General features: G+C 63.7%; 53 protein-coding genes and 1 pseudogene (2 of these 54 running past the window's edge). 22 read left to right on the top strand and 32 right to left on the bottom strand.

The genetic code is table 11. The annotated features are described in order from the left end of the window. The 3 genes from AC0L2F_RS11650 to AC0L2F_RS11640 all read right to left on the bottom strand — a co-directional run. On the bottom strand, window positions 1-1,024 hold the 5' portion of the coding sequence (locus tag AC0L2F_RS11650; protein ID WP_473248450.1) for an enoyl-CoA hydratase/isomerase family protein. Its footprint begins 44 nt before the window's first position; the window shows 1,024 of its 1,068 coding nt (coding positions 1-1,024); its start codon is at window positions 1,022-1,024; the stop codon falls past the left edge of the window. Continuing rightward, window positions 1,021-2,166, bottom strand: a complete 1,146-nt coding sequence (locus AC0L2F_RS11645) for an isobutyryl-CoA dehydrogenase (protein WP_473248449.1) — start codon at window positions 2,164-2,166, stop codon at window positions 1,021-1,023. The genes AC0L2F_RS11650 and AC0L2F_RS11645 overlap by 4 nt, the downstream gene beginning before the upstream one ends. Window positions 2,167-2,299: 133 nt before the next feature. Beyond that, on the bottom strand, window positions 2,300-3,796 hold the full coding sequence (locus AC0L2F_RS11640) for a CoA-acylating methylmalonate-semialdehyde dehydrogenase (protein WP_473248448.1): 1,497 nt from the start codon (window positions 3,794-3,796) through the stop codon (window positions 2,300-2,302). A gap of 101 nt (window positions 3,797-3,897) precedes the next feature. Here AC0L2F_RS11640 and AC0L2F_RS11635 point away from each other — a divergent pair, with 101 nt between their 5' ends. Continuing rightward, the gene (locus tag AC0L2F_RS11635; RefSeq protein WP_007609106.1) at window positions 3,898-4,806 is read left to right on the top strand and encodes a LysR family transcriptional regulator; all 909 of its coding nucleotides are present in this window, start codon (window positions 3,898-3,900) and stop codon (window positions 4,804-4,806) included. A gap of 151 nt (window positions 4,807-4,957) precedes the next feature. Here AC0L2F_RS11635 and AC0L2F_RS11630 read toward each other — a convergent pair whose 3' ends face one another. Further along, a complete protein-coding gene (locus tag AC0L2F_RS11630) occupies window positions 4,958-5,578 on the bottom strand; it encodes a TetR/AcrR family transcriptional regulator (RefSeq protein ID WP_007609104.1) in 621 nt (206 codons plus the stop codon). Between the two features lie 59 nt (window positions 5,579-5,637). Then, window positions 5,638-6,177 carry a PaaI family thioesterase gene (locus tag AC0L2F_RS11625; protein WP_007609099.1) on the bottom strand — a complete coding sequence of 180 codons (540 nt, stop codon included), beginning with the start codon at window positions 6,175-6,177 and terminating at the stop codon, window positions 5,638-5,640. 151 nt (window positions 6,178-6,328) lie between these two features. Here AC0L2F_RS11625 and AC0L2F_RS11620 point away from each other — a divergent pair, with 151 nt between their 5' ends. From AC0L2F_RS11620 to AC0L2F_RS11610, 3 genes are all read left to right on the top strand, one after another. After that, the gene (locus tag AC0L2F_RS11620; protein ID WP_007609097.1) at window positions 6,329-7,099 is read left to right on the top strand and encodes an enoyl-CoA hydratase; all 771 of its coding nucleotides are present in this window, start codon (window positions 6,329-6,331) and stop codon (window positions 7,097-7,099) included. Between the two features lie 139 nt (window positions 7,100-7,238). After that, a complete protein-coding gene (locus tag AC0L2F_RS11615) occupies window positions 7,239-8,435 on the top strand; it encodes an acetyl-CoA C-acyltransferase (RefSeq protein WP_473248447.1) in 1,197 nt (398 codons plus the stop codon). Window positions 8,436-8,542: 107 nt separating this feature from the next. After that, window positions 8,543-9,838, top strand: coding sequence for an MFS transporter (locus AC0L2F_RS11610; protein ID WP_473248446.1), 1,296 nt, complete (start codon window positions 8,543-8,545; stop codon window positions 9,836-9,838). On the opposite strand, the gene AC0L2F_RS11605 is transcribed toward AC0L2F_RS11610, so the two are convergent. The 3 genes from AC0L2F_RS11605 to AC0L2F_RS11595 all read right to left on the bottom strand — a co-directional run bounded on the left by AC0L2F_RS11605 (window position 9,835) and on the right by AC0L2F_RS11595 (window position 13,169). After that, window positions 9,835-11,238, bottom strand: a complete 1,404-nt coding sequence (locus tag AC0L2F_RS11605) for a carbohydrate porin (protein WP_473248445.1) — start codon at window positions 11,236-11,238, stop codon at window positions 9,835-9,837. The genes AC0L2F_RS11610 and AC0L2F_RS11605 overlap by 4 nt on opposite strands. 22 nt (window positions 11,239-11,260) lie before the next feature. Beyond that, on the bottom strand, window positions 11,261-12,277 hold the full coding sequence (locus tag AC0L2F_RS11600) for a transporter (protein ID WP_473248444.1): 1,017 nt from the start codon (window positions 12,275-12,277) through the stop codon (window positions 11,261-11,263). Between the two features lie 109 nt (window positions 12,278-12,386). Beyond that, window positions 12,387-13,169 (bottom strand): acetoacetate decarboxylase, encoded by a 783-nt coding sequence (locus tag AC0L2F_RS11595; protein WP_473248442.1) that lies wholly within the window; start codon window positions 13,167-13,169, stop codon window positions 12,387-12,389. A gap of 230 nt (window positions 13,170-13,399) precedes the next feature. Here AC0L2F_RS11595 and AC0L2F_RS11590 point away from each other — a divergent pair, with 230 nt between their 5' ends. Next, window positions 13,400-14,563: a patatin-like phospholipase family protein gene (locus AC0L2F_RS11590; RefSeq protein WP_007609083.1), complete on the top strand. Its 1,164-nt coding sequence runs from the start codon at window positions 13,400-13,402 to the stop codon at window positions 14,561-14,563. 136 nt (window positions 14,564-14,699) lie between these two features. Here the strand turns inward: AC0L2F_RS11590 and AC0L2F_RS11585 are convergent, their stop codons facing one another. Next, window positions 14,700-15,497, bottom strand: a complete 798-nt coding sequence (locus tag AC0L2F_RS11585; RefSeq protein WP_473248441.1) for an IclR family transcriptional regulator — start codon at window positions 15,495-15,497, stop codon at window positions 14,700-14,702. Between the two features lie 234 nt (window positions 15,498-15,731). On the opposite strand from AC0L2F_RS11585, the gene AC0L2F_RS11580 reads away from it, so the two are divergent. From AC0L2F_RS11580 to AC0L2F_RS11560, 5 genes are all read left to right on the top strand, one after another. Continuing rightward, window positions 15,732-16,892: an aminotransferase class V-fold PLP-dependent enzyme gene (locus AC0L2F_RS11580; RefSeq protein WP_179950114.1), complete on the top strand. Its 1,161-nt coding sequence runs from the start codon at window positions 15,732-15,734 to the stop codon at window positions 16,890-16,892. 29 nt (window positions 16,893-16,921) lie between these two features. Continuing rightward, complete coding sequence (locus AC0L2F_RS11575; RefSeq protein WP_473248440.1) at window positions 16,922-17,818, top strand: amino acid ABC transporter substrate-binding protein; 897 nt, start codon at window positions 16,922-16,924, stop codon at window positions 17,816-17,818. 63 nt (window positions 17,819-17,881) lie between these two features. Next, window positions 17,882-18,673, top strand: a complete 792-nt coding sequence (locus AC0L2F_RS11570; RefSeq protein WP_473248439.1) for an amino acid ABC transporter permease — start codon at window positions 17,882-17,884, stop codon at window positions 18,671-18,673. Continuing rightward, a complete protein-coding gene (locus AC0L2F_RS11565) occupies window positions 18,670-19,362 on the top strand; it encodes an amino acid ABC transporter permease (protein ID WP_473248438.1) in 693 nt (230 codons plus the stop codon). Before AC0L2F_RS11570 ends, AC0L2F_RS11565 begins: the two co-directional genes overlap by 4 nt. A 40-nt stretch (window positions 19,363-19,402) precedes the next feature. Then, a complete protein-coding gene (locus tag AC0L2F_RS11560) occupies window positions 19,403-20,170 on the top strand; it encodes an amino acid ABC transporter ATP-binding protein (protein WP_473248437.1) in 768 nt (255 codons plus the stop codon). Window positions 20,171-20,226: 56 nt separating this feature from the next. Here the strand turns inward: AC0L2F_RS11560 and AC0L2F_RS11555 are convergent, their stop codons facing one another. The 5 genes from AC0L2F_RS11555 to AC0L2F_RS11535 all read right to left on the bottom strand — a co-directional run bounded on the left by AC0L2F_RS11555 (window position 20,227) and on the right by AC0L2F_RS11535 (window position 28,258). Further along, window positions 20,227-21,933, bottom strand: coding sequence for a response regulator (locus AC0L2F_RS11555; RefSeq protein ID WP_473248436.1), 1,707 nt, complete (start codon window positions 21,931-21,933; stop codon window positions 20,227-20,229). Continuing rightward, complete coding sequence (locus tag AC0L2F_RS11550; RefSeq protein ID WP_007609067.1) at window positions 21,930-23,444, bottom strand: ATPase domain-containing protein; 1,515 nt, start codon at window positions 23,442-23,444, stop codon at window positions 21,930-21,932. Before AC0L2F_RS11550 ends, AC0L2F_RS11555 begins: the two co-directional genes overlap by 4 nt. A 230-nt stretch (window positions 23,445-23,674) precedes the next feature. Beyond that, a complete protein-coding gene (locus tag AC0L2F_RS11545; RefSeq protein WP_473248435.1) occupies window positions 23,675-25,372 on the bottom strand; it encodes a GMC family oxidoreductase in 1,698 nt (565 codons plus the stop codon). A 422-nt stretch (window positions 25,373-25,794) separates the two neighbouring features. Continuing rightward, window positions 25,795-27,354, bottom strand: a complete 1,560-nt coding sequence (locus tag AC0L2F_RS11540) for an acyl-CoA carboxylase subunit beta (RefSeq protein ID WP_035974020.1) — start codon at window positions 27,352-27,354, stop codon at window positions 25,795-25,797. After that, window positions 27,284-28,258: an IclR family transcriptional regulator gene (locus AC0L2F_RS11535; protein ID WP_007609063.1), complete on the bottom strand. Its 975-nt coding sequence runs from the start codon at window positions 28,256-28,258 to the stop codon at window positions 27,284-27,286. Before AC0L2F_RS11535 ends, AC0L2F_RS11540 begins: the two co-directional genes overlap by 71 nt. A 94-nt stretch (window positions 28,259-28,352) precedes the next feature. Here AC0L2F_RS11535 and AC0L2F_RS11530 point away from each other — a divergent pair, with 94 nt between their 5' ends. The 4 genes from AC0L2F_RS11530 to glsA all read left to right on the top strand — a co-directional run bounded on the left by AC0L2F_RS11530 (window position 28,353) and on the right by glsA (window position 33,888). After that, complete coding sequence (locus tag AC0L2F_RS11530) at window positions 28,353-28,574, top strand: acyl-CoA carboxylase biotin carboxyl carrier protein subunit (protein WP_473248434.1); 222 nt, start codon at window positions 28,353-28,355, stop codon at window positions 28,572-28,574. Window positions 28,575-28,740: 166 nt separating this feature from the next. Then, window positions 28,741-29,907, top strand: coding sequence for a TAXI family TRAP transporter solute-binding subunit (locus tag AC0L2F_RS11525; RefSeq protein WP_473248433.1), 1,167 nt, complete (start codon window positions 28,741-28,743; stop codon window positions 29,905-29,907). A 35-nt stretch (window positions 29,908-29,942) separates the two neighbouring features. Beyond that, entirely contained in the window at window positions 29,943-32,018 is a 2,076-nt protein-coding gene (locus AC0L2F_RS11520) for a TRAP transporter permease (protein WP_473248432.1), read from the top strand. 22 nt (window positions 32,019-32,040) lie between these two features. Beyond that, entirely contained in the window at window positions 32,041-33,888 is a 1,848-nt protein-coding gene (gene glsA, locus AC0L2F_RS11515; RefSeq protein ID WP_473248431.1) for a glutaminase A, read from the top strand. 5 nt (window positions 33,889-33,893) lie between these two features. On the opposite strand, the gene AC0L2F_RS11510 is transcribed toward glsA, so the two are convergent. Both AC0L2F_RS11510 and AC0L2F_RS11505 read right to left on the bottom strand, forming a co-directional pair. Continuing rightward, complete coding sequence (locus tag AC0L2F_RS11510; RefSeq protein WP_007609049.1) at window positions 33,894-34,196, bottom strand: nucleoside triphosphate pyrophosphohydrolase family protein; 303 nt, start codon at window positions 34,194-34,196, stop codon at window positions 33,894-33,896. Between the two features lie 26 nt (window positions 34,197-34,222). Beyond that, window positions 34,223-34,750, bottom strand: coding sequence for a carboxymuconolactone decarboxylase family protein (locus AC0L2F_RS11505; protein ID WP_007609048.1), 528 nt, complete (start codon window positions 34,748-34,750; stop codon window positions 34,223-34,225). Between AC0L2F_RS11505 and AC0L2F_RS11500 the strand changes: the two genes are divergently transcribed. Beyond that, window positions 34,749-34,919: a hypothetical protein gene (locus AC0L2F_RS11500; RefSeq protein ID WP_247286566.1), complete on the top strand. Its 171-nt coding sequence runs from the start codon at window positions 34,749-34,751 to the stop codon at window positions 34,917-34,919. The two genes, AC0L2F_RS11505 and AC0L2F_RS11500, sit on opposite strands and share 2 nt — an antisense overlap. A 434-nt stretch (window positions 34,920-35,353) precedes the next feature. On the opposite strand, the gene AC0L2F_RS11495 is transcribed toward AC0L2F_RS11500, so the two are convergent. The 12 genes from AC0L2F_RS11495 to AC0L2F_RS11440 form a co-directional block, all read right to left on the bottom strand. Next, window positions 35,354-35,713 carry a Zn-ribbon domain-containing OB-fold protein gene (locus AC0L2F_RS11495; protein ID WP_063992794.1) on the bottom strand — a complete coding sequence of 120 codons (360 nt, stop codon included), beginning with the start codon at window positions 35,711-35,713 and terminating at the stop codon, window positions 35,354-35,356. Next, window positions 35,710-36,846 (bottom strand): thiolase family protein, encoded by a 1,137-nt coding sequence (locus tag AC0L2F_RS11490; protein ID WP_473248430.1) that lies wholly within the window; start codon window positions 36,844-36,846, stop codon window positions 35,710-35,712. The genes AC0L2F_RS11495 and AC0L2F_RS11490 overlap by 4 nt, the downstream gene beginning before the upstream one ends. Further along, entirely contained in the window at window positions 36,843-38,066 is a 1,224-nt protein-coding gene (locus AC0L2F_RS11485) for a CaiB/BaiF CoA transferase family protein (RefSeq protein WP_473248429.1), read from the bottom strand. Before AC0L2F_RS11485 ends, AC0L2F_RS11490 begins: the two co-directional genes overlap by 4 nt. Before the next feature lie 123 nt (window positions 38,067-38,189). Beyond that, on the bottom strand, window positions 38,190-38,396 hold the full coding sequence (locus AC0L2F_RS11480; protein WP_007609041.1) for a hypothetical protein: 207 nt from the start codon (window positions 38,394-38,396) through the stop codon (window positions 38,190-38,192). A 115-nt stretch (window positions 38,397-38,511) separates the two neighbouring features. Then, window positions 38,512-39,681, bottom strand: coding sequence for an acetyl-CoA acetyltransferase (locus AC0L2F_RS11475; RefSeq protein WP_063992796.1), 1,170 nt, complete (start codon window positions 39,679-39,681; stop codon window positions 38,512-38,514). 59 nt (window positions 39,682-39,740) lie between these two features. Beyond that, window positions 39,741-40,391, bottom strand: coding sequence for a bifunctional 4-hydroxy-2-oxoglutarate aldolase/2-dehydro-3-deoxy-phosphogluconate aldolase (gene eda / locus AC0L2F_RS11470; RefSeq protein ID WP_473248428.1), 651 nt, complete (start codon window positions 40,389-40,391; stop codon window positions 39,741-39,743). 13 nt (window positions 40,392-40,404) lie between these two features. Next, complete coding sequence (locus AC0L2F_RS11465; RefSeq protein ID WP_473248427.1) at window positions 40,405-41,373, bottom strand: sugar kinase; 969 nt, start codon at window positions 41,371-41,373, stop codon at window positions 40,405-40,407. A 23-nt stretch (window positions 41,374-41,396) separates the two neighbouring features. Then, on the bottom strand, window positions 41,397-42,383 hold the full coding sequence (gene denD, locus AC0L2F_RS11460) for a D-erythronate dehydrogenase (RefSeq protein WP_007609032.1): 987 nt from the start codon (window positions 42,381-42,383) through the stop codon (window positions 41,397-41,399). A 79-nt stretch (window positions 42,384-42,462) separates the two neighbouring features. After that, window positions 42,463-43,338 carry a carbohydrate ABC transporter permease gene (locus AC0L2F_RS11455; protein ID WP_007609031.1) on the bottom strand — a complete coding sequence of 292 codons (876 nt, stop codon included), beginning with the start codon at window positions 43,336-43,338 and terminating at the stop codon, window positions 42,463-42,465. Between the two features lie 2 nt (window positions 43,339-43,340). After that, the gene (locus AC0L2F_RS11450; protein ID WP_473248426.1) at window positions 43,341-44,288 is read right to left on the bottom strand and encodes a carbohydrate ABC transporter permease; all 948 of its coding nucleotides are present in this window, start codon (window positions 44,286-44,288) and stop codon (window positions 43,341-43,343) included. Window positions 44,289-44,354: 66 nt separating this feature from the next. Beyond that, the gene (locus AC0L2F_RS11445; protein ID WP_007609029.1) at window positions 44,355-45,668 is read right to left on the bottom strand and encodes an ABC transporter substrate-binding protein; all 1,314 of its coding nucleotides are present in this window, start codon (window positions 45,666-45,668) and stop codon (window positions 44,355-44,357) included. Between the two features lie 77 nt (window positions 45,669-45,745). Then, a complete protein-coding gene (locus tag AC0L2F_RS11440) occupies window positions 45,746-46,807 on the bottom strand; it encodes an ABC transporter ATP-binding protein (RefSeq protein WP_007592328.1) in 1,062 nt (353 codons plus the stop codon). 202 nt (window positions 46,808-47,009) lie between these two features. Between AC0L2F_RS11440 and gntR the strand changes: the two genes are divergently transcribed. The 7 genes and pseudogenes from gntR to AC0L2F_RS11405 all read left to right on the top strand — a co-directional run bounded on the left by gntR (window position 47,010) and on the right by AC0L2F_RS11405 (window position 53,389). After that, entirely contained in the window at window positions 47,010-48,110 is a 1,101-nt protein-coding gene (gene gntR, locus AC0L2F_RS11435) for an HTH-type transcriptional regulator GntR (RefSeq protein WP_063992798.1), read from the top strand. A gap of 122 nt (window positions 48,111-48,232) precedes the next feature. Further along, window positions 48,233-50,062, top strand: coding sequence for an IlvD/Edd family dehydratase (locus AC0L2F_RS11430; protein ID WP_063992799.1), 1,830 nt, complete (start codon window positions 48,233-48,235; stop codon window positions 50,060-50,062). A gap of 115 nt (window positions 50,063-50,177) precedes the next feature. Next, on the top strand, window positions 50,178-50,909 hold the full coding sequence (locus AC0L2F_RS11425) for an SDR family oxidoreductase (protein WP_063992800.1): 732 nt from the start codon (window positions 50,178-50,180) through the stop codon (window positions 50,907-50,909). A gap of 16 nt (window positions 50,910-50,925) precedes the next feature. Continuing rightward, window positions 50,926-51,672, top strand: coding sequence for an SDR family NAD(P)-dependent oxidoreductase (locus tag AC0L2F_RS11420; RefSeq protein WP_473248425.1), 747 nt, complete (start codon window positions 50,926-50,928; stop codon window positions 51,670-51,672). Window positions 51,673-51,679: 7 nt separating this feature from the next. Further along, window positions 51,680-52,066: pseudogene (locus AC0L2F_RS11415) on the top strand (GFA family protein); the annotation flags it as partial. 154 nt (window positions 52,067-52,220) lie between these two features. Next, entirely contained in the window at window positions 52,221-52,901 is a 681-nt protein-coding gene (locus tag AC0L2F_RS11410; protein WP_063992802.1) for a site-2 protease family protein, read from the top strand. A gap of 65 nt (window positions 52,902-52,966) precedes the next feature. Next, window positions 52,967-53,389: a hypothetical protein gene (locus tag AC0L2F_RS11405; protein ID WP_063992803.1), complete on the top strand. Its 423-nt coding sequence runs from the start codon at window positions 52,967-52,969 to the stop codon at window positions 53,387-53,389. Here the strand turns inward: AC0L2F_RS11405 and AC0L2F_RS11400 are convergent. The 4 genes in view from AC0L2F_RS11400 to AC0L2F_RS11385 are tightly spaced (at most 9 nt apart) and all read right to left on the bottom strand, a layout consistent with a single transcriptional unit that may run on beyond the window. Further along, the gene (locus tag AC0L2F_RS11400; protein ID WP_473248424.1) at window positions 53,377-54,192 is read right to left on the bottom strand and encodes an energy transducer TonB; all 816 of its coding nucleotides are present in this window, start codon (window positions 54,190-54,192) and stop codon (window positions 53,377-53,379) included. The two genes, AC0L2F_RS11405 and AC0L2F_RS11400, sit on opposite strands and share 13 nt — an antisense overlap. A gap of 9 nt (window positions 54,193-54,201) precedes the next feature. Continuing rightward, entirely contained in the window at window positions 54,202-54,657 is a 456-nt protein-coding gene (gene exbD, locus AC0L2F_RS11395; RefSeq protein ID WP_473248423.1) for a TonB system transport protein ExbD, read from the bottom strand. A gap of 3 nt (window positions 54,658-54,660) precedes the next feature. Further along, window positions 54,661-55,581: a tonB-system energizer ExbB gene (gene exbB / locus AC0L2F_RS11390; protein WP_473248422.1), complete on the bottom strand. Its 921-nt coding sequence runs from the start codon at window positions 55,579-55,581 to the stop codon at window positions 54,661-54,663. Then, window positions 55,578-56,005 carry the 3' portion of a Fe2+-dependent dioxygenase gene (locus AC0L2F_RS11385; protein ID WP_473248421.1) on the bottom strand. 262 nt of this gene lie beyond the right edge of the window, so 428 of the gene's 690 nt are visible here — the last part of the coding sequence; its start codon lies off the right edge, out of view; the stop codon is at window positions 55,578-55,580. Before AC0L2F_RS11385 ends, exbB begins: the two co-directional genes overlap by 4 nt.

Genomic DNA, 56,005 nt, shown 5'->3' with positions numbered 1-56,005 from the left:
GCGCGAGCATGTCCGGCGTGACGTCCTCGATCCGCGACGGCGACCAGGTCGGATTGCGGTCCTTGTCGATCACGGCGGCACGCACGCCTTCGCGAAAGTCGTCGCTGCGGAAGACTTCCAGCGCAGCGCGATATTCGCGCACCAGGCATTCTTCCAGGCTGGACGCGGTGCGCGCGAGCCGCAGCAACTTGAGCGTCACCACCATGCCGCGCGGCGATTTTTCGTTGAGCGTCTTCAATGTCGTGAGCGCGAACTCGGAACCGTCACGCTTGAGCGCGGCAAAGATGTCTTCCATGCGGTCGAAGCCGAACAGTGCGTCGATCGCCGGCTCCCTTGCGGCGACCGGCCCCACGGTCTCCCCCGTCGCAAAACCGTTGATGAGCTTGCTGACATCGGCCGCGGTGATGCCCAGGCGAACCTTGGTCAGCGCGTCGCGCAAGTCCGGCCATTTGGCCGCCGGCACCACCGCGTCGGCAAACTTCGCATGGATCGCATCGGGGCCGTTCATGGTCTGGCCAGTCAGGCCGAAATAAGTGCCGATCTCGCCCGGCGAGCGTGACAACAGCCAGGTGCCGCCGACGTCGGGAAAGAAACCGAGCCCGACCTCGGGCATCGCGAGCCTGGTGCGGTCGGTCACGATTCGATGGCTCGCATGCGCCGAGAGTCCGACGCCGCCCCCCATCACGATGCCGTCCATGAAGGCGACATAGGGTTTTGGGAATTTCTTGATCCGGGCATTGAGGATGTACTCCTCCCGCCACAGGATCTTGCCGAGGTCGCCGTCGACCTTCGAGCTCTCCCAGAGCGCACGGATGTCGCCGCCGGCACACAGGCCACGCTCGCCTGCACCTTCCAGCACGATCACGGCAATCGCGGGGTCGGCTTCGAAGCGGTCGAGCGCCTTGTCGATGTCGCGAAACATCTCCAGCGTCACGGCATTGATTGCCTTCGGACGGTTGAGCCTGACAATGCCGGCCGCGCCCTCGACCCGCGCGACCAGGTCGCCCTCCTGCGCTCCACTCATCGCGCGCCCTCGATCAATTTGCGCGCCACGATCAGCCGCATGATTTCATTGGTGCCTTCGAGGATCTGGTGCACGCGCAAATCGCGCACGATCTTCTCGATGCCGTATTCGCTGAGATAGCCGTAGCCGCCATGAAGCTGGAGCGCTTGGTTGGCAACCTCGAAGCCGGCATCGGTGCCAAAACGCTTGGCCATCGCACAGAGCATGGTGGCATCCGGATCCTTGCGATCCAGCGCGGCGGCGGCGCGCCACAGGAAGGTGCGCGCAGCCTCCAGCTCGATCGCCATGTCGGCGAGCTTGAATTGCAGCGCCTGGAATTCGTCGAGACGCTTGCCGAAGGCCTTGCGCTCTTTCATGTAGGCGCGCGCCTTGTCGAGCGCGGTCTGCGCACCGCCGAGCGAGCAGGCCGTGATGTTGAGGCGCCCGCCGTCGAGGCCCGCCATCGCGATCTTGAAGCCGACGCCCTCCTCGCTCAGCCGGTTGGCGACCGGCACGCGCGCGTTCTCGAAGATCACGGCGCGGGTCGGCTGCGCGTTCCAGCCCATCTTGCGCTCGTTGGCGCCGAACGAGACGCCCGGCGTCTTGCCGTCGATCACAAGCGTCGAGATTCCGCCCGGGCCATCGCCGCCGGTGCGGACCATCGCCACCAAGAGATCAGTGCCGCCGGCACCGGAGATGAACTGCTTCTGACCGTTGAGGACGTAATGATCGCCCTCGCGCACGGCACGGGTGCGGAGCGCTGCCGCGTCTGAACCGGCGCCGGGCTCCGTCAGGCAGTAGCTCGCAATCAGCTCCATGGTGCAGAGCTTGGGCAACCATGTGTGGCGCTGGGTGTCGCTGCCGTAGGCATCGATCATCCAGGACGCCATGTTGTGGATGGAGATGAAGGCCGAGGTGGTCGGACAGCCTGTCGCCAGCGCCTCGAAGATCAGCGCCGCGTCGAACCGCGTCATGGCGGAGCCGCCGACATCCTCGCGGATGTAGATGCCGCCCATCCCGAGCGTGGCGGCCTCGCGCATGACCTCGACGGGAAAATGCTTCTCCTCGTCCCAGCGCAGCGCGTGCGGCGCGATCCTTTCCGCCGCAAACGCCAACGCCATGTCGCGAACCGCGATCTGATCGTCGTCCAGAGCGAACTGCATGATGGGCTGCTCACTGTTCTCGTCATTGCGAGGAGCGAAGCGACGAAGCAATCCAGTGTGTCCGAGGAGAAAGTCTGGATTGCTTCGCTACGCTCGCAATGACGGGCTCGCAATGACGGGCTGGGCTACAGCCTTACTTCATCAGCGGGATCGAGAACTCCGCGCCTTCCTTGACGCCGGACGGCCAGCGCGAGGTCACCGTCTTGGTCTTGGTGTAGAAGCGGACCGAATCCGGGCCGTGCTGGTTGAGATCGCCGAAGCCCGACTTCTTCCAACCACCGAAGGTGTAATAGGCGATCGGCACCGGGATCGGCACGTTGATGCCGACCATGCCGACGTTGACTTTGGCCGCGAAGTCGCGCGCGGCATCGCCGTCGCGGGTGAAGATCGCAACGCCGTTGCCGTAATCGTGCTCCGACGGCAGCGCCAGCGCTTCCTTGTAATCGTGCGCACGAACGACCGAGAGCACGGGACCAAAGATCTCTTCCTTGTAGATCCGCATGTCCTTGGTGACGTTGTCGAACAGCGAACCGCCGAGATAGAAGCCGTTCTCGTAGCCCTGCATCTTGAAGCCGCGGCCGTCGACGGCGAGCGTCGCGCCTTCCTTGATGCCGATGTCGATATAGCCCTTGACCTTCTCGACCGCCTCGCGCGTCACCAGCGGACCGTAATCGGCGGACGGATCGATCGAGGTGCCGATCTTGAGCGACTCGACGCGCGGGACCAGCTTTTCCATCAAGCGGTCGGCAGTGGACTTGCCGACGGGGACCGCGACGGACACGGCCATGCAGCGTTCGCCGGCCGAGCCGTAGCCGGCGCCGATCAGTGCGTCGACCGCCTGGTCCATGTCGGCATCGGGCATGATGATGGCGTGGTTCTTGGCCCCGCCAAAACACTGGCAGCGCTTGCCAGTCTGGGCTGCGCGCTCGTAGATGTATTGCGCGATCGGGGTGGAGCCGACGAAACCGACGGCCTTGATATCGGGATCGTCGAGGATGGAGTCGACTGCTTCCTTGTCGCCGTTGACGACATTGAGGATGCCGGCCGGCAGGCCCGCCTCGATCATCAGCTCGGCGAGCATCATGGGCACGCCGGGATCGCGCTCCGACGGCTTCAGGATGAAGGCGTTGCCGCAGGCAATCGCGGGAGCGAACTTCCACATCGGGATCATCGCCGGGAAATTGAACGGCGTGATGCCGGCGACGACGCCGAGCGCCTGGCGCATGGAGTAGATGTCGATGCCGGGGCCGGCGCCTTCGGTGTATTCGCCCTTCATCAGATGCGGGATGCCGCAGGCGAATTCCGCGACTTCGAGGCCACGCTGGATGTCACCCTTGGCGTCAGGAACGGTCTTGCCATGCTCGCGGGCGAGCAGCTCGGCGAGCTTGTCGTAGTCGCGCTGCACCAGCTCGACGAACTTCATCATGACGCGGGCGCGGCGCTGCGGGTTGGTCGCAGCCCATTCCGGCTGGGCGGCGCGGGCGTTTTCCACGGCGGCGCGAACCTCGGCCTTGGACGCCAGCGCCACCTTGGCCTGGACGTCACCGGTCATCGGCTCGAAAACGTCGGCGGTGCGGCCCGAGGTGCCCTTGACCTCTTTGCCACCAATGAAATGTCCGACTGAACGCATGGAATGGTCTCCTTGAGGCGAGCTTGAACGCTTTGACAAATCCTATCGACCTGCATTTTATAGGATTCAAGTCTGAGATAATGCACCATAGATGTGCGAAAATGCTGGATCAAGGCGCTATCGACTGGGACGACTTCCGCTTCGTGCTGGCCATCGTGCGGGGCGGCTCGGTTTCGGCTGCGGCAAAACAGCTCGGCGTCGACCATGCCACCGTCATCCGCCGCGTCGACCGGCTGGAGAAGCACCTCTCGGCCAAGCTGTTTGACCGGCGCAAGACCGGCTACCTGCTGACAGAGGCTGGCCAGCGCGTCGCCGACAGCGCCGAAGCCATGGAATCGACCATCGTCGCCAACCAGGAGCAGGTCGGTGGCTCCGTGGCGCGGCTGACCGGCACGGTGCGGATCGGCGCCCCCGACGGCTTTGGGACCGCGTTCCTGGCGCCGCGACTGGCGCCGTTCGCGGACCGGTATCCCGATCTCGACCTGCAACTTGTGGCCACCGCGCGGCTGTTCAGCCTCTCCAAGCGCGAGGCCGATATCGCCATCAGCCTGACCATGCCGAAGGAAGGCCGCATCGTCGGCCGCAAGCTGCTCGACTACCGGCTCGGACTCTATGCCGCGCCCGCCTATCTCGACCGCTTCCCGAAAATCACCTCGCGCGAGGTGCTGCCGCACCATCGATTCGTCGGCTATATCGAGGAGCTCTTGTTCACGCCCGAGCTCGACTATTTGCCGCAGGTGTCGCCGAAGATCTCCGCACGGTTGCGCAGCGCCAATCTGATCGCGCAACTCAACGCCACGCTCGCCGGCTTCGGTATTGCCGTCCTGCCGCATTTCATGGCGGCCGACTATCCGCAGCTGATTGCGGTGCTGGCGGAAGAGGTCTCGATCACCCGCACCTTCTGGATGCTGATGCACGCCGACAGCAAGGACCTCGCGCGGATCCGTGCGGTGGCGGATTACATCGGCGAGATCGTTGAGCGCGAGCGGGCGTTGTTTGCGGGAAGGTAGAATTTGCAGGGGAGCACGACTGCCTCACCTCATGGTGAGGAGGCGCGGAGCGCCGTCTCGAACCATGCAGGCCACATCTCACCCGCGGCCATCCTTCGAGACGACCGCTGTGCGGTCTCCTCACGATAACGTCCGGAGCCTCTGGCTTTCGCTAACTCTGCTTCGCCTTCTTCGCAACCGCAGCCTTCGGCTCGCGGCGCGCGCCGTCCAGCGCGCTGTCCTTGCCCGTCTTCAGCACCTCGTCCGATAGCTCGCTCGAGCCGGCGATGCGCGCGAGCAACATGGTGCCAGCCATGGTCGCCAGGGTCGCGATCGCCTGCTTGCGCGCAGCCTTGCGCGGCAGATTCGGGATGAAGTCCGTGATCATCTCGATCATCTCGTCGAGCTTGCCGGCAAAGGCCTTTCGCGTCTTCGGGCTCTCGCGGGCGATCTCGGCGCCGAGCGCGGGGATCGAGCAACCGTGACCGGGGTTGTCGCGATGCACCGTCGAGAGATAGGTCTCGACGATCTGGGGAAGCTGCTTCTCCGGCGCGACCTGATCGGACTGCTTGCGCCAGTGCTCCATCGAGCGATTCATCGCGTAGTCGAATGCCTCGATCACAAGCGCCTCGCGGGAATCGAAATGGGCGTAGAAGCCGCCATGGGTCAGGCCCGCTTCCTTCATGAGGTCGGCGACGCCTATGCCGTGGGCGCCCTTTTCGCGCAGCCGCACGGAGGCCTTCTTCACGATGCGGTCGTGGGTTTCCTGCTTGTGTTCCCGGGAATAGCGCATGCGGATCTCATTGGATGTCGGAGGTCATCTAATAACACGGATATCGGCCGGACGGCGCATTAATTCCCGGTAAAATTGTTGCCGATCATGGAAAAGGTCGCCGTTGCGTGCACCGCAAGTGCCCCCTTACCGTCCCGCACGAAGCCCTCGGTGTAGCTGGTCTGGCGTCCCAGCTTGATCACCTTGCCTTCGGCTGCGATCAGCCCGGACCGGACCGAGAGCGGACGCAGGAAGGTCATTTTCAGATCGAGGGTGACGGAGCCCTGCCCGGACTCCAGCCTGGTCGAGATCGCACACCCCATGGCGGTGTCGATCAGCGCGGCGGCAGTGGCTCCGTGCAGGAGGCCGATGGTGTTCTCGAGGTCCTCGCGCGGATCGAGTTCCATGACGATTCGGCCCGGCTCGACCACGGCCATGACGAAGCCGATCAGCTTGGCAAAGGGTGGCGGCGGCAACCGTCCGTCGCGGATGCCTAGCATCGCGTCCATGCCTGACAGGCCCATTGCCACTTTCGCAACCGGCGCAGGCACCTGCCACTCCACCACCCGCTCGCGCCTCTGCACGGGCGAAAACAGGTCGAGTTGATCGATGTTGGTCACCATGGCCTCTTTGTATGATTTCCATCATACTATCCTGCGGATTTCGTGCTGGCAACTCCCTCCCCGCCCGCTTGACAAGCAATGTATTTCGGCCCGGAAGTGTGATCCCGACCGGCGTATTCGCACGTCCACGAAACTCAGAGATCCTCTCATGGAAATGCTCAACCACCACTGCGGCGTGACGCGCGATGCGCGCGGCGTCGTTCATGTCGCGATCTGCAACGCCGGCTCGCTGAACATTTTGGGCTCGCCCGTCACCGAAGCGGTGCGCAAAGGCTTGCAGCAGCTCTCGTCGGACCGCAGCATCCGGGTTGTGGTGCTGCGCGGCCAGAGCGAGAAGAGCATGATCGGCGGTGCCGATATCAAGGAGATGGCCGGGCTCGACCAGAAGTCCGCCGAAGCTTTCATCAGCCGCCTGCGCGACCTCTGCGAGGCGGTGCGCGCCTTTCCGGCCCCGATGATCGCGCGCATGCCCGGCTGGTGCCTCGGCGGCGGGCTCGAAGTCGCTGCCGCCTGCGATTTCCGGATCGCGGCGCATGACGCGCATTTCGGCATGCCGGAGGTGCGCGTCGGCATTCCCTCGGTGATCCATGCCGCGCTGCTGCCGCGCCTGATCGGGTGGGCCCGCGCGCGCTGGTTGGTGATGACTGCTGAGAACATCGACGCGGCGACGGCTCTGGCGTGGGGACTGGTCGACAAGGTCGCGCCGGAGGGTGGGCTCGATGCCGAGGTCGAGCACCTCGTGAAGGCCCTGCTCGAATGCGGCCCCGAGGCGCTGCGCTCGCAGAAGGCACTGCTGCGGCAATGGGAGGAACTGCCGCTGACGGAGTCGGTGGATTTGAGCGTCAAAGTCTTCGGCGAGTCGTTCCTGACGGACGAGCCGACGCGGCTGATGGGCGCGTTTGTGAATCGGAAACGGTAGGCTCTCCGCCCCGTCCGTTCGAACGAGCAAATCTCATCTGACCCACGACAATTTCTCATGCCGGACGCGGTTGCATTTTTTGCGCCGCATCATATGATGATCATAATCTTACATTCTGACATCTGAGGGAGTCTTCCCCATGGCCGAAGCCGCCGATCCCGTCGTCATCGTCTCCGCCGTCCGCAGTCCGCTCGGCCGTTTCATGGGCGAGCTGTCGCCGCTGGCCGCGCACAAGCTCGGGTCGCACGTGATCGGCGCGGCACTCGAGCGTGCCAAGCTTGCGCCGGAGAAGGTCGACGAGGTCTTCATGGGCTGCGTCCTTCCCGCGGGCCAGGGCCAGGCCCCGGCGCGCCAGGCTGCGCGTGCCGCCGGTCTGCCCGACGCCACCGGCGCCACCACCGTCAACAAGGTCTGCGGCTCCGGCATGAAAGCGACCATGCTGGCGCACGATATCATTCGCGCCGGCTCGGCCGAGATCGTCGTCTCCGGCGGCATGGAAAGCATGAGCAACGCGCCATATCTGCTCGCCAAGGCGCGTGGCGGCTATCGCGCCGGCCACGACCGCATTATCGACCACATGATGATGGACGGCCTCGAAGACGCCTACGAGACCGGCCGCTCCATGGGCGATTTCGGCGAGGCCACCGCCGAAGCCTATCAGTTCACCCGCAAGGACCAGGACGCCTATGCGATGGAAACGCTCAGCCGCGCGCGCAAGGCGGTCGAGGGCGGCGCGTTCAAGGCCGAGATCGCGCCGATCACGCTGAGCGAGAAGGCAGGTCCCCGCATCGTCGCCAATGACGAGCATCCGCTGAAGGTCGATCCCGCGAAGATCCCCGGGCTGAAGCCGGCGTTCCGCGCCAACGGCACCATCACGCCGGCGGCCTCTTCCGCCAACGCCGACGGCGCCGCTGCGCTGGTACTGACGAAGCGCTCGCTCGCCGATCGCAGCGGCCTGCCGGCTCTGGCCGAGATCAAGGGCCACGCCACCCACAGCCAGGAGCCGCAATGGTTCACCACGGCGCCGATCCCGGCAATCCGCAAGCTGCTCGACAAGGTCGGCTGGAGCGCCGACGATGTCGATCTGTTCGAAATCAACGAGGCCTTTGCCGTGGTGGCGATGGCGGCGCAGCGCGATCTCGGCATTCCCCGCGACAAGCTCAACGTCAACGGCGGCGCCTGCGCGCTCGGCCATCCCATCGGCGCCACCGGCGCACGGCTGATCGTGACGCTGCTACATGCGCTCGAGGCGCGAAAGCTCAAGCGCGGCATCGCGGCGCTCTGCATCGGCGGCGGCGAAGCCACTGCGATTGCGGTGGAGCGCTTGACGCACTGACGTGAAAGTCCGGAAGTGAGGGAACTCTGTCATTTTCGACAGACGAGTCCCGTGCCATTCTGCAAACTTGCGCAGGTCTCTCGCCTGCCCATCAAGATTGAGGCCCAATGATCTCGAACTGGCTCGCGGCAACGCTCGGACGCCGCAATATCCACTACGGCTGGGTGATGGTCGGCGTGACCTTCCTCACGGCGCTGATCAGCGCCGGCACGGTCGGCGCGCCCGGCGTGTTCATCGTTCCGCTTCAGAAGGAGTTCGGCTGGAGCACGGCGGAGATCTCCTCCGCACTGTCGATCCGCTTCATCCTGTTCGGGCTGATGGCGCCGTTCGCGGCTGCCCTGCTCAACCGCTACGGCCTGCGCAACGTCACGCTGACCGCGCAGCTCATCGTCGTCTCGGCGCTGGTGCTCTCGCTCGGCATGACAGAGGTCTGGCAGCTCGTCGCGCTGTGGGGTGTGGTGATCGGGATCGGCACCGGCATGACTGCGCTGGTGCTGGGCGCCACCATCGCGACGCGCTGGTTCGCGGCGCGGCGCGGCCTCGTCGTCGGTATCATGACCGCGAGTGTCGCCACCGGTCAGCTCGTGTTCCTGCCTCTGCTGGCAAGCCTCACCGAACGCTTCGGCTGGCGGCTTGCACTCGGCTTCGTCTGCATCGCGCTCGGTGTTTCCGCCCTCGCGGTCCTGCTCGCGATGCGCGACCGCCCGAGCGACGTCGGCCTGCGCCCCTTCGGCGACGAAGGCGCAGAGCCCCTGCCCGCCCCGCCGGTCAGCCACGGCTCGATCACCGGCGTGGCGCTCGGCACGCTGCGCGACGCCTCGAAGAGCAGCGCGTTCTGGGTTCTGTTCGCGACCTTCTTCGTCTGCGGCGCATCCACCAATGGCCTCGTGCAGGTGCATCTGATTCCGATGTGCCTCGATTTCGGCATCCCCCAGGTGCAGGCCGCGGGCCTGTTGGCTGCGATGGGCATCTTCGATTTCTTCGGCACCATCATGTCGGGCTGGCTGTCGGACCGCTACGACAACCGCTATTTGCTGTTCTGGTATTACGGCCTGCGCGGGCTCTCGCTGATCTTCCTCCCTTTCAGCGATTTCTCGTTCTATGGGCTCTCGATCTTCGCGATGTTCTACGGGCTCGACTGGATCGCAACCGTGCCGCCCACGGTGCGCCTGACCGCGCAGAAATTCGGACCCGAGCGCGCCAATCTGGTGTTCGGCTGGATCTTTGCCGGCCACCAGCTCGGCGCGGGCACCGCCGCCTTCGGCGCGGGTTTCTCGCGGACGGTCTATCAGAGCTACCTGCCCGCCTTCTTCATCGCCGGCGCGCTCTGCGTGTTCGCCTCGCTGATCGTGCTGACGCTGTCGCGACAACCGAAGCCGAAGCCGCAGGCCGCGATGGCTTAGTACCTGATCGTGGTGGTGACTCCGAAGACTGCGGCGTCACCGATCCGCGCGACACCGCTCGAATCGTTCGGGTCCGGGATGCCGCCCGATGGACGGAACACATATTGGAAGTACGGCGCGACCAGCCAGCCCGGCTTGACATGCGCTTCGTAGATCATCTCGATCAGGGTTTCGTTGCTGCGCACCGGGCTCTGGATGCCGGTGAAGAATTGGGTATCGACGTCGAGATGACGCGCAGTGTTCGAGATCCGCATGTAGGCCGCCGCCACGCCGAAGCGATCGAGCGGTCGACCGGGAACGAAACCGACGAAGCCGATGCCGCCGTCGATATAGAGATCAATCAGGTTGCGGTCCGGCGGGCTGTAGGCGATGCGGCCGAACGCGGTGACACCCGCGAGCGAGGCCGACGTGCTGTTGTCCCTGACCTCCGGCGGGCGGTAGAGCACCTGCTCGATGACCGCGAAGATTCCGTAATTGCCGCGAAGCTTCGCCGGAATGCCGCTTCCGCCGGGATCGGCGATCGACTGCCCCTCCGCCGTAAAGCGCTGGCTGTCGAAGGAGCCATAATGCTTCCAGGCACCCGGCGTGACATTGCCGGCGAGCGGACGGCCGCCGATATCGATGGCGTAGTTGAAGCGAACCTGCCCGATCACCCACGGCGGGTCGTTGACGCGAAAGGCGAGACCATGATGGTCGCGAAGCTGCGGATCTGCATCGCCAGGTCCTGACGGATCGCCGTTGAAGACAGCACCGAACGCCGTGATCTGATCCGTCAGCGCGGCCTTGATGCGAATGCCGGGCACCGCGATCGGCGGCGCCGGCCCGCCGGCCGGAAGGTTGGATGCCTTGATCGCCGGCCAGCCGAAGGTGCCGTTGATGAAGAGATCGTCGGTCTGGCTGTCGAAAAACTCGACATCGGCGGCCTGCTGGCCGGCCCTGATGTTCAAGCGGTCGTTGAAGAAGCTCTGCTCGAAATAGGCATTGTAGAGCCGCTGGTCCGGCAGCGCCTCGATTTCGCTGATGGTGGCGAGATTCATGACGTAGTTGCGGCTCAGACCTCGCCCGTAGATCACGAAGGCATTGGCGTAAAAGCGGCCACCGGTCCAGCCGACCAGCTTGTCGAGATCGGCATCGACCGACAGATCAAGCCGGCCGAAATGGATGGCGCCGCGCTTAACGCCACCCGACACATTGCCGATGTTGTCGGCGATGTAGGTGGCGCCGAAATTCAGGCCCTTGTCGGCGAGGCCGTCATGCCAGTCGTTGAACCATTTCGGAGCGAGCCACCCCGCCGCGCTTTCGTCTTTGGCGCCAGCGAACGCGCTCGTGCCTGCCACTGTCCAGGCCAGCGCAATGGCAGCCGCATATCGCAGCAAAAATCGATGTGCACTCGCGATCACGGCTGATACCGGCTGGCGTACGCTATTTGAAGATGCCGCTACGCCGCATGAAGAGATAGGCCGCACCGACCGACGAGGCCATCAGGAGCGCCGCCCAGAAAAATCCGCTCTCGACATCGGTCAGCGGCAGGCCCTTGGTGTTCATGCCGAAGATACCGGTGATCAGCGTCGGCGGCAGCAACAGCGAAGTGACGATCGATAGCGTGTGGAGGTGGTTGTTGCTTTGCTCCTCGTTCTTGAAACGCAGCTCCTCCTCGAGCAGGCGGCTGCGTTCGCGCAGCTCGACGATATCGTGGTCAAGGCCGTCCAGCCGCTGCGCCAGCTTGCCGGCCTGGATACGCAGGTCCGGCGACAGGTGGTCGGTGTTCTTCTGGTCGAGGCGATGGAACAGCGTACGCAGGCCGGTGAGCTGGCGATGCAGCCTGACGCAGGTCCGGCGCAGCCGGCCGAGATTGCGGCGCATCTCCGGCTTGGCGTCGTCGGCCAGAATCCGCTCCTCGATCTCGTCGATCTCCTGGCCGAGCTTGTCGGCCATCCTATCAAGCGTGTCGGCGACCTCGTCGACGATCTTTTCGAGGAGATGGGCGACATTGTCGACGCGGTAGCCGCCTTCGAGCACCCGGCGTGTCGCGTCCGCCGAGCACAGCGCCTGATGGCGGCCGCTGATCAGGAGCCGCTCGGTCATGGCGAAGCGCAGGAACGCGGTCTCCTCCGTCGCGCTGCCGATGTCGCGTACGAGGTCGGAGAACACGCCGTAGATGCAGTGATCGATGACGTGAAGCTGCTGGAAGGTGTCGTTGGACAGCAAGAGCTCGCGCGCAAGCGGCGGCAGCTGTGACGCGGCGATCCACGGCCGTGAACGCGTGTCCGTGAGGTTGAAATGCAGCCAGAGCCGGCCGTCGTGACTGAACTCGATCGGCTGGTCGATCGGCAGCGCTTCGGCACCGCCGTCGCTGTGGAGGCGGAACGCCCACACCAGGCCGGGAATGCCAGACACGGAATCCGATATCGCGCTGACACGCTTTGCCGGCTCAGCCATGACCAACCCCAACCGTCAACGAATGCCCCGCTCCGGAAGATGGCTGACGCCTCTTCCGGACCCACGCGGGTACTCAATTACGGCATTGTTACAGTTTGATGATGACGCCCTACTCGGCCGCCAGCGCCGTCGAGGCCGCCGCCTCGGCTTCCCTGATGTAGTCGTGCACGACGCGGCCGAACGGCAGCGTCAGGTCGGCGATGTAATGATGCGCGCCGAGGCAGCGGCGGACCGGGAAATCAGCGACGGGCGCGTTGACATGCGGCACCAGATGCAGCCGGCCGGGCCCCATCCAGGAACCCTTCGGCACGATGTCGATGAGGTTGATCGCGACGAGCTGGCAGATCTCGAGGCGGCCGTCGACGCCGGGGATCATCTTCAAATTGATCTGCGTCTTCGACAGCGTCGTCCGGGTCAGATCGCCGTTGCCGGCCATGCTCTCGTGCTTGTAGCCCATCGTGCCCATGGCGACGAGCTGGCCGGCATATTCCAGCGTGCCCGTCAGCGTGTCCTTGACGATCTCGAGTTTGGGATGCGCGTATTTCTTGGGAAAGCCCCAGATCTCGCGGCCGGCGGCGATCGGCGGATCATCGTCCAGATACATCTGCGAGACGAAGTTGACCTCCTCGCCGTGCAGGCGCGCGGGGATGACGAGGCCGGACTCGGTGTAGCTGCCGAAGCCGGAGGAGTCCGGCATCCTGATCCATTCGTAATGCACGATCGGCTGATCGATCGGCTCCAGCGGCTCAGGCAGGCCGGCGCGGATGAGGTCCGGATCGGTCTCGTAGGTGATGACGAGGAATTCGCGGTTGACGAAGCGATAGGGCCCGGCCGGATAGCTCGGCCCGGCCGCCGGCATCGACGGAAGTCTCAGCAACTCTTCCCTGCGCATCGCTGGTCTCCTCTTGTAGCGCTCATGTGATGCCCGCCCGGCAGCGTCAGGCGGCGATGCAGAGTGCTAGCCGCCGTCATTGACTGCGATGTGAAGGATTTCCGTCAGCCGCACGACCGCAGCCATTCCCAAGGCGATCATGGTGCATGCAAGCGATGCATCCGCGCCAGAATTGTCATTACGCCGTCACCGCCGGACGCAATCGTTCGGCGAAACAGGGAGCACCGACCATGGACGCCCGCACATATCAGACACATCAGCCTTCTTCACGAGGCTGGCGGCCCGAGCGCTGCGACCGCGTCGCGCTGGTGCTGCAAGGTGGCGGCGCGCTCGGCGCCTATCAGGCCGGCGTCTACCAGGCGCTGCACGAGGCCGGCATCGAGCCCGACTGGGTCTGCGGCGTCTCGATCGGCGCGATCAACTCCGCCATCATCGCCGGCAACAAGCCGGAGAAGCGGCTCGAGGCGCTGCGCATTTTCTGGGAGCGCATCACCAACCGCAAGATCTGGCACTACACGCCTGACGGCGACATCTTTCGCCAGTGGCGCAATCTCACCAGCGCCTGGATGACGTCGGCGATGGGCCAGCCGGGCTTCTTCAGCCCGCATCAAGTCAATCCATGGCTCAGCCCGGTCGGAGCCCGGACCGCCACCAGCTATTACGACACGATGCCGCTGAAGGAGAGCCTGCTCGAACTCGTCGACTTCGACCTCATCAACGAGAAGAAGGTTCGCTTCGCAGTCGGCGCCGTGAACGTGCTCTCCGGCAATTTCATCTATTTCGACAATTCCCATGACGAGATCGAGCCGGAGCACATCATGGCTTCCGGCGCCCTGCCCCCGGCACTGCCGATGGTACGGATCGGCACCGATCATTTCTGGGACGGCGGCATCGTCTCCAATACGCCGCTCCAGCACCTGCTCGACCAGGAGGACGCGCTCAATTCGCTGGTGTTCCAGGTCGACCTGTTCAGCGCGCGGGGCGTGCTGCCGCGCTCGATCCAGGACGTGATGGCCCGCCACAAGGACATCATGTATTCCTCGCGCACCCGCCACAACACCGACGTCTACCGCCGCACCCACAACCTCAAGGTCCTGCTCTACAAGGCCCTGGCGAAGCTGCCCGACGAGCAGCTCTCCGAGGAGGAGCGCAAACTCAAGTCGAGCCTGCGCCACATGCCGGAGATCGCGATCCTGCATCTGATCTACCAGCAGAAGGCCTATGAAGGCGACGCCAAGGACCACGAATTCTCGGGCACCTCGATGCGCGAGCACTGGACCTCCGGCTACGAAGACACCAAGCGCACCCTCAAGCGCCGCGACTGGATCAAGATGCCCGACGAAGGCATGGGGCTGGTGGTGCACGATGTGCACCGGGAGACGGAAAGCGCGTGAGCAACGCGCCCCGCGGGGCGCGCTCAAACAAAAAGTGCGAAAACAACCCCATGCACAGTAGCCGGGGCGTGGCAAATCAATGACTTACGCTTTACCGAAAACGATTTGACTCGTCGGGCAAAACAGGAGCAGGATGTCATCGTCGGGCATCTGCGTCATCATCGCCATCAACCTGCAAAATGGTCTCCGACAGCAGAGCGGCAGCCTTTTGCAGCGGGCCTATGAACCGGTCCAACTCGACGAAGCTGACGCGTGCCACCGGCACGGAGACGCCCAGGCAAGCGATCAGCTCTCGATCCGGGGACAGGATGGGCACGGCACACCCCACCACGCCTTTCACGTACTCTTCGTTCGTTTTGGCCCAGCCGCGCTGCCGCGTCTCTTCGAGCACCTTCATTAGCGCGTGGACATCGACAATCGTCGTTTCAGTGAATTTGATCAGAGCGAGTGCGTGGCACAGCTTCACCCGCGTCCGCTCGGGCAATCCGCTCATGTAGATCTTTCCGGTGGACGTGCAGTGTAGCGGCGCCGCTTCTCCCGGATTGAACTGAAGACCTTGCGGCTCCGAAACGCGAACGCTGTCCACATAGGCGACGGAATTATCGCGCACGACGCCGATCTCGCATTGTTCACCGATTTCTGCCGCGACCGCTCGAAGCACCGCGTGCCGCCGCGCTGTGCGGAAGGCCGCGCCGATCACAGTCGCGGATAGCGTGACGAGTTGATTACCCACAACGTAACGCTTGGTCCCCAACGCCTTCTGAAGCAGTCCGCGGCCTTCAAGATTTCCGATCAACCTGTGCGCCGTTGGAAGAGGCAGCGAGAGAGCCTTGGCGATCTCTGCCGCTGAGACGGCTTTGCGTTGGTCAGCCACATGCCGAACGATCGCGAGGGCGCGGTCCAAGGGTCCATCCCTCTCAACTTGCTTCGTCATTTCCCTACCGGTTGGGATTGGCAGCAAAATACACTCCAGTCCAATAATTATCATTTTTCGGAATAAAATCTATTGATATTCGACAATTCCATTTGTCCAACTCCGGAAAGCTCATATTCTTGGCGCTGTCGGCGATTGACTAGAACTTGTGCAGCGCGGTCTCGCCGTTTCGAAATGTCGCTTCGTCGCATGGCCGACCGCCAAGTCCGACGGCGCGCTCAACAGGAGATGTGTATGTCTCGTCACTACGACGTGGACGCCGTGAGGAAGGAATTCCCTGCCGTTGAACGGATGGTTTATCTGGACTCGGGATTTCAAACGCCGCTCGCGCGCCCGGTGAGAGCCGCGATCGAGCTCTTCCTTCGCGAGGGCTTCGAGACGGCTGGCCCGAAGAGCGTCTGGCTCGACCGGGTGGAGCAGACCCGCGCCAAGGTCGCTCGCTTTCTCGGCGTGACTGCCGATGAGATCGCCTTCACGAAAAACACGTCGGAAAGCATGAACATCGCGGCAAACGCATTGCCGCTCCAGGCCGGTGACAATGTCCTGATGGTCCACGGCGATCATCCGAACAACGCCTACGCGTTCCTCAATCTGCAACGGAAGGGCGTCGAAATTCGCTTCATTCCGATGACGGATATCGTCGATGCCGACAGCTTTGCTCCCTTCATTGACGACAAGACGCGCGCAATCTCGATGTCGCATGTGACCTTCCATGCCGGTCACCGCTTTGACATCGAGAGCGTCGGCGCGATGTGCGCCAGGAAGAAGCTCTACTTTGTCGTCGATGTGATGCAGGCGATCGGCGTCGTACCTGTTGATGCGAAGGCGATCGGCGCCAGCTTCATCGGCTCCGGCAGCCACAAGGGATTGCTCGTTCCGCAAGGCCTCGGGCTTCTCTATTGGGACAAATCCCTTCGAGAGCTGGAACCGACCTATATGGCGGCCGCGAGCCTCGCCGATATCCCCAGCGACCTCATCGCGCGTCCCGACAAAATGGCGCCCTCTGCGACCGCCAGGCGCTTTGAACTTGGCAATTTCAATCTGCCCGCGATCCATGCTCTGGGTGCTTCCCTCGACATGATCGAGCAGATCGGGGTGCAGAACATCCAGAACCACTGCTTCGACCTCGGCGATCACCTGATCGCGCGCCTGGACGAATTGGACGTCCGCCTGGTTGGCCCGCACGAGCGACAACACCGCGCTCCGCACATCTACGTCATCGCCCTGCCCGCAGCGGACTGGCTCGGGCATTTCGAGGAGAACGGCGTGCGGGTTTCGCCCGAACGTGACGGCATCCGCGTCTCGCTCGGCATGTTCAACACCGCGACGGATATCGATCGCCTGATCGACGTCATTCGCCGGCGAGGGCTCGGACGCCCTTCGGTTGCAGCTTGAATTTGACAAACGATGGGATGACAAAAACCATGAAACAGCTCGTTCAGGTATTGGGACTTCTCCCGGCGCTCTTAGTTAGCAACGCAAGCCTCTCCGCGGCGGCGGATAGCCCGACGCTGGACAAGATCAAATCCAGCGGTTCGATTACGATCGGTCACCGTGAGGCCTCAATACCGTTCTCGTACCTCGGGCCCGACCAGAAGCCCGTCGGTTTCTCGCTCGATCTCTGCGCGGCGATCGTCGATCGCGTCAAGGAGGAGCTGAGATTGCCCAATCTCAAGGTCAGTTTCACCCCGGTGAACTCGTCGAACCGGATACCGCTGATCCAGAGCGGGACCGTCGACATCGAATGCGGCGGCACCGCGAATGACAAGAAGCGGCAGGAACAGGTCTCGTTTTCGGTCGCCACGTTCGTCAGCCAGCCGCGATGGCTGGTCAAAGCCGCCAGTGGCGTCAAGACCGCCGGCGACCTGAAAGGCAAGACGATCGTCGTCACCCAGGGCTCCAACGCGGTCGGCTTCGCGCAGGGCGTCAACGCCAAGGAACAGCTCGGCCTCAACATCGTCCAAGCCAAGGACCATGCGGAATCGTTCCTCATGTTGAACACCGGCCGTGCGGCCGCCTTCATGGAGGACGATATTCTCCTCGCCGGGCTGAAGGCTGCGGCGCCGAATCCGGACGCACTCCTGTTCCTTCCCGAGGGTTACGCGAAGATCTACTACGGGCTGATGTTCACGAAGGGCGATGCCGGTTTCAAGGCACTCGTCGACGACGTTCTCTCCAAGCAAATGGCATCAGGCCAATTCGAGAAGACCTACGCAAAATGGTTCACCAAGCCGATCCCGCCCAAGGGTGAGAATCTCGCATTTCCGCTCACCGACGAATTGATGGGCCGGATCGCGCATCCCAGCGATTCTGTCGACTGACTGACGGAGCCGATCGTCTCGCCAGGTCATCCTCGTCCGCACCTGCAACTTTGAGGACTCGCGATGTTCGGAGTGCTTTTTGAACAGACGGCGGACGGCCAGCGCTATATCGACTGGCTGCTGTCGGGTCTCGGTTGGACACTCGCTCTCGCCTTCTTCGGCTGGTGGATCGCCTTCGGCATCGGGGTGATCGTCGGCGTGGGCCGCACGGTGCAAAATCGCGTCTTCGCGATACCGGCCCGGCTCTATGTCGAGATATTCCGGAACATCCCTGTCCTTGTGCAGATGTTCCTCTGGTATTTTGTTTTCCCGGAGGTGGTGCCGAGCGCAATCGGAGATGCAATCAAGCAGATCCCGCCGCCATGGGCATCGTTCTTCCCGGCACTTCTTTGCCTCGGGCTCTACACGGCTTCCCGCATAGCCGAGCAGGTCCGGGCCGGCATCGAGGCGCTCCCAAAGGGACAGCTCGAAGCCGCCAACGCCCTCGGCCTCAGCGGTTACCTCACCTATCGACACGTCATCGTGCCGCAGGCCTTGCGCCTCATCGTGCCGAGCCTCACCAGCGAGGTGATGGGCATCTACAAGAACACCTCCGTCGCACTCACGATCGGTTTGATGGAGCTGACCGCCCAGGCACGCCAGATCAGTGAAGCGACGTTCCAGACATTCACTGCCTTTGGCGCGGCGACCATCGTCTATCTCTGTCTGGCACTGATTGCCTATCAAGCCATGGCGCTGATCGACAGAGCGGTCCGGATTCCGGGTAGCGCGCCCGCCACGCTCCCGGCTGACCAGGATCTCGCCGGCGAAGTGGAGCAAGGCGCCTTGCCCGGCGTGATGGGAGCCGCGAAATGAACGCCCTCGATTTCTCGATCGTCGCGCAATCATGGCCCTATCTCTGGTCGGGCCTGCTGTTCTCGCTGTCGCTCACGACCGCCGCGTTCGCCATCGGCATGATTCTCGGAACCTGCCTTGCGCTGGCGCAGCACTTCGAGCTTCCCGTGGTTGCCCAGATCATCCGCGGCTACGTCGCGATCATCCGATCGATCCCGCTGATCCTCGTTCTATTCTGGTTTTTCTTCCTGGTGCCGATCGTGCTCGGGCACCTTAGCGGCAACGGCCGCCCCATCCCGATCGGCGCCACCTATACCGCCTTCATCACTTTCGGCTTGTTTGAGGCGGCCTACTATTCCGAGATCATCCGCGTTGGACTGCGCGCCGTGAACAAGGGCCAGTTTGAGGCCTGCCAAGCCCTCGCGCTGTCCACCTACGACACCTACCGCCAGATTGTCCTCCCGCAGGTCCTGCGGGTGGCAAGTCCGATTATCCTGAGCCAGACGATCATCCTGTTTCAGGACACGTCTCTCGTCTACGTCCTGTCGTTGACGGATCTTCTCGGTGCGGCCTCCAAGCTCGCGCAGCTCAACGGCCGCCTCGTCGAAATGTACCTCGTCATAGCAGTAGCCTATCTCGTCATCAGCTCTGCGGCGTCCCAGTGCGTCGCCATCCTTCGCAAGCGATATGCTGTTGCCGCTGCCCGCTGACCATCGGGGTACCAAATGGCCCCGCATTTGGGAGACGAACATGCCTCAAGCGACTGTCCGCAATGCCACACGGCCCGCCGAGATCGTCGTCGTCGAGAACGTGACGAAGCGGTTCGGCGCATTCACCGCGCTGAACGACGTCACCCTCAAGGTCGACAAGGGCGAGAAGATCGTGCTCTGCGGACCATCAGGCTCCGGCAAGTCCACCCTTATCCGGTGCATCAACCATATCGAGAAGCACGATGCAGGCAGGATCATCGTCGATGGTGTCGAGCTGACCAACCGCATCGCCGACATCAACAGCGTACGTTGTGAAGTCGGGATGGTGTTTCAGAGCTTCAACCTTTTTCCGCACCTCACCGTCGCGGAAAACTGCATGCTGGCTCCAATTAAGGTTCGCGGGATTTCGGAGTCTGAAGCGCGCGATCGCGCACTCGGCCTGCTGCGGAAGGTCCGCATTCAGGATCAGGCCGACAAGTATCCCGCGCAATTGTCGGGCGGTCAGCAGCAACGTGTCGCCATCGCGCGAGCGCTGTGCATGCAGCCCAAGATCATGCTGTTCGACGAACCGACATCGGCTCTCGACCCCGAGATGGTCAAGGAGGTACTGGAAACCATGGTCGAGCTGGCGAAAGAGGGAATGACGATGGTGTGCGTGACGCACGAAATGGGATTCGCCCGGGAGGTCGCCGACCGAGTGGTCTTCATGGATCGCGGAAACATCATCGAGGAAGCGGATCCGGAAACATTCTTTCGAGATCCTCGCACGGAACGAGCGAAGGCTTTTCTAAACCAGATCATTCACTAGCCAAATCGGCAGCGCCCGATAGAGTGCGGCTTGTCGAGGCGATGCCACAACCCCCATCACGACGCCCCGGAGCGCTTGGTTTCCGCTCTGATTCGAAAGTCCGATTTTGCAGCACTGAGCGCTGCGGCGAGCTCGTCGATGTGGTAGGGTTTCGACAGGATCCGGATCCCGGCTGTTTCGGCGTCGTGAACCGCGGCTTCGGCGTATCCGCTCGTCAGCAAGACCGGAATGTCGCTTCGCCGTCTCTTGATCTCGGACGCGAGCTCGACACCGTTCATGCCGCCCGGCATCATGATATCGGAAAACACCAGATCGACGGAGCGGCCGTCCGCCAAGGCACCGAGCGCCGCCGCAGCGCTGGCCGCGCGCGTGACTTGGTAACCGAGCTGCGCAAGCATCTCGCTGACCAGCGCGGCGACCTCGTCGTCGTCTTCGACGAGGAGAACCCGGCCATGATTGGCCTTCTTGGGCCGAGCCCGGTTCAGGTCGATGAGATGCCGTTCACCCGAAGGGATATTCCTGGATCGCGGCAAATAGAGCTCGATGCTGGTGCCCTCGTCGACGATCGATTTTATGCGAACCATCCCGCGTGACTGCGTCGCAAATCCGTGAACCTGGGCAAGCCCCAGGCCCGAGCCTTTCCCGACATCCTTGGTCGTGAAGAACGGTTCGAAGACCCGCGCCAGGATCTCGGGGCTCATTCCAACGCCCCTGTCGACCACGGACAGACGAACGTAATCGCCCGCGATCTCGTTCTCGTTCAGGCCGGCCAGGTTCTCGCCACGGACAACAATCGTACCGCCGTTCGGCATCGCGTCGCGGGCGTTGACCGCCAGGTTGAGAACGACCAGTTCGAGCTCTCCCGGATCGACCTCCACCGGCCAAAGCCCCTCCGGAAAATCGAACTCGACGTGAACGTCGCCTCTCAGGCTCCGATCGAGCAATTCGCGCATGCCGCCGATCTGCGCCGGGATGTCGACGGCCTCGGGCCGGAGCTTCTGCCGCCGTGAAAAAGCCAGAAGCTGCCTGGTCAGGCCGGCACCACGCTGCGCCGCCTGAACCATTCCTTCCAACAGGCGCCGCCGCCGATCAGGATCGGTCTGCCGGTCTAGCATGTCCAATCCACCGGAGATCACCATCAGCAGATTGTTGAAGTCGTGCGCTACTCCGCCGGTCAACTGTCCGATGGCTTCGATCTTCTGGGCCTGACGAAGGGTCTCCTCGACGCGGGCGCGCTCTTCCATTTCGGCCCGCAGATGCTTGTTGGCCTCCTCGAGGGCACGGGTGCGCTCGACCACGAGCTTCTCGAGCTCCTGGGCCGTCCGCTCGCGCGCCTGCAGCAAGGTCCTAATTTCATATTGCCGCCGGCGGGCCCGCATTGCGGATTGAATTGCGCTCGTCAGCGTGATCGGCTGAACCGGGCGTTCAAGCAGCGAAACGTTGCGGAGTGTCTCGACGATGCTGCGGCGCCAGGCAACCACCGCCGGCTGCTCCCGGTGGCTGGTGAGAATGACAAAGGGCAGGTCGGACCAGGGCGGCTGCCGCTCGATCCAATGTGCCAGCGGCTGGGTATCCTTCCCGAACAGACCCTCCTCGGCGAGAAGGACCGCGCCCACGCCCGCCGACATCTCGCTGACCAGTTCAGGCAGACCCCGACAATTGATCGCTGCGAGATTCGAACTACGGAAAAGCTCGACCGATGCCGGTCCATCGCGGCCGATCGGAGCAAACACGAGAACGCAATGATCGCGGTCGGCGTTCATTCCGACAGCCCTTCCGGCATCTCTGTGCCCGAGTAATGCGGATTCCCGGAAAAGATACCGCTGAATCCGGTCAGCGGAGGACCTACCGTGATGCCCGCACTGCCAAGACGAAACTCGCGGATGGAATTTTCATGATTGCCGCTGCGCTTCTTCACGACCGAGAGGGCACGCCGCACCGTTCCGCCGACTTCGAAATAGCGCAGCATGAGCACGGCATCGCTCAAATAGCTGATATCGAGAGCGGTTTCCATCGGACCGACCAGCCCATGCTGGGCGAGGATCAGGACGGTCAGCACGCCTTTCTGTCCGAGATAGCTCAGCAGCTCGTGCATCTGGAGGATGAGAAATCGCTCATCCGGCATTGCGTTGAGATAGCCGTTCAGACTGTCGATGATAACAATTCGGGCGTTATCCTGTTCGACGCTGTTGCGCACATTGGCGGCGAATTCGCCGGGGGACATCTCGGCGGGATCGATCTGTTTAAATCGGATGAGTCCCGACTGCAGATGGTTTTCAAGGGGCAGGCCCAGCGTTCGAGCCCGGGCCTCCACCGTACCGCGACCTTCATCGAAGGCAAAGAACACCGTATGCTCACCGCGATCTGCCGCAGCGATCGCATAGGTCAGCGCGAGAGAAGATTTGCCTACACCGGCGGCGCCCAAAAGCAGCGCACTGGTGCCGCGCTCGAGCCCTCCTCCCAGGAGCTGGTCGAGTTCCGCATTGCCGCTGGGCGTCAACTCACCGGTGAACGCGGTGTGATGTTCCGCCGCTACCAGACGGGGGAATATATGTACCCCTCCCGCTTCGATCGTGAAATCGTGGAAGCCGCCGCGAAATCGAATGCCGCGCATTTTGATCACGCGAAGCCGCCGGCGCTCTGCGCCATAATCAATGGCGAGCTGTTCGAGCATCACGACGCCATGCGCGATCGAATGGAGTTGCAGATCGTCCTGGGAGGACGAGAGATCGTCGAGGAGGATGACCGTGCAATTGCGGTTGGTGAAAAAGTGCTTCAGGGCCAGAACCTGGCGCCGGTACCGCAGCGGGTTCTGCGCAAGGAGGCGCAACTCGGACAGGCTGTCCAGCACCACGCGCGCGGGATTGATCCGTTCGACCTCCTTGAATATCAGGCCCGTGGTTTCGCTCAGCTCCATTTCGGCGGGGTGGAAGACGGTGAGCTCGCGCTCCGGATCGAGCGTCGTCTCCGGCGGCACCAGTTCGAAGATGTCGACGCCTTGCAGCGACCAGCCGTGCCGCTGCGCAACCAGCGCCAGCTCGCGCTTGGTTTCCGACAAGGAGATATAGAGTACGCGTTCACCGCAGCGCGCGCCCTCGAGAAGGAATTGAAGCGCCATCGTGGTCTTGCCCGAGCCGGGCCGACCCTCGTAGAGGTACATGCGATTGGGATCGAGCCCGCCGTAGAGGATATCGTCGAGGCCGTCACTGCCGGTCGAAATCCTGGGCAACTCTCCGGGGTCGCTGGCTTGCACCCGGCTTGATGAATTGATCATTGAATCCCCGTGAAGTTCCATCGCCGACAGTGCGCTCCGGCCCCGAGATGGGACGCGCGGTCAGCGGCCCGGTCTCAGCCGTAAGGCGAAATCTGGCAAAGAACGCCCAAGCCGGGTTCCAAGTTCCGCCTCCGGACGCATGTCCGCCAGACCGTCTGCCGCGGAACCGTTCCGGTCCTAGACGGTCAGCGTCGACAAGGCAGTTCGCGGCCCCGAAAAGCCGCGCGAGCTCACTGCATCATCGCGGCCGCGATCTTCTCCGCCGACATCAGGACCGGAAAATTGGTGTTGGCGCACGGCACCACCGGGAAGATCGAGGCATCGACGACGCGCAGGCCCTGCACGCCCTTGACGCGCCCCTCCGGATCGACCACCGCCATCGGATCGTCGGCCCGGCCCATGCGGCACGAGCAGGAGGCGTGCCACACGCCGATGGTCGCCTTGCGCACGAAGGCTTCCAGCGCCTCGTCATCGTTGATGACGTCGTCGAAGGTGAAGCCCTCGACCACGAAATTGTCGATCATGTAGTGGCGCAGCACAGCCGGCCCGTCCATCAGGGCCGCGGCGATCTTGGTGAGAATCCGATTCCTGGTGTTGACCACGCCGATCTTGCGCACGCGGTCGGTATAGGAGGCCGGGAACGGCTTGTCCGTCACGGCCCTGACGACGTCGCTCATCTGCACGGCCGCCATCTTACGGAAACCGCTCATCAGCCGATCGAGGTCGCGCCGGTCGGACAACAGGTTGAACTCGACGATCGGCTCGACCGCCGGGTCGCGCGAGGCAAGCTTGACCTGTCCGGTCTCGGAATAGGTCTTGTTGACGAATGTCAGCAGCGATCCGATCTGCTCACCGACCGCGTGCCAGGCCGATTTGCTGAGCAGGACGACGAACATGTCGCCTTTCGGTACGCCTTCGAGCCCGGACGAGTAACGCAGGCCAAGCTGCATGTGGCGCCTGGTGTGCTCGTTCATCCGCGCGCCGCGGCGGACAAAGGACGACAGCGAGATCGAGGGATGATCCATCAGGCGCTGGCCGACGCCCTGCAGCCCCATCAGCACGGGAATGCCCATATCCTTGAGGTGACCGACCGGGCCGATGCCGGCGCGCAACAGATGCGCCGGCGAATGGATCGCGCCGCTGGAGAGAATGATCTCGCGGGCGCGGAATTCCTGCTCCCGCCCGTCGACCACGGCCTTCACGCCGACGCATTGCGTGCCTTCGAACAGCAACTCCCTGACTTGCGTGTTGGTTGAGATCGTGAGGTTGGCGCGCTTGCGCGTGTCGCGATCGAGATAGCCCATGGCAGCCGAGACGCGTTGCTCGGCCTGGTTGGAGTGCGTCACCGGGAAAAACCCGTCGACGAACTCGCCATTCTGGTCGGGCAGGAACTGATGTCCGGCCTGCTGGAAGGCTTGCGCGAACGCCTGCGAATGCCGCGTCCAGTGCTCCCTGGGGATTCGGCGGACCGGAATGCGGCCGTCCTTGCCGTGGTAGGGACCGTCGAAATCGAGGTCGCGCTCGACCTTCTTGAAGAAGGGCAGCACATCGTTCCAGCTCCACCCCGCAGCGCCGCGCGCTTCCCATTCGTCGTAGTCGGTCGGCGCGCCGCGGTTGGCCATCTGGCCATTGATCGAAGAGCCCCCGCCAAGCACGCGAGCCTGCTCGTATTTGCGTAAGGGCGGACGTCCTTCGTTCGGATTGTTGTGGCTGACGATCTGGGTCGTGACCTTGAGCTCGGTCCAGTGGAAGCGCGGATCGAAATAGGCCGTCCCCGGATAGCTGTCCCTGATCTCGGCCGGCTCGTCCCCGGGCGGCGTGTCCTGTCCGGCCTCGCAGAGCAGGACCTTGTTGGCGCTCCTCGCGGAGAGCCGGTGGGCCAGCACGGACCCTGCCGAGCCGCCGCCCACGATAATGAAGTCGTACACGATTGGCGCTTCCTCTTGTTCTTGCCCGGGAAGCGTAGCGCGTTATTGTTTTGAGGTCACGTCATCGCTGCCGCGGCAAGGCGCGAGCACAGATGCCGGCGACGCCGAAGGCACCGCCTGCCGGCAGGCATCCGCCGTCCAGTCAGCGGGTGACGAGGTAGCGAGCCCAGAAGGCTTTACGGCTTCCTCACGAAGCCCGCGCGCAACCGCTCGGCAAACCAGACTACAAAAATTGCAGCGAACGACAGACCGAAAAATATAGCTGTCCAAAGCAGCGCGTTACCAGCGTTTGTCATGACTTCCCTCCCTTGTTCCAGACGAGAGGCTTGCAGACAATTGGACGCGAGGCGTTGCGATGGATCAATTTTGCCCATGCGCGATTGGGGCAAAATCCGACATCAGTAGTCCGCAGTGGTAGGGAGCTACGGCCTGATCGAGAAATTCCCCGGCGGCCCTGGCTTTCGCAATGGCTCCGCCAGCCGCGCAAACTCGCACAGCAGCGACCGCGTCTTCCTGGGATCGATGATCTCCTCGACCCAGAACTTTTCGGCGGAGCGGAATGGCGAGCGCAGTTTGTTGAGGCGGTCCTCGATCTCTTTCAGTTTCTCCGCCTTGTCCTCGGCCGCGTCGATATCCGCGCGGTAAGCGGCTTCGATGCCGCCTTCGAGCGGGAGCGAGCCCCAATAGGCCGACGGCCAGGCGTAGCGGATCGAGAAGCGGTCGGCCGGCTGATGCACCACGCCGGCGACGCCGAAGGCGTTGCGCAGGATCACCGTGCACCAGGGCACCGTGGTCTGGTTGACCGCCGCCATGGCGCGAACGCCATGGCGGATGGTGCCCGCCTTCTCCGCATCGAGGCCGATCATGAAGCCGGGGCAGTCCATGAGATAGACGATCGGCAAATGGAAGGTCTCGGCGAAGTCGACCCAGCGCACCACCTTCTGGCAGGCATCGGCCGTCCAGGAGCCGCCATAGTGAAAGCTGTCGCTGGCAAGCACCATCACCGCCCTGCCCTCGAGCCGCGCGAGGCCGACAATGATCGGCTTGCCGAAATTCTTGGCGACCTCGAAGAACGAGCCCTTGTCCACGACCTGCTCGACGATCGGCCGTATCTTGTAGACCTGCTTGCGGTTACGCGGCACTGCGTTCATCAGCGCCTCTTCGGTGCGCTCCGGATTGTCGGTGCAGGGCAAGGTCGGCGGCAGCCCGTCAACCGACGACGGCAGATAGGACAGGAATCGCCGCGCGCAGGCGAAGGCCTCCTCCTCGGTGTCGACGGCATGATCGACCGCGCCGGCGCGGGTCTGGATGTCGGCGCCGCCGAGCTCTTCCTTCGAGAGGTCCTGCCCCAGCGCCTTCACCACCGGCGGACCTGCGACGAACATCGCGGACTTCCGGGTCATGATGGAATAGTGGCTGGCGGCAAGACGCGCGGCGCCGAGCCCTGCGACCGAGCCGAGGCCGAGCGCGACCACGGGCACGCGCGACAAATTCTCCGTGGTGAAGCGATACCAGCGTGTGCCGCCGATGCCGCCCGGCAAGTTCGCCGCGCCCTTGGTCTCGATGGTCTTGACCGAGCCGCCGCCGCCCGAGCCTTCGATGATGCGGACGATGGGCAGGCGGAGATCATGCGCCATCTCCTCCGCCATCAGCGGTTTTGCGGAGATGGACGCGTCCGCCGAGCCGCCGCGCACGGTGAAATCGTCGCCGACCACGACGACGGTGCGGCCTTCGACGCGCGCGCGGCCGAACACGCAGTTCGCCGGCGTCAATTTCTGCAGCTCGCCGCTGGAATCGTACTCGCCGACGCCGGAGACGGCGCCGATCTCGTGAAAGCTGCCTTTGTCGGTCAGTCTGTCGATACGTTCCCGAACAGTCAGTCGGCCCTGGTCATGCTGACGCTTGACCTTGTCAACGCCGCCCATCTCCCGCGCGAAGGCTTCGCGCCGGGCGAGCTCGTCGAGTTCCGACTTCCAGTTCATTCACTCCCTCCGAATTGATCGGCTTGTTATTGTTGTGCACGGCCATGGCGACCGGTTTACGCGGGATGCGGGCGTTGAAGACGTCGCCCTCCGCGCCGTCCATCAGGCTGCCGAGCGAGCGGCCGAGCGCGACCATCAGCGGGGCGACCTCGGCATGCAGACGCTCTTCGTCGTACATCGACGACAGAAGACCGATCGTGATCACCACGAAGGTCTGGTATTGCGGCGACCAGATCGGCACCGCTAGCCCGTTGATATGCGGGCTCCACAGGCCGCAGGCCACGACATAGCCGCGCTCATGCAGCGATTGCCGGTTGGCCTCGATGCGGGGCCGCAGGATTTTCGCGGCCTCGGGAGCTTCCCGCTCCATATCCGCGATGAAGGCATCGCCGACCTCGGGCGCCAATGCCGCGGTATAGGCTGCGCCCGCAGCGGTCGAGGCCATCGAGATGCGGCTGCCGGTGCCCTCGTGCAGGCCGAGCGCCGAGGCCGAGCGCGCGAACTGGAGATAGACCAGATGGAAGCGATCGGGGACCACGAAGCCGACCGTGCCGGGCAGTTGCTCGGCGACTTCCTGGAGCCGCTGACGGATCATGCTGCGCAGCTGCGCGCCCTTCATCATCGAGGCGCTCATCGCCACCGCGCTCGGCCCGATGCGATACTTCTGATCGCGCGGCAGATAGACCAGCTGCCCCATCCGCGTCAGCGTGTGCGTGAGCCGCGACACCGTCGAGCGCGGCAGGCCGCAGCGATTTGAAATCTCGAGATTGCCAAGCCTGCTATCGTGGCCCTCGAAGCATCGCAGCACGTCGAACGCGCGCGACACCACCTGGATGACATCACCCTCGCCGGCATCGCCGGCGAGCGCACCTTGTCTACTCAACCGCTCTGAACGTCGTCCCATGATCCCTACCGATTGTTCCGCTGTGCGGAATTAAATTCCGCTTGCAGAAGAAACTACCTCAGGCATTTTGCGACCACAACAAAAAGGCGATGGCATGCCAGAAATTAAGATCGTCACGGAGAGCGCCGGACGCGTCTGCGCAACTCCCGTGCAAGTTGGAGGAACCGTTGCAGATGGTGATGAGATTGTGGTGATCGAAGCGATGAAGATGGAGATCCCTGTGCTTTCTCCTGTGAGCGGCGAGATCACATCGCTTCTGGTGAAGCTCGACGACGTCGTTGCCGAGGGACAGACGATCGCGGTCGTGGAGAACTGACTGCATTATCCGTTTTTTCCGCGACATTCTGTCAGCTCCATTGCGGCGTTCGCGGTACGCCGTTGCCATCGCTTGATGGCGATGACATGATCCGTTTCAAACAAAACCTGTTTCAAACAAAGAAAGAAAATCGTCGCGGCAAACGCGAGGATCATTGGAGGGAAACATGCTTCGTGGGCTGATCGTGCTCGCGCCTGCCTTGGTGGCGGGCATTTCTTTTGCGTCTACACGCTATGCGTCCGCCGAAGACATCAAGCTGCCGGCGACATTGACGTTCACCGCCTATGACACCGGCACCGCCGGCTTCAACATCGCTGTCGGCGTCGGCAAGATGATGAAGGACAAATACTCGAGCGACGTGCGCGTGCTCCCCGCAGGCAACGACGTCGCGCGTCTGGCGCCGCTGCGCGCCAAGCGTGCGGTTTCCGCGGCGATGGGATCGGGCACTTATTTCGCACAGGAAGGCGTGTTCGAGTTCGGCTCCAGGGAATGGGGCCCACAGCCGCTCCAGATCATGCTCTCATCCGTCGACTGCAATTGCGGCACGCTCGGCGTGGCCGCGGACACAGGCGTGAAGGAGCTCAAGGATCTCAAGGGAAAGCGCGTCGGCTTCGTCGTCGGCTCGCCGGCGCTGAACCAGAACTCGCTCGCGGTGCTCGCCTTCGCCGGCCTGACGCAGAAGGACGTCAAGGTCGTCGAGTTCGCAAGCTACGGCGCGATGTGGAAGGGCCTGATCAACAACGACACCGACGCAGCCTTCGGCACCACCATCACCGGCCCCGCCAAGGAAGCCGAGACTTCGCCGCGCGGGCTGGTCTGGCCGCCGCTGCCCGCCAAGGACAAGGAAGGCTGGGCGCGGATGCACAAGGTCGGCTCGTTCTTCTTCCCGCAGACCGCGACCTGCGGCGCCGGCATCTCGCCGGACAAGCCGATCGAACTCGGCAATTATCCCTATCCGATCTTCGTCGCCTACGCCTCGCAGCCGGCCGACCAGGTCTATGCGATCACCAAGGCGATGATCGTGAACTACGATTCCTACAAGGACTCCGCGCCCGGCGCCGGCGGTCTTGCGGCCGACCGCCAGACCAAGGACTGGGTGGTGCCGGTGCATCCCGGCGCGGTGAAGGCATTGAAGGAAGCCGGGCAATGGAGTGACGCGCAGGACGCGCACAATAACAAGCTGATCAAGCGCCAGGAGGTGCTTGGCGCAGCGTGGACCGACTACGGCAAGTCCAATCCGCCTGCGGATGACAAGGCGTTCCTCGACGGCTGGATGAAGGCGCGTGCCGCAGCGCTTGCGAAAGCCGACATGCCGAACGGGTTCGAGGATTAGTTCTCAGCGTTAATTGCCCACGCGCGGGGTCGATCATGTCGTCTGCTTCAGTCTCCACCGCCCCGCAGGACGAGGCCAAGCGGATCGTGTTCGACGATCCTCATGGCGCCGCCGGCAACATGCAGGAGGCGGAGGTTACGCGCGTGCGAAGCCTGCGCGGTGCCTGGCGCTGGACGCTGGTGGCCGCGACCGCCGCGACCATCCTGCTCTGCATCAACCAGCAGTTCTCGCTGCGCTTCTTCGTCGGCTACACCCAGCTCAACACGGAGTACTTTTATCTCCTGATCGCGCTGATGCTGCCGTTCACGTTCCTGATCTTCCCGGGGACCCCGCGCGCGCCGCTCGACCGCATTCCCTGGTATGACCTTGTCTGCTTTGTCGTGACCTTTGCCGCGGCGCTCGTGTTGATGTCGAACGTCCGCAAGGCCGCGGAGGCCGGCTGGGAATTCGGCGGCGCGCCGAACAGCGTGACCGCCGCGGGTGTCGTGATGTGGGTGATGCTGATGGAGGCGCTGCGCCGGACCGGCGGCTGGAGCCTGCTTCTGAGCGTGCTTCCCTTCACCGTCTATCCGCTGTTCGCAGAATCCAGCTGGTTAGGTCCGTTCCGCGGCACGCAGTCGACGCTGGAGCAGGCGACCGCCTATCACGTGCTTTCGGGCGAGAGCCTGCTCGGCATTCCCATCCAGGCGTTTGCCGACACCGTAATCGGCTTCCTGGTGTTCGGCACCGCGCTCATGATGACCGGCGCCGGAAAGTTCTTCATCAATCTCGCCTTCGCCCTGTGCGGCACGTTCCGTGGCGGCGCGGCGAAGGTCTGCATCTTCGCCAGCGGCCTGCTCGGCATGATGTCGGGCTCGATCATCTCCAACGTGCTGACCGCCGGCACGATGACCATCCCGGTGATGAAGAAGAGCGGCTTTCGCGCCTCCTATGCCGGCGCGATCGAGGCCTGTGCCTCGACCGGCGCGGTGCTGGCGCCGCCGGTGATGGGCGCGACCGCTTTCGTGATCGCACAGTTCCTCAACGTCAGCTACGCCGATGTCGCGCTCGCAGCCATCATTCCGGCGGTGCTCTATTACATCGGCCTGTTCATGCAGGTCGATTCCTACGCCGCACGACACGGGCTGAAGGGCATTCCGCGCGCGGAGTTGCCGCGCGTCATGGATACGATCAAGGATGGCTGGTACTACGTCTTCGTCATCGCCCTCCTGATCGTGATGCTGCTCTACTTCAAGCGCGAGAGCCATGCGCCGTTCTACGCCACCGCCCTGCTTCTGGTCCTCAACCAGCTGTTCTCGAAGGACACGCGCTGGACTGTCGCGACCATCGGCAAATTCCTCGAGGTCAACGGCCGCACCTTCGTCGAGCTCGTCGGCATCCTCGCTGGCTGCGGCCTGCTGATCGGCGCCTTCTCGATGACCGGCGTGGTGTCGAGCCTCGCCAACGACTTGCTGCGCATCGCCGGTGACAATCCGTTCCTGCTACTCGGCATGTGCGCCCTCACCAGCCTGATCCTTGGGCTCGGGCTGACAACGACGGCCTGCTACATCTTCCTCGCCATCCTGGTCGCACCCGCGCTGGAGAAGCTCGGGCTGAACAGGATGGCCGTGCACATGTTCATCTTCTACTGGGGCATGCTGTCGTCGATCACCCCGCCAGTCGCGATCGCCTCGTTCGCGGCCGCAGGCATTGCCGGCTCGCCGGCGATGAAGACGGGCTGGGAATCGATGTGGGTCGGCAGCATCATCTATTTCATTCCGTTCTTCTTCGTGCTCAATCCGGCGCTGGTGCTGCAGGGGCCGAGCCCCTATTTCGCCGGCCTCGGCTTGATGGCGCTCGCGGCGTTCGGCACGCTGTTCATCTGCGGCGGCATCCAGGGCTACCAGCCCTTCGTCGGCGATCTCCGCGGCGCCGGCGCCCTGGAATGGCCAATCCGCGTGCTGCTCGTGATCGGCGGGTTCGTGGTGGCCACCCCCGGCGGCGGCATCATGCCGCTGTCGCAGATTCAGGTGACGCTGCTCGGCCTCGCCATCCTCGTCCCTACGGTTTTGCTCGCCCTGCTGCTGGTCCGGCGGCAGACCGTGGTGCCGGACGGGTTGCGCGTGCCCTGATTGCGTTGCACAAAGAGAGGCGATGAAACCGCTTTCGCCTCTCGCCACCGCCTGGACCCGCTCGAAGCCGCCTTTGCTGCGGTTTCTGGACAATTGCCTCAATGAATTCTCGGCGGAAACCTCCGGCGCAGTCGCCGACTACATTCCCGAGCTCGGCAAGGCCGATCCTGCCTGTTTCGGCATCAGCCTCGCGACCCTGGACGGTCATGTTTACGAGGTCGGCGACTCCAGAGTGCCCTTCACCATCCAGTCGATGTCAAAGCCGTTCGTGTTCGCACTGGCGCTGGACCTGCTCGGCGCAAACAGGGTCGAGAGCGCGATCGGCGTCGAGCCCTCCGGCGATCCTTTCAACTCGATCCGGCTCAACTCGGAGAACCATCCATTCAATCCGATGGTCAATGCCGGCGCGATCGCCTGCACCGGGCTGATCCACGACAGCAAGGGTCCGGACGCCTTCGAGCAAATTCGCCTCGCGCTCGGTCGTTTTGCCGGCCGCGACCTCGCCGTCGACGAGGCCGTCTACGCTTCCGAAAGCCAGACCGGCGACCGCAACCGCGCCATCGGCTATCTCCTCAAGACCAATGCGGTGATCTCGGACAATGTCGCTGCCGTGCTCGACGTCTATTTCCGGCAATGCGCGGTGCTGGTCACCGCGCGCGACATCGCCGTGATGGCGGCAACGCTCGCCAATCGCGGCGTCAACCCGGTCACCGGCGAGCAGGTGCTGACACCCTACGCGATCTCGCGCACGCTGTCGGTGATGACGTCGTCGGGCATGTACGACTATGCCGGCGAATGGATCTACCGGATCGGCATCCCTGCCAAGAGCGGCGTCGGCGGCGGAATCCTCGCCGCCCTGCCCGCCCGCCTCGGGCTCGGCAGCTATTCGCCAAGGCTCGACAAGCACGGCAACAGCGTGCGCGGCATCAAGGTGTGCGAGGCGCTGTCCTCGCATTACGATTTGCATATGCTCAACCGCAGCGATGATGCGCGCAACGCCGTCATCGCCGACTACGATATCGGCAAGAGCCCGTCGCGGCGCGTCCGCCGCCAGCAGGAGCGCGATATTCTCGCGGCCCACGAGCAGGAGGTGCGGGTCATCGAGCTGGTCGGCACGCTGTCGCTGTCGGCGGTCGACTACGTCTCGCGCCGGCTTGCGGGCCGGCCGCGGCCGCAATTCGTGATCTTCGATCTCCACCGCGTCACCTCCACCACACGCGCCGGGGCGCGGCTGGTAGCCGAAGCGTTCGAGGAGCTGGCGGCGCTGAATGTGACCGTCGTGCTGTCAGGCGTCAGGCGCGCCTCCAAGGAATGGGACAGCCTGCGGGAATGGACCGCGGAGCTCAAGAACATCCGCGATTTCTACCTGCTCGACACCGCAATCGAATGGGCCGAAGACCAGATCGTCTACCGCTATGGCGGTTCGATCGACTTCCATGAGACCACCGAGCTCGCCGAACAGCCGCTGCTCGCCGGCATGAGCGAGGAGGAGCTGACCGACCTCGCCTCGATCTGCACACTTCGAACCTATCCGTCGGGCGCAAAGATCCTCACCACGGGCGATCCCGCCGATGCCCTGTTCTTCCTGCGCAGCGGCGCGGTGCATGTCACGCTGCCCGACGGCGTGCGGTTGGCGACGCTCACGGCCGGCATGGCCTTCGGCGAAATGGCCCTGATCGAGACCACTCGCTCGGCCGACGTATTCGCGGACATGGCGGCGACCGCGTTCGAGGTGCCCCTGAAAGCGTTCGACCGCTTCCGCAGGCAGCACCCGCACGCCAGCGAACGCATCATGCGCAATCTTGCGCAGCTTCTGGCCGATCGCCTGATCGTCGCCAACGCCAGGGTGGATATCTTGACCTCGACCTGAGCGGCCTAGCGGCTCGCCGCCTCGCTGATCCGCCGCTTGATCTTGGCGGCGCTGGTCTTGAGCAGCTCCGATGGCTGCTGGCCGGTCGCCACGCACAGGCAGGCCCAGTAGTAGATGACATCGCCCAGTTCATCGACGAGGCCGGCCTGGTCGAGCCAGTCATCGCGGAGCAGCTTCTTGATGTGCTCGGCCACCTCGCCGGATTCCCCGGCGAGTCCGAGGCCCAGATAGGCCAGCCGTTCGTTGGACGGACGCTCATCGACTTTCGCAATCGTTGCAGCCCAGGCGGCATATTCATCGATCGTCATGAGCATCCCTCACAGCAATGCCTCGATCAGCCTACCACTTCGGTGACCGGTTGAAGGTCGATCTCAAAGGTCTCCAGGAACTTAGACGTCATGATGTAGAACCCGACCGAGAGCTGCAGCTCGACGAGCGCGGCCGGCGTCAGTTTCGATGCGATCGCCTTGAAGGTCGGATCCGTCGGCTTGTTCAGCTTGACGATCTCGTCGGTGAAGGCGAGCGCGGCGCGTTGCGTCTCGTCGAAACAGGTCGCGGCCTGCCAGTTCTCGAGCGCCTCGTTCTGCTCGTCGGTGACGCCGACGTTCTTGCCGATCCGCTTGTGCGCCACGATCTCATACGGCGCCTCGCACAAAATGCCGGTGCGGGTGATCGCGAGCTCGCGCACGATCGGATCGAGCTCACCCTTGTGGCGGATGGCGCCGCCGAGCCGGCAGTACTGCTCGAAATAGCTCGGCGAATGCGACATCATCCGGAAGATGTTGGCATTGCGGTTCTTGTCGAGGATCTCGCGGGTGCGGTCGGATGCCTTGGACGGATCGCTGTAGTTGATACGGGCCATGATTTTCCTGAAGTTTTTCCCTAAGCCTTTGATGCTTTTTGTCGTTAGCGGCGAAAGTTCCACGAAACTGTATTCTTGCGCGTCCGCAGGAGCAACAACATCGAGTCAAAATGCCGCCGCATTGCTGAACGACCTTGGCACAGTCGATATTCGCCGCGTGGGGACTTGATCGCGGCGGATACTCGCAAGGGGTGTTCCGAGTAAAAACAATTGGCCGTCGGGCGCTAACCGCGCATCGATGAGTCACGCCCAAGTCTAGGGAGAAAATGGCATGAAGGAAGCCACCAAGGGGGCGGCCTCGGAAGCGTTCGCGCATATGCTGGCGGTGATGGCGATGCTCGTCATCGCCAGCATCTTGTTCTACGGCCGTTAGTTAGGAGTCGCGTGGGAGCTTTCGTCATTCCGGGGTGGCCCTCGCACAGGCCAGGCCCAGAATTCCCGTTCCAGGCTCGGTCTCTCAGGACCGCCCCCGAATGACGAATCCCACCGCTCGCTTTGCTGCAGTAGCCCGGATGGAGCGCAGCGCAATCCGGGAGAGTCTATCGGTGAGGTGAAAACCCTGGATTGGCTGCGCTCCATCCGGGCTACATTCGACAAAGTCCGTTATCTGTCTTTGGCAAAGAACGGCACAATCCTTCCGGCGAACGGTTTGAAGCTCGCACTGACCTCATCGCCGATGGCGAGATCATTCTCACCATGCGCCATCATGCGAAAACCCTCGGCGCAATCGACCAGCAGGATGTTGTAGGGTACGTGCGACCGCGTCTCAGGCGTCGCGGCGCGGCAGACCAGCGAGGTCGCGTAGACCCTGCCCTTGCCGCTGGCGCGTTGCTCGCGCGGATCGGACGCACCGCAGGCGGCGCAGAAAGCGCGATGGCAATACTGCACATGGCCGCATGACGTGCAGGTCTGAAAGGTGATGACCTGCTCACCTTGGGTCCAATCCGCGATTCGCTCGCTCATCGCACCCGCTCCAGGAACATGGTCACGTGAGACGACAGCACGCCGCCGTCACCGTGCAGCAGCGCGATCGAGGCGTCACGCACCTGACGATTCGCCGCCCGCCCCGTCATCTGCAGATGCGTTTCGACAAGATGCGCCATGGCGCCACCGACGCCGCAATGACCGTAGCTGAGCAGGCCGCCATGGGTGTTCAGCGGCATTGCGCCGTCGCGGCTGAAATGGCCTGCGCGCACGCGCGCGGCTGCCTCGCCCCGGCCAGCGAGGCCGAGGTCTTCCAGCAGCATCGCGAGCGTGATCGTAAAGCTGTCGTAGATCGCGGCGTAGCGCACGTCGGAAATCGCGAGGCCGGTGGCCTCCCTGGCGCGGGCGACGGAGATCTCGGCGCCGAGTTCGCTCAGGGCGGGCGCTGCAGTAACGTGCTGATGGGTATGAGCCTGGGCACAGCCGCGAATGCGCACGCCGGCCTCTCCGGTCCGCTCGCGGCTGATGACGAAGGCGGCGCCGCCGTCGGACACCGGGCAGCAATCGAGCAGCTTCAGCGGCATCGCCACCGGCTTCGAGGCCATGACGTCGGAAACAGTGATGGGATCTTGGAATTGCGCACCGGAATGAGTGCAGGCGTGGGTGCGCATCAGCACCGCGAATTCGGCGAGGTCTTCTTCTGTCACGCCGTATTCGTGCATGTATCTGTTAGCGACGAGGCCGTAATAGGCGGGAATGGTCGGTCCGAGCGGCACCTCGTAGTCGGGATGGCCGACCTGCGCCAGCGCCTGGATCGAGGCATCGCGGCTCTGCCCGGTGAGGCGGTTTTCGCCGGCCACGACAAGCACATTGCGGGCGACGCGCGCTTCGACCAGATGATGGGCGAGCATGGTCATCGCGAGGCCGGTCGCGCCGCCGACCTGGACGGCGTGGGCGTAACTGGGGCGGATGCCGAAATGCTCGGCAAAGACGGTCGCCAGCATGATGTGCGGCGAGACGGTCGAGTAGCCGCAGAGGATGCCGTCGATCTCGGCGCGCTTGAGCCCGGCATCATCGAGTGCGGCCTGCGCGGCCTTGCTCATCAGGTCGAGCGAGGACGAGCCTTCGTGCTTACCGAAAGGCGTGAGGCCGACGCCGGTGATGAAGCTCATGGGCGCACCAGTGCATCGTCATTCCGGGGCGGCGAACGGGTGACGCCATCGCGGACCATGGCGTCGATCTCGTCGGCGGAATAGCCGATCTCACGCAGGATTTCCGCGCCGTGCTCGTTGAGCTGCGGCGCAAGCCGTACCGGTTCGGCCTCGGTCTCCGACCAGGTCGCCGTCACCCTCATGCTCCGGATCGGCCCTTCAGTTGGATGGTTCACCACTGGGAAAAAGCCGGTCGCCTCCAGATGCTCATCGTGCAGCATCGACGCAAGGTCGTGCATCGGCATCACGGGCACGTCCGCCCTGGTCAGCAGGTCGATCCATTCTGTCGTGGAACGCGTCTCGAAGATGCGCGCGAGCTCGGCATAGACGACGTCGATATTGGCGGCGCGGCCGGCGAAGCTCGCGAACTTGGGATCGGCGCGCAGATCGTCGCGTCCCGTCGCCTTGAAGAAGTTCTCCCACTGCTTGTCGTTGTAGACGATGACGCTGAGATAGCCGTCTGATGTCTTATAGGGCCGGCGGTCGCGCGAGAGGTGGCGGGCGTAACCGCCCTTGTCGAGCGGGGGCTCATAGGTCAATCCGCCCATGTGGTCGCCCATGACGAAGCCGGCCATGGTCTCGAACATCGGGATGTCGACGCGCTGGCCGCGTCCGGTACGGTCGCGATGCACGAGGCTGGCGCAGATCGCGCCCACGGCAGTCAAGCCTACGATGCGATCGACCAGTGCGTTCGGCACATAGCGCGGCACACCATCACCGGTCTGCGCCATCAAGGTCGGCAGCGCGGTGGCGCCCTGGATCAGATCGTCATAGGCCGGTTTTGCAGCATACGGCCCGTCCTGGCCGAAGCCGAACACGCCGGCATAGACCAGCCGCGGGTTGATCTTGGAAACAACGTCATAGCCGAGTTGAAGCCGCGCCATCGCCTGCGGGCGGACGTTGTAGACCAGCACGTCGGCGTCCTTGAGCAGCCGCAACACCGCCTCGCGGCCGGCGGGCTTTTTCAGGTCGAGGCAGATCGAGCGCTTGCTGCGGTTGGTGTTGAGGAACACCGGGCCCATGCCGGCGTGCCGCATCGGACCGATCAGGCGGGTGACGTCACCGTCCAGAGACTCCACCTTGATGACATCTGCGCCGTAGTCGCCGAGCATCTGGGTCGCATAGGGACCCATCAGCACGGTGGTCATGTCGACGACCTTGATGCCCTTCAGCGGCCCCATCGTTCACTCCCGATTGCGCGGGCTCAAGGCGCGGCCCTGCGATTTCGGTTCAGCTAACGGCAGCGGCGGCGCGTGCGCAAGGGCGGCTGGCGTATGGCCGCATGCGCCGGCGGCGAAAGGCCGCTATTTCTTCTGACGGGATTCGCGAACCTTGAGGAGACGGTCGAGCTCCTCGTTCTGCTGGTTGATGCGGTCCGCGATCCGCGACTCGTTCTGCTCACCCGAGGCGGCCGCGGCCTGCTCGATGAGCTGGCGGATATTGTCCTCGAGAATCGCGATGCGGTCGTTGAGTGTGTCCATCGACAGCGAGTCTTCGTAGTCATTGCTCATGATGTATTCCCTGCAAATCGATCAAGAGCTTTAAGGGCCCCGGGCGGGCCCACCATGATCTAGCGCAAGAAGAAGGTGGGCATGGGCGCTTCTCGCCTTTGCCCACCGTGGAGCCTTACTTCAGCGGCTCCAGCACGGAGACGTAGTTGGCGACCGCGGCGCCGCCCATGTTGAAGATGCCGCCGAGTTTTGCATTTTTGAGCTGCATCCCCTCGGGCGCTTGGCCGGCGAGCTGCATCGCGGTCATCACGTGCATGGAGACGCCGGTGGCGCCGATCGGATGGCCCTTGGCCTTCAGGCCACCGGACGGATTGACTGGCAGCTTGCCGTCCTTGAGCGTCCAGCCTTCCTTGATGGCGCGGGCACCCTGCCCCCTGGGCGTCAGGCCCATCGCTTCGTACTCGATCAGCTCGGCGACGGTGAAGCAGTCATGGGTCTCGACGAAGGAGAGATCGGACAGTGTAATGCCCGCCTTCTCCAGCGCGCGCTGCCAGGCGACCGTGCAGCCCTCGAACTGGAGGATGTCGCGCTTGGACATCGGCAGGAAATCCTGGGCGTGCGCGGTGGCGCGGAAGCCGATCGACTTGCTCATGCCCTTGGCGGTTTCCGCGTCGGCCAGCACCAGGGCAGCGGCACCGTCCGAGACCAGCGAGCAGTCGGTGCGCTTCAGGGGGCCGGCAACGTAGGGGTTCTTCTCGCTCTCGGCGCGGCAGAAGTCGAAGCCGAAGTCCTTGCGCATCTGGGCGAAGGGATTGGCCACACCGTTCTTGTGGTTCTTGGCCGCGATCAGCGCCAGTGCGTCGGACTGGTCGCCGTATTTCTGGAAATAGGAGCTGGCGATTTTGCCGAACACGCCGGCGAAGCCGCCGACGGTGTCGCCGTCCTCAGGCAGATAGGACGCCTTGAGCAGGTTCTTGCCGATCTCCGGCCCCGGCGTGCGCGTCATCTGTTCGACGCCGACGACGAGGACAATCCTCGCCGCGCCGGCCGCGATCGCACGCACGCCCTGATGGACGGCGGCGGAGCCGGTGGCGCAGGCGTTCTCGACCCGGGTCGCCGGCTTGAAGCGCAGCTTCGGGTCGGCCTGGAGCACCAGCGAGGCAGTAAAATCCTGGGGCGAGAAGCCGGCGTTGAAATGGCCGAGCACGATCTCGTCGACATCGCCGGCCGAAATGCCGGCATCCGCCAGCGCCTCATTGGCGACCTTCACCACAAGGCTTTCCACGGTCTCGGTGTCGAACTTGCCGAACGGCGTATGCGCCCATCCGACGATGCTGGCGGTCATGGTCATTCTCCCTGGCGGTCTCTTGCTGAGCTAAGTCTTAGCTCAGCGATGGCAAGACTTCACGCGGGTTTAAGGGCCTGGAGGGTGCGCTGGCAGATGGCAGTTATGCCGGCCCAGTTCCCGGCCCTGATCTCCGCCGTCGGGCACAGCCAGGAACCGCCGACCGCGACCACATTGGGCTCCGCGAGCCAGGTTGCCGCATTGGTCTCGCCGACCCCACCGGTCGGGCAGAACCGCACGTTCGGGAACGGACCACCCAGCGAGCGCAGCCCCTTGATGCCGCCGGCCTGCTCGGCCGGGAAGAATTTTGCGACGTCGAAGCCGTAGGACAGCGCCATCATCAGTTCGGAGGCCGTGGCGATACCCGGCGCAAACGGCAAGGAGCTATGGGTCGCGGCCGCCAACAGGTCCGGTGTCAAGCCCGGGCTGATGCCGAACGCAACGCCGAGCTTCTCGACACGCGTAAAGTCGGCCGGATTGAGAATCGTGCCGATGCCGACGATCGCCTCGGGCACCTCGGCCATCATCGCCCTCGCCGCCTCGATCGCAACAGGGGTCCGCATGGTCACCTCCAGCGTGCGGACGCCGCCGGCCACCAGCGCACGCGCCAGCGGCACCGCATCCTGGATACGCTCGATGGTGAGGACGGGGATGACGGTCGCGGCCTTGAACAGCGCGACGAGGTGGTTCTGCTGGGCAGTGGTGGTCATCTTGGCTTTCGTTTCACTTGGTCGCTTGACGCGTCGTCGCCGGCCGGTGCCGTTTCTTCGGCGGCATGGCATACCCCGGAATGATGGCACCGGAATAGCAGATCACGAGGCTGGCGAGCCGGTGCCCGGCCTGGGCGGCCTCGACCGGGTCGGACCCAGCGAGCCGCGCCGCGATATAGGCCGCGGCAAAACTGTCGCCGGCCGCGGTGGTGTCGACCACGGGTTTGGTCATGGGCTCGGCGCGGACCTCGTAAGGCCCCCCGGGAAAACGCAGCAGGCTGACCGGCTCGGCGAGCCGGAACACCAGCTCGGGGCTCGGGATGCGCGCCATCAGCTGCTCGTGGCTCTCGCCGGGATAAAGGGCGAGCAGATCCTCGGTCGAAGTCAGCACGATGTCGGCAGAAGCGAAGGCCGCTGAAAACACCTCGCGCGCGACATCGCGATCCGGCCATCCCCGCGCGCGGAAATTGGTGTCGAACACGAAGCGGGTGCCGAGCAGGCGCGCGCGCTTGATCGCCGCGAACAGGCGCTCGCGCCCGGCCGCGTCGTAGATCGAGAGCGTGATCGCAGAGAGATAGACGATGTCGTAGCTCATCAGGGAGTTGAGAAGATCGTCCGTCTCCGGCAGATTCATCAGCTGGCGCGCCGCCGCACTGTCGCGCCAGTGGAAGAACTGGCGCTCGCCCTTCGCATCCAGCTGGATCATGTAGAGGCCGGGCAGCTTGCCGGGCAGCCGCGCGACGCGCCTCGTGCCGACGCCCTCCGCAGTCCAGGCCGCGATCATCTCATCGCTCAGGGCATCGTCGCCCAGCGCGGTGAGATAATCGACCTTGACCTCGAGCCGCGCGAGGTACACCGCCGTGTTGAGGGTGTCGCCGCCGAATCCACGCGAGTAGAGGCCGCCACCCTGTCCGCCGGAATGTCCACCCTGGGCCTGCCGGAGCTCGACCATGCATTCGCCGATGCAAGCAACGCTCGCCATCACTTTACCCGCTCAGTCAGAGATCAGGCGACGAAATTGCCGCCGAGCTCGTCTTCGATGTGAATGCGGATGATGTCGTCGAAAGTCTTCTCGGCAGTGGTGAAGCCGAGCTCGAGCGACCGCTTTGCATTGAAGTTGCGCGGCCAGCCGCCGACGATGCCGACGATGAAAGGATCCGGCTCCCGCTTGATGCGGGCGGCGACCTTGTCGCCGGCGACGCGTTTCAGCGCAGCGATCTGCTCGCCAACCGTCGCCGACAGGCCCGGCATGGTCAAATTACGGCGCGGCCCCACCGCGGCGAGATCCATGGTGCCGGCATGCAGCAGGAAGCCGACGGCGGAGCGCGGCGTGGCATGCCAGTGGCGGACGTCCTCGGACACCGGAAGGACCGCTTCCTTGCCGGCCAGCGGCTCGCGCAGGATGTTGGAGAAGAAGCCCGATGCCGCCTTATTCGGCAGGCCGGGCCGAATGCAGATGGTCGGCAGGCGGATGCCGATGCCGTCGAGGAAGCCGCGGCGGGAATAGTCGGCCAACAGCAATTCGCCGATCGCCTTCTGCGTGCCGTAGCTCAGAAGCGGCGTGTGGAAGAACTCGTCGCCGATCGCATCGGGGAACGGCGCGCCGAACACCGCGATCGAGGACGTGAAGACCACACGCGGCTTGTAGCCGCCGCCCGCGAGCCTGACGGCATCGAGCAGCATCCGCGTGCCGTCGAGATTGATGCGGTAGCCCTTATCGAAATCGAGTTCGGCTTCGCCCGAGACGATCGCAGCGAGATGAAAGATCACGTCCGGACGGCCAGCAATCAGCTTTTCGGCCGCACCCGGCACGGCGAAATCGCTCGACACGGTCTCGACGGCAAAACCGGCTTTTTCCGGTGTCTTCGGCTCGACCACGTCATGCATGGTCAGCTTGGTGATGTCGCTCTTGCCGAGCCGGCCGTCGCGCAACAACCGTTCGCATAATTTCCGGCCGACCATGCCGGCCGCGCCCAGAACCAGAATGTGCAAGAGCCTACTCCTTTTTATTGGCCGGAACGCGCCGATTTTGCCGATTCGTCCTGGCGCGTTCTCAAGGCAGGCCCCGCGATCATTCCTTCACGGCGCCGGTCATCGCCGACACATAGTACTCCACGAAGAAGGAATAAAGGATAACTACGGGAACCGAGCCGGTCAGAGCCGCCGCCATCAATGCGCCCCAATGGTAGACGTCGCCATTGACGAGCTCGGTGATCGCGCCGACGGGGATCGTCTTGTTCTCGGACGAGGAGATGAAGGTCAGCGCGTAGATGAACTCGTTCCAGGACAACGTGAAGGCGAAGATGCCCGCCGAGATCACGCCCGGCAGCGAAAGCGGCAGCGTGATCTTCATCAGAATCTGCAGCCGCGTCGCTCCGTCGATCAGCGCGCACTCCTCCAGCTCATAGGGGATAGTGCGGAAATAGCCCATCAGGAGCCAGGTGCAGAACGGGATCAGGAAGGTCGGATAGGTCAGGATCAGCGCCAGATTGCCGTCGAAAAGGCCGAGCTGAAATACGATCGCCGCCAGCGGAATGAACAGGATCGAGGGCGGCACCAGATAGCCGAGGAAGATCGCAAGGCCGACATAGCGCGAGCCCTTGTAGCGCAGGCGCTCGATCGCATAGGCGGCGCAGACGCTGGCGAACAACGAGATGAAGGTCGAGGACACCGAGACGATCACGGTGTTCCACATCCAGAGCGGATAGTCGGTGTCGAAGAACAGCTTCTTGATGTGCTCCAGCGTCGGATGCAGGATCCAGAACGGATTGTACTTTTCGTAGTCGTACATCTCCGCGTCCGGCTTGAACGTCGCGACCGCCATCCAGTAGAATGGGAACAGCAGGAAGAAGATGATCAGGCCGAGCGGAAGGTAGACCCGAAAAAACTTCCGCGGGAAGCTCTCGAGGTAGTCCATTCCGACGCTTTGGTCGTCTGCCGTGGTCATGGTCAGTCCCTCCCGCCCTGCTGCCAGCGGGAACGCTGAAGCCCGAAAAAGCTGAGCAGGATCGCCGCGACCAGGAACGGAATCATCGCGTTCGAGATCGCCGCGCCCTCGCCCAGATTGCCGCCGGTGATGGCGCGTTGGAACGACAGCGTCGCCATGAGATGGGTGGCGTTGATCGGCCCACCCCGCGTGATGGTGTAGATGAGCTGGAAGTCGGTGAAGGTCATCAGCACCGAGAACGTCATCACGACCGCGATGATCGGCGACAGCATCGGCAGCGTGATGTGGCGGAAGCGCTGCAGATTGGTGGCGCCGTCGAGATTGGCGGCCTCGTAGAGCGAGGGCGAGATGGTCTGAAGTCCCGCCAGCAGCGTGATCGCCACGAAAGGCACGCCGCGCCAGATATTGGCGGCGACCACCGACCAGCGCGCATTCCAGGGGTCGCCGAGGAAATCGATATAGCGCGTGATCAGGCCGGCCTTGATCAACACCCAGGAGATGATCGAGAACTGGCTGTCATAGATCCACCAGAAAGCGATCGCAGAGAGCACCGTGGGCACGACGAACGGCAACAGGACGATGGCGCGGACCATCGACTTGAACGGCAGCCGCTCGTTGAGCAGCAGTGCCAAATAGAGGCCGATAGCAAATTTCACCGCGCTGGCGGCGACCGTGTAGAAGATCGTGTTGAACACCGACAGCCAGAACACCGAGTCCTTCGACAGAGAGACGAAGTTCTGGAAGCCGATGTAGCGCCCGGCGCCGCCAATCTTGGTGTCGGTCATGCCGAGCCAGAAGCCCAGCGCCAGCGGGTAAGCAAGAAACAGGATGAGGATGGCGATCGCCGGCACCATGAACATCGCGCCGAGGAAGTTCCGGCTCTCGAATGCTCTGGTCCACAAGCTGCTGCGCTTGACCTGCGCGACTGCTGACTCGGCCATAACTGCCATGTCGGATTCCCCTCGACGAAAAGTCGCGGCGTCCGGCGAACCGGACGCCGCGTAGATTGGAGCTGATCAGACCTGGTAGTAGCGCTTGGCGCGTTCGGCCGCGCGTGCGGCTGCCGCCTTCGGCGTCACGGAGCCCGACGCGGCTTCCGCGAACATGTCGACGACGACGAAGTCGCCCATCACGGCGGCCGAGGCATAGCCGAGATCGCCGGCATAGCCGTTATCGCGGCAACGCTTCAGGCAGTCGCGATACGGCGTGATCTTCGGATCCGACGTCCACACCGGGTTGTCGTTGTAAGCCGGAAGCGGCGGCGACACGTAGCCGTTGGAGGAGACCTCCCAGGCGTCGTAGTTCGCCTTGTCCATCATGAACTTGATGTATTCCTTGACCGCCTTCGGATACTTCGAGTGCTTGTAGCCGTAATAGACGAGCACGTTCTGCTGCTCGGTCGACACGCCCACGGGACCGATCGGCATCGGCGCGTGGTTCATGTCCTTGGCGATCTCCTGCTGCTTCGGATCGGTCGAGTTCTTGCCGACCGTCCAGATCGAGATGCCGTTCAGCGTCAGGCTGAGCTCGCCGTTGAGGAACGCCTTGTTGTTATTCGAGTCGTTCCACGACAGCACGCCGGGGATGAAGGTCTCGTACAGCTGCTTGACGTATTCGAGCGCGGCGATCGTCTCCGGCGAGTCGATCACGACCTCGTTCTTGTCGTTGACGACCTTGCCGCCGAAGGCCCACAGTGCCCACTGGCACCAGCCGTTGGCGTCGCCCGTGGCATGGCCGAGCGCGAAGCCGGCCGGCGTGTTGTTCTTCTTCAGCGCCTGGCAGAGCTTGAGGAAGCCGGCGGTGTCCTTGGGGAATTCATCGAAGCCGGCGGCCTTCACGTGGCTGATGCGGTAGTTCAGGCAGCCGCCGGTCGCGCCCTGCGGAATGGCGATCCAGCTGTTGCCCTTCTTGCCGTAGCGTTCAGCGACCGGATACCAGCCACCATACTGCGCGCCGAGATAGTTGGCGACGTCAGTCATGTCGATGAGCTTTTCCGGGAATTTGTGGGGATCATCGAGCGTGCCGATGATCAGGTCGGGACCGGCGCCGACATTGGCGGCGACCGCGGCTTTCGGGCGGATGTCCTCCCAGCTCTCGGCCTCGAGCTTGACCTTGACGCCGGTCTTCTCGGAAAACGCCTTGGTCTGCTCGGCGAATTTGTCGAACTCGGCCTGAATGAACTGCTTCCAGCGCAGCACGCGGATGGAGGCGTTCGGCTCGGGCGTGTTGGTCCACTCCGCCGCGCGCACCGGGACGATACCCGGGCCGGCCAGCAGCGCCGCGCCGCCCAGGCCGACTTTAAGCACACTTCGCCTGTCGAAATCGCTCATCGTTCTCTCCCTAATTTTATATTTGTATTGGGTCGTCTTGTATTGGGTAGTTCTGCTTGGGCCGTTCTTCGGCCTCGCTACACTCGCTTGCCCGTCGCTTCGTCGAACAGATGAATCACGGAAGGATCGGGCTTCAGCTTGACCTTGTCACCCGGGTTGAACTGGTGACGTTCGCGGAAGACCGCGACGACCTGCTCACCACCGAGCTTCGCAAACACCTGCGTTTCCGAGCCGGTCGGCTCGACCACGACGATCTCGGCATCGGCGCCGTCGTCAGCAATGGTGAAATGCTCGGGACGCACGCCGTAAACGACAGGACGCCCGTCGGACGCCGCCGGCGCGTTCCTGAGCGGCAGCTTGACGCCGTTCGGCCCCTCGAAGGTCGCAACGCCGTTGACGCGCACATGACCCTTCAGGAAGTTCATGGACGGCGAGCCGATGAAGCCGGCGACGAACTGGTTCTCGGGCTTGTCGTAGAGCTCGAGCGGCGTCCCCATCTGCTCGACGATGCCGTCATGCATGACGACGATCTTGTCGGCCATGGTCATGGCCTCGATCTGATCGTGGGTGACGTAGACCGTCGTGGTCTTCAGCCGCTGATGCAGCTCCTTGATCTCGGTGCGCATCGCGACGCGCAGCTTGGCGTCGAGGTTCGACAACGGCTCGTCGAACAGAAACACCTGCGGATCGCGCACGATGGCGCGGCCCATGGCGACGCGCTGGCGCTGGCCGCCGGAGAGCTGGCGCGGATAGCGTTCGAGCAGCGGCGACAGAGCCAGGATCTCGGCGGCGCGCTTGACGCGCTTGTTGATCTCTTCGGTGCTCTCGCCCCGCAGCTTCATCGAGAAGCCCATGTTCTCGCCGACCGTCATGTGCGGATAGAGCGCGTAGTTCTGGAACACCATCGCAATGTCCCGCTCCTTGGGCTGGACATTGTTGACGACGCGGTCGCCGATCGAGATCGTGCCTGAGGTGATGTTCTCGAGACCCGCGAGCATGCGCAGAAGCGTCGACTTGCCGCAGCCAGAGGGGCCAACCAGGACGACGAACTGGCCGTCCTCGATCGGAATCGAAACGCCGTGCAGGACTTCAAAATTGCCGAACGATTTCCGCACGTCGCGGATTTGCACAGACGACATCTAGCTCCCTCCTCGAAAGTCCACGACGCATCTCGCGCCGCGACCGTCTTGTTTTTTCAGACTTCACCGAACGAAGCCCAACCTTAACGGGCGACATTGTCGGCAGTTTGTGCGGTTTTGGCAATTTGTCTTTGGTTAGTCTGTGCTGGTAGCGCTGTCAACGTTCCTTTGTTTGCGACAGTGAGTGTGTTATGAGCAGCAAATGGGTCGAAACCGCACCAAGTCAGGCAAAATCCGGCTGGCGGAAGTCGCCGAGCTTGCCGGCGTCAGCCCGATCACGGCGTCCCGTTTCTTCCGCAATCCCGAGGCGCTGTCGGTCGCGAAGCGGACCCGGGTCGAAAGCGCGGCCAGAGAGCTCGGCTATGTGCCGAACCTGGCGGCGCGCGCGTTGGCCTCGCAGCGCACCGAGGTGATCGGTGTCTTGATTCCGTCACTGACCAATAACGTGTTCTCCGACGTGCTGCGCGGCATCTACGACGCCTCCGAAAACAGCCGTTACTCGATCCAGCTGTCCAACACACGTTACAGTGTTCTCCAGGAGGAGAAGCTGCTGCGCCTGTTTCTTGCGCAGAAGCCGGCCGGGCTGATCGTCACCGGCATCGACCAGACCACGGAATCGCGCGCGATGCTCGATGCCGCCGACTGCCCGATCGTGCAAATCATGGAGATCGGACCCAATCCGGTCGACATGATGATCGGCTTTTCGCACTATGAAGCAGCCCGTGCGGCGGTTGCGCATCTGTTCGCGCAAGGTCACCGCAAGATCGGCTTCGTCGGCGCGCGGATGGATCCGCGGGTGCAGCGGCGGCTCGACGGGTACGTCTCGGCCATGAAGGACGCAGGACTGTTCGAGCAACGCCTCGTCGTCACGACGGCGACACCGACCTCGGTGACGCTCGGCGGCGCCCTGTTCACCGATCTCCTGGCGCGGGAGCCCGGCATGGACGCGGTGTTCTGCGCCAACGACGACCTCGCGCTGGGTGTGCTGTTCGAATGCAGGCGCCGCGAGATCGCGATCCCCGAACAGATCGCGATCGTCGGCTTCAACGATCTCGAATTCATGGCATCCGCCGTCCCGACTCTCACGAGCGTGCGCACCAACCGCTACGAGATGGGCAACACGGCCGCCAGCATGCTGATCGACGCGATCGACGGACGGCGTCCGGAGCATCCGGTGCTCGATCTCGGCTTCAAGGTGATCGAGCGGCAAAGCTCGTTGGCCCGGCGGTCGGACAACCGGTCAGCCGCTTCAGGCGGGGGCGTTGCGAACAAAATGGTAGCGTTACCAAGCGGTCATGACTAGTATCGGATTTGTGAGGAAACGACCCGCCAGCGGGCAGGCAAATCGTCGCTCGCGCCGTTGGGCATCGCACAAGCCGATACCATAGAACGGACGTCAGTGCGTTTGCATTGCAGGAGAAACCAATGACAAAAAAGCCAACCAATGGGCATGCCCCCGCCGGCAACGGCGCTCGCCGCCATCTCCGCTCGCAGGAATGGTTCAACAATCCGCATAATCCGGGCATGACCGCGCTCTATATGGAGCGCTATTTGAACTACGGTCTCACCCGCACCGAGCTCCAGTCCGGCAAGCCGATCATCGGCATCGCACAGACCGGCAACGACCTCTCCCCCTGTAACCGCCACCATATCGAGCTTGCTCATCGCGTCCGCGAAGGCATCCGCGAGGCCGGCGGCATTGCGATGGAATTCCCGACCCATCCGATCCAGGAGACCGGCAAGCGCCCGACCGCGGCGCTCGACCGCAACCTCGCTTATCTCGGCCTCGTCGAAATCCTCTACGGCTATCCGCTCGACGGCGTGGTGCTGACCACCGGATGCGACAAGACCACGCCGGCCTGCATGATGGCGGCGGCGACCGTCAACCTGCCCGCGATCGTGCTGTCGGGCGGGCCGATGCTGAACGGCTGGCACAATGGCGAGCGCACCGGCTCCGGCACGATCGTCTGGAAGTCGCGCGAACGGCTCGCCGCCGGCGAGATCGACTATGAAGAATTCATGGAGATCGTGGCGTCCTCGGCGCCCTCGGTCGGCCATTGCAACACCATGGGCACCGCCTCCACCATGAACGGGCTCGCGGAAGCGCTCGGCTTCTCGCTGCCGGGATGTGCGGCGATTCCCGCCCCCTATCGCGAGCGCGGCCAGATCGCCTACGAGACGGGAAAACGCATCGTTGACATGGTCTGGGAAGACCTCAAGCCTTCGGACATCCTGACCCGCAAGGCGTTCGAGAACTGCATCGTGATCAATTCGGCGATCGGCGGCTCAACCAACGCACCGATCCACATCAACGCGCTGGCGCGCCACATCGGCGTCGAGCTCTCCATCGACGATTGGCAGAAGGTCGGCCACGACGTGCCGCTGCTGGTCAACATGCAGCCGGCCGGCTTCTATCTCGGCGAGGAATTCCACCGTGCCGGCGGCGTGCCGGCCGTGGTGCGCGAACTGATGAAGCACAAGCGCATCCATGAGGACGCGGTCACGGTCAACGGCCGTGGCATCGGCGAGAACTGCGCCAATGCGCCAAAGCCCGACAACGACGTGATCTGGGCTTACGACAAGCCGCTGGTGAAGGACGCCGGCTTCCTGGTGCTGAAGGGCAATCTGTTCGATTCCGCGATCATGAAGACCAGCGTGATCTCCAAGGAATTCCGCGATCGCTATCTCAGCAACCCGACCGATCTCAATGCCTTCGAGGGCCGCGCCGTCGTATTCGAGGGTCCCGAGGATTACCACGAGCGGATCGACGATCCCTCGCTCGAGATCGACGAGCGCTGCGTGCTGTTCATCCGCGGCACCGGCCCGATCGGCTATCCCGGCGGCGCCGAGGTCGTGAACATGCAGCCGCCTGCGGCGCTGATCAAACGCGGCATCATGTCCCTGCCCTGCATCGGCGACGGCCGCCAGTCGGGCACCTCGGGCTCGCCTTCGATCCTCAATGCTTCGCCGGAAGCCGCCGCCAATGGCGGGCTCGCGATCCTCAGGAACGGCGACAAGGTGCGCGTCGATCTGAACAAGGGTAGCGCCAACATTCTCATCTCGGACGACGAGGTGAAGAAGCGCCATGCCGAGCTCAAGGCCAATGGCGGCTTCAAGCATCCGCCGAACCAGACGCCGTGGCAGGAGCTTTATCGCAACACCGTCGGCCAGCAGTCGACCGGCGCCTGCATGGAGCTCGCGACGCGCTACCAGAACGTCGCCGGCACGTTTGGTGTGGCGCGGGATAATCACTGAGTTAGCAACAAATAGCCCGGGTGAGCGAAGCGACACCCGGGACATCCGCTCCCGGATATCGCGCTCGCGCGCTCATCCGGGCTACGGCACTGAGCAAATCGAGGAGAACAACAACATGGCAGACCGCCTCAAGGGAAAGCGCGCCGTCATCACGGCTGCAGCGGCAGGCATCGGACGCGCATGCGCTATCGCATTCGCGCGTGAAGGCGCAACCGTCATCGCCACCGACATCAACGAGAGCGGCATCGCGAGCCTGGCCAAGGAAGGCATCGCCGAAACCGCGAAGCTCGACGTCCGCAACACCGCCGACGTCAACGCCTTCGCCAAGCGCGTCGGCAAGGTCGACATCCTGCTCAACGCGGCCGGCTTCGTGCACCACGGCACCATCCTCGAATGCTCGGAAGAGGATTTCGATTTCTCGTTCGACCTCAATGTCAAGTCGATGCACCGGACCATCAGGGCCTTCCTGCCGGACATGCTCGCGGGTGGCGGCGGCAGCATCGTCAACATCTCTTCCTGCGCGGCGCTGCGGCCGCCGGCTAACCGCTACGTCTACAGCGCCTCTAAGGCCGCGGTATCGCTGCTGACGCGCGCGGTCGCGCTCGACTTCATCACCAAGGGCATCCGCTGCAACAGCATCTGCCCGGGCACCGTCGAGACGCCATCGATGCTCGACCGCGCCGCGGCGCAAGGGCCGCAGGGCAAGGAGATGTTCGTCTCCCGCCAGAAGATGGGCCGGCTCGGCACCGCCGACGAGATCGCGTCCATGGCGGTCTATCTCGGCAGTGACGAGAGCGCCTTCACCACCGGCGTCGACCTCGTCGTCGACGGCGGCTACATGCTCTGACGCCAAGGCATCCAGCATGAACAAGATCGATCTCAACGGCCGTGTCGCCATCGTCACCGGCGGCGCGCAGGGCTTTGGCCGCGCCATTGTTCAGCGCTTCATCGGCTCCGGCGCCAAGGTCGCAATCTGGGATTTTGACGCGGCGCTGGCCGAGAAGACGGCAAAGGAAATCGGCGGCGAAACAAAAGTCTTCAAGGTCGACGTCACCGATACCGCGGCCGTCGAGCGGGCTCGCGACGCGACGCTTGCCGCCTTCGGCAAGATCGACATCCTCGTCAACAATGCCGGCATTGCCGGGGTCAACAAGCCGGTCTGGGAGACCGATCTCGAGGAATGGCGGAAAGTTCTGCGCATCAACCTCGACGGCCCCTTCATCTGCTGCAAGGCAGTCGTACCCGCGATGCTCAAGCAGAAATACGGACGCATCGTCAACATCGCCTCGATCGCCGGGAAGGAAGGCAATCCCAACGCCTCGCACTATTCGGCCTCCAAGGCCGGCCTGATCGCGCTGACGAAGTCGCTCGGCAAGGAATTGGCGGCACATGACATTCTGGTCAATGCGGTGACGCCCGCGGCTGCGAAGACCGCGATCTTCGACCAGATGACGCAGCAGCATATCGACTTCATGCTGTCGAAGATTCCAAAAGGCCGCTTCGTGCTGGTGGAAGAGCTCGCCGCGATGGTGGCGTGGCTCGCATCCGAGGATTGCGCGTTTTCGACCGGCGCGGTGTTCGACATCTCCGGCGGGCGCGCAACTTACTGAGGGCGTCATGATCAGAGAAGGCGGATGTCTGTGCGGGGCGGTGCGGTTCAAGGCGGAAGGTGAGCCGCTCAACGTTCGCATCTGCCATTGCCGCATGTGTCAGAAGGCGATGGGCTCGCCCTACTTCGCCCGCGCGCAGTTCGACCAGCGCGCGCTGACCGTCGAGGGCGACACCGCCCGCTATGCGTCCTCCGAGAACATCGACCGCGTGTTCTGCAAACGCTGCGGCACGCGGCTGTTCTCCTGGCGGCGCAACGGCACGTTGGCGGGCGTCGCGCTCGCGACTTTTGATGACCGCAACGCGTTCGCGCCGACCGAACACATCTGGGTCTCCGAGAAGCTCGCCTGGCTGAAGCTCGACGACGGGCTGACACAGTATGAGACCACGATCCCGGCTTGTCCATCCGGAGCCGCGGCTGGCCCGGCGCGACCGCTGCGTCCAGCCATTATCCGCGTGGCATTTCGGAACCGGCCACCCTATGTTCAAGTGCAGCAACGCTGTATGGCCGGTTCGGCTCGAGGCCGCAGGCAACACCGAAAGACGAGCCGTGAACATCTCTCTCTATGACCTCTCGGTGTGGGTGCTGCCGCTGGTGCTCGCCATCACTTTCCACGAGGCTGCGCACGCTTTCGTCGCATATCGTCTCGGTGACGACACCGCATGGCAGCTCGGCCGTGTCAGCTTCAACCCGCTCCGCCACATCGACCCGTTCGGCACGCTGATATTGCCGGCGATGCTGCTGTTCGCGCATTCGCCGTTCCTGTTCGGCTATGCCAAGCCGGTGCCGGTGAATTTCCGCAAGCTCAACGACCCCAGGCTCGGCATGGTGTGGGTGGCGTTGGCCGGGCCTGCCACCAACATCCTGCTGGCGCTGGCCGCAGCTCTTGCCCTGCACGCCCTGCCGTTGGCCCCGGCGAACTCGGCGCAATGGATCTTCGACAATCTCAAGAACGCACTGCTGATCAACGCGGTGCTGGCGGTGTTCAACATGATGCCGATCCCGCCGCTCGACGGCGGGCGCGTCGCGGTCGGGCTGCTGCCCCCGCCGCTCGCCCTGCCGCTGGCGCGGCTCGAGCCGTTCGGGATGCTGATCCTGATCGGCTTGCTGATCCTGCTACCGCTGGCAGGCTCGCAGTTCGGTCTAAATCTTGATGTTATTTCAGCAATACTGCGAACGTTGACCGGTTATGTGATTCAGGCTGTTCTCATTCTGACCGGCAATGCGTAGTTGAACGGCGACACACCCGAACACAAGCCGAAGGGCTCGAGGCCGATTTGGTCAAAGCTGCCGATATGCTGATCGCGCGACGCGCCGATACCCGTGCCCGCGCCGATTTCGCCACCTGGAAGATGATGGCCAAGCTCAACGGGTCGTCCGCGCTGCCTCCTGGGGCGCAGGAGTTCCTGGTGAGCTACAAGAACCTGCAGGCGCAGATGAACGAGGGTGAGGCTACCGAGGCCACCATCGGCGCCATCTACAAGGCCTACTATGTCGAGATGGGCGGCGCGGGAACCCCGCCTGACGTCCGCCCCCGCGCGGCTGAACCGGCGGCGGACAATGTTACCGCTTTCCGCCGCCCAGAACCGAAGCCGAAGAAGTCTGGTTTCTTTGCGGCCACGACCGCTGGCGCAACCCAGAAACGGCCGCTCCCGGTGGCGCTGATCTTCGCCTGCCTGGTCGTGGTCTATGTCGGGATCAGGCTCTACTGGCGGTGAGCCGTCTTCTTCTTTTTCCTTGCGTCCGGCGGTGTGAAGATGATGTCGACGGTGCGCTCGAACCGGTCGTCGGTCAGGCTGGCAGGCGGCTGCGGGATGGGATCGGACTTGCGGACAATCGAGATCGCGGCTGCATCGTAAGCTGCATCCCCGGACGACTCGACAACGTCGACTGAAAGCACGTTGCCCCGTCGGTTGATCGCGAAGGAGACCTTGACCTTCTGATTGTTGGGCTCCTTGCCCTCCGGATTGACCTTGTGGGCCGTGAGGTGCGCACTGATCTTGCGATTCCAGTCTGCCGTCAGCTTCAGAATGTCCTTGCCGATGCCCAGCACAGGCGCCAGCGCCTTCTCGGCCTCGCGCGCGTCCTCGTCGAGCGTCTGCCGCGCCGTCGCAACGGACTTCGGCGAGGCCTCCGCAGCGGGCGTTTCGACCGCCGCAATCTTCGGATCCTCGTCCTGCGGCTTCTTCGAGATGTTCTCGGTGACGACCCGATCGGGATCGTCGACCTGTTGCGACTGATCCTTTGGAAGCTCGGTTTCCTTGGTCTCGGCCTTTTGCTCGGGAAGCGCCTGCTGCTCCTGCATCGCTTCGCTATCCGGTCCCGGCGGAAGGTCGGTGTCCGGCGCCTTCGGCGAAGCCATCTCGACCGCGAACTCCGCGCCGGCCGCGCCGAGGCCATCGTCGCCGTCATCGGCCCGCAGGTGGGCCAGCGCGAGCGCGGCACCACCCAGATGCAGCGCGAGCGCCGCCACCGCTGCCAAAATCCAAAGCGTCCGGGGTGGTCTGGACTCGTCCGACATAGCGGGCCTCTAAGGCTGAGCGGCGCCTGCCGCAGGTGCCCCCGGAGCGCCTTCCAGCGCAACCAGTTTCACCCGCGTATAGCCGCCTGAGCGCAAGAGCTCCATGATGCCCATCAACTCGCCATACGGCACCGAGCGATCCGCGCGCAGGAAGACATACTTGTCCTTGCTCATGTCGGACAGGCCGTCGAGCGTGCCGATCAACTCGGCGCGGTGCACCGGGTTCTCACCGATGGCAAGCGTCAAATCTGGCTTGATGCTGAGATAGGTCGGCTTGTCCGGCTTTTTCTGCGGCGTCGCACTCGACGTCGGCAGATCAATCGGCAGGTCGACGGTCGAGAGCGGCGCTGCGACCATGAAGATGATCAGCAGCACCAGAATGACGTCGATGAACGGCGTGACGTTGATTTCATGCGTTTCGCCGAAATCGTCGTCGTCATCATTGTCTGCGAGCGAAACGCCCATGGTTCACTCCGCCGCGCGCGAATGCGCGCCGCCGTGGCTGCGGTCGAGATCGCGCGAGAGCAACCGCCCCGCCGCGCCCGAGGCACGGCTGACGAGTTCGAGGTAGCTCTTCGTCACGCGCGAGAAGTAGTTGTAGATGATGACGGCGGGAATGGCGGCGACCAGGCCGATCGCGGTGGCGAGCAGCGCCTCGGCGATGCCGGGCGCGACGACGGCGAGGTTCGTGGTCTGCGACTTCGAGATGCCGATGAAGCTGTTCATGATGCCCCACACCGTGCCGAACAGGCCGACGAAGGGCGAGGTCGAGCCGATGGTCGCGAGCACGCCCATACCGACGCGGATGCGCCGCGCTTCCGCGCGTAGGATCTCGGAGAAGCTCGAAGCCGCCCGCTCCTTGATGCCGGTGTCGCTGGAGAGGCCGGCTGACATCCGCGCCTCGCGCAGCGCCGCTGCCAGGAACGACGGCAGGATGCCCTCCTTGGCGCCGAGCGCCATCTGCGCTTCCGCGAGCGAGCGCGCCTCTGCGATCTTCTTCAGCGCCGAACGAAGCTTGGTCGAGGCGACCGACAGCTCGATCGACTTGGCGATCAGCACCGTCCAGGTCATCAGCGATGCAAAGGCGAGCCCGATCATCACCGCCTTCACGATGATGTCCGCCGACATGAACATCACCCAGGGCGATAGTTCCTTCATGGCCGGCGCAATGCCGGCTGCCGTATCGGACTTTGCAGCCGCGGGCACGGCAGCTTGGGGCGCCGCAGGCGGAGCAACAACCGGGGCCGGGCTGACCGCGGACGGCTGAGCCGTCGACTGGACCGGTGCCGCGGGCGCGGCCTGTGTCTGCGCAGAAACAGGGGATGCAAGCCAGGCGGCCGCCAGCACCAGAGCTGCGGCAAGGCTTGCTTGGAAGGACATGATCTTCATACTTCGGCCCAGTAACGAATGAGGTTGTGATAGATACCCGTCAATTTGACCGTTTCGGGATCGTCACGCCCGAGCCGTTCCACCAGCGCCTGTATCGCGGTGTCGAGGTCAAAGATCATGCTCCGGGCTTGATCGTCCCGTATCATGCTCTGAAGCCAGAAGAAAGACGCAACCCGCGTTCCCCTGGTGACCGGCGTCACGAGATGGAGGCTGGTCGAGGGATAGAGCACGCAGTCCCCGGCTGGCAACTTGACTTCGTGCGAACCGTAGCTGTCCTCGATCACAAGTTCGCCACCGTCGTACTCCTCCGGCTCGGCCAGGAACAGCGTGACCGAGAGGTCTGTGCGGATGCGAAGGCCGGTCAGGCGGTCGCCGCGGATGGCATTGTCGACGTGCAGGCCGAAATGGTGGCCGCTGCTGGCCG

The sequence above is a fragment of the Bradyrhizobium sp. Ken64 genome (genome assembly GCF_055807555.1).
This window is presented reverse-complemented; position numbering and strand designations above follow the sequence as displayed.

What these genes read in the sequence shown, in the direction of transcription:
- AC0L2F_RS11425 (WP_063992800.1), top strand. Translation starts at nt 50,178, where the DNA reads ATGGCAGACCGCCTCAAGGGAAAGCGCGCCGTCATCACGGCTGCAGCG.
- AC0L2F_RS11525 (WP_473248433.1), top strand. Translation starts at nt 28,741, where the DNA reads ATGCTTCGTGGGCTGATCGTGCTCGCGCCTGCCTTGGTGGCGGGCATT.
- AC0L2F_RS11475 (WP_063992796.1), bottom strand. Translation starts at nt 39,681, where the DNA reads ATGACCGCCAGCATCGTCGGATGGGCGCATACGCCGTTCGGCAAGTTC.
- AC0L2F_RS11495 (WP_063992794.1), bottom strand. Translation starts at nt 35,713, where the DNA reads ATGAGCGAGCGAATCGCGGATTGGACCCAAGGTGAGCAGGTCATCACC.
- AC0L2F_RS11485 (WP_473248429.1), bottom strand. Translation starts at nt 38,066, where the DNA reads ATGGGGCCGCTGAAGGGCATCAAGGTCGTCGACATGACCACCGTGCTG.
- AC0L2F_RS11450 (WP_473248426.1), bottom strand. Translation starts at nt 44,288, where the DNA reads ATGGCAGTTATGGCCGAGTCAGCAGTCGCGCAGGTCAAGCGCAGCAGC.
- AC0L2F_RS11420 (WP_473248425.1), top strand. Translation starts at nt 50,926, where the DNA reads ATGAACAAGATCGATCTCAACGGCCGTGTCGCCATCGTCACCGGCGGC.
- AC0L2F_RS11500 (WP_247286566.1), top strand. Translation starts at nt 34,749, where the DNA reads ATGATTTTCCTGAAGTTTTTCCCTAAGCCTTTGATGCTTTTTGTCGTT.
- AC0L2F_RS11445 (WP_007609029.1), bottom strand. Translation starts at nt 45,668, where the DNA reads ATGAGCGATTTCGACAGGCGAAGTGTGCTTAAAGTCGGCCTGGGCGGC.
- AC0L2F_RS11555 (WP_473248436.1), bottom strand. Translation starts at nt 21,933, where the DNA reads ATGAACGCCGACCGCGATCATTGCGTTCTCGTGTTTGCTCCGATCGGC.
- AC0L2F_RS11640 (WP_473248448.1), bottom strand. Translation starts at nt 3,796, where the DNA reads ATGCGTTCAGTCGGACATTTCATTGGTGGCAAAGAGGTCAAGGGCACC.
- AC0L2F_RS11505 (WP_007609048.1), bottom strand. Translation starts at nt 34,750, where the DNA reads ATGGCCCGTATCAACTACAGCGATCCGTCCAAGGCATCCGACCGCACC.
- AC0L2F_RS11430 (WP_063992799.1), top strand. Translation starts at nt 48,233, where the DNA reads ATGACAAAAAAGCCAACCAATGGGCATGCCCCCGCCGGCAACGGCGCT.
- eda (WP_473248428.1), bottom strand. Translation starts at nt 40,391, where the DNA reads ATGACCACCACTGCCCAGCAGAACCACCTCGTCGCGCTGTTCAAGGCC.
- AC0L2F_RS11575 (WP_473248440.1), top strand. Translation starts at nt 16,922, where the DNA reads ATGAAACAGCTCGTTCAGGTATTGGGACTTCTCCCGGCGCTCTTAGTT.
- AC0L2F_RS11530 (WP_473248434.1), top strand. Translation starts at nt 28,353, where the DNA reads ATGCCAGAAATTAAGATCGTCACGGAGAGCGCCGGACGCGTCTGCGCA.
- AC0L2F_RS11580 (WP_179950114.1), top strand. Translation starts at nt 15,732, where the DNA reads ATGTCTCGTCACTACGACGTGGACGCCGTGAGGAAGGAATTCCCTGCC.
- AC0L2F_RS11585 (WP_473248441.1), bottom strand. Translation starts at nt 15,497, where the DNA reads ATGACGAAGCAAGTTGAGAGGGATGGACCCTTGGACCGCGCCCTCGCG.
- AC0L2F_RS11455 (WP_007609031.1), bottom strand. Translation starts at nt 43,338, where the DNA reads ATGACCACGGCAGACGACCAAAGCGTCGGAATGGACTACCTCGAGAGC.
- AC0L2F_RS11535 (WP_007609063.1), bottom strand. Translation starts at nt 28,258, where the DNA reads ATGGGACGACGTTCAGAGCGGTTGAGTAGACAAGGTGCGCTCGCCGGC.
- AC0L2F_RS11400 (WP_473248424.1), bottom strand. Translation starts at nt 54,192, where the DNA reads ATGTCGGACGAGTCCAGACCACCCCGGACGCTTTGGATTTTGGCAGCG.
- AC0L2F_RS11405 (WP_063992803.1), top strand. Translation starts at nt 52,967, where the DNA reads ATGCTGATCGCGCGACGCGCCGATACCCGTGCCCGCGCCGATTTCGCC.
- AC0L2F_RS11595 (WP_473248442.1), bottom strand. Translation starts at nt 13,169, where the DNA reads ATGCGCAGGGAAGAGTTGCTGAGACTTCCGTCGATGCCGGCGGCCGGG.
- AC0L2F_RS11600 (WP_473248444.1), bottom strand. Translation starts at nt 12,277, where the DNA reads ATGGCTGAGCCGGCAAAGCGTGTCAGCGCGATATCGGATTCCGTGTCT.
- AC0L2F_RS11520 (WP_473248432.1), top strand. Translation starts at nt 29,943, where the DNA reads ATGTCGTCTGCTTCAGTCTCCACCGCCCCGCAGGACGAGGCCAAGCGG.
- AC0L2F_RS11510 (WP_007609049.1), bottom strand. Translation starts at nt 34,196, where the DNA reads ATGACGATCGATGAATATGCCGCCTGGGCTGCAACGATTGCGAAAGTC.
- AC0L2F_RS11540 (WP_035974020.1), bottom strand. Translation starts at nt 27,354, where the DNA reads ATGAACTGGAAGTCGGAACTCGACGAGCTCGCCCGGCGCGAAGCCTTC.
- exbD (WP_473248423.1), bottom strand. Translation starts at nt 54,657, where the DNA reads ATGGGCGTTTCGCTCGCAGACAATGATGACGACGACGATTTCGGCGAA.
- AC0L2F_RS11620 (WP_007609097.1), top strand. Translation starts at nt 6,329, where the DNA reads ATGGAAATGCTCAACCACCACTGCGGCGTGACGCGCGATGCGCGCGGC.
- AC0L2F_RS11615 (WP_473248447.1), top strand. Translation starts at nt 7,239, where the DNA reads ATGGCCGAAGCCGCCGATCCCGTCGTCATCGTCTCCGCCGTCCGCAGT.
- AC0L2F_RS11550 (WP_007609067.1), bottom strand. Translation starts at nt 23,444, where the DNA reads ATGATCAATTCATCAAGCCGGGTGCAAGCCAGCGACCCCGGAGAGTTG.
- AC0L2F_RS11570 (WP_473248439.1), top strand. Translation starts at nt 17,882, where the DNA reads ATGTTCGGAGTGCTTTTTGAACAGACGGCGGACGGCCAGCGCTATATC.
- AC0L2F_RS11610 (WP_473248446.1), top strand. Translation starts at nt 8,543, where the DNA reads ATGATCTCGAACTGGCTCGCGGCAACGCTCGGACGCCGCAATATCCAC.
- AC0L2F_RS11465 (WP_473248427.1), bottom strand. Translation starts at nt 41,373, where the DNA reads ATGGCGAGCGTTGCTTGCATCGGCGAATGCATGGTCGAGCTCCGGCAG.
- gntR (WP_063992798.1), top strand. Translation starts at nt 47,010, where the DNA reads ATGGGTCGAAACCGCACCAAGTCAGGCAAAATCCGGCTGGCGGAAGTC.
- AC0L2F_RS11440 (WP_007592328.1), bottom strand. Translation starts at nt 46,807, where the DNA reads ATGTCGTCTGTGCAAATCCGCGACGTGCGGAAATCGTTCGGCAATTTT.
- AC0L2F_RS11635 (WP_007609106.1), top strand. Translation starts at nt 3,898, where the DNA reads ATGCTGGATCAAGGCGCTATCGACTGGGACGACTTCCGCTTCGTGCTG.
- AC0L2F_RS11630 (WP_007609104.1), bottom strand. Translation starts at nt 5,578, where the DNA reads ATGCGCTATTCCCGGGAACACAAGCAGGAAACCCACGACCGCATCGTG.
- glsA (WP_473248431.1), top strand. Translation starts at nt 32,041, where the DNA reads ATGAAACCGCTTTCGCCTCTCGCCACCGCCTGGACCCGCTCGAAGCCG.
- exbB (WP_473248422.1), bottom strand. Translation starts at nt 55,581, where the DNA reads ATGAAGATCATGTCCTTCCAAGCAAGCCTTGCCGCAGCTCTGGTGCTG.
- AC0L2F_RS11490 (WP_473248430.1), bottom strand. Translation starts at nt 36,846, where the DNA reads ATGAGCTTCATCACCGGCGTCGGCCTCACGCCTTTCGGTAAGCACGAA.
- AC0L2F_RS11590 (WP_007609083.1), top strand. Translation starts at nt 13,400, where the DNA reads ATGGACGCCCGCACATATCAGACACATCAGCCTTCTTCACGAGGCTGG.
- AC0L2F_RS11480 (WP_007609041.1), bottom strand. Translation starts at nt 38,396, where the DNA reads ATGAGCAATGACTACGAAGACTCGCTGTCGATGGACACACTCAACGAC.
- AC0L2F_RS11560 (WP_473248437.1), top strand. Translation starts at nt 19,403, where the DNA reads ATGCCTCAAGCGACTGTCCGCAATGCCACACGGCCCGCCGAGATCGTC.
- AC0L2F_RS11565 (WP_473248438.1), top strand. Translation starts at nt 18,670, where the DNA reads ATGAACGCCCTCGATTTCTCGATCGTCGCGCAATCATGGCCCTATCTC.
- AC0L2F_RS11645 (WP_473248449.1), bottom strand. Translation starts at nt 2,166, where the DNA reads ATGCAGTTCGCTCTGGACGACGATCAGATCGCGGTTCGCGACATGGCG.